We start from the raw sequence: 52,536 nt of genomic DNA, 5'->3' as shown, positions 1-52,536 counted from the left end.
CGCGCCTGCCCGGTCACGCGCGGGTCGTCGGTGTGCGAGAGCGTGTCGAAGCAGTCGTAGCCGGTGGCCATGTCGACGGTGTTGTCGGGGAACCGGTCGGGCGCGGCGCAGTCCACCAGCCGTTCGCCGGGCACGTACGGGCGTTGGTGCCGTGCGGGCAACTTCACGATGGTCAGGTCGAGCGTCGACCCGCGGCTGTGGCCAGACTTCTCGGCGATGTAGCCGTCCTCGAACAACCGCGTCTTGTCGACGCGCGGGTAGAACTCGGGCTTCATCCGCTGGTCAGCGAGGTCGCGGGCCCACCGCACGAAGTGGTCGACGGCGCGTTGCGGCCGGTAGCAGTCGTAGACCTTGAGCGTGTAGCCCTGTTTGAGCATCTCGCGCTGCACGGTCCGCAACGCCTTCGCGGCCTGCTTCGTGAGGATGCACAGGGGCGCGCGGTAGCCGTCGATGCGGGTGCCGACGAAGTTGTGCGCGGTGTAGTAGCGGATGTCGTGCTGGATGGTCGGGTCGACGTCGCGCAGCACGACGAACCCGCTGGTGGCGTGCGCGGGCGTGGCGACGGAGATGGTCAGCAGCAGGGAGAGCAGCAGGGCTCGCATGGAGTTCATCCAAGCAGTGCGGCGGTCACCGCTGAAGTGTCGAGACCGATCAACGGAACCTTCTGCAGGGCCTCGGCGAGCTGAGTGCGGTGATGCAGGCGGCTATCGGTGAGAGGTAGTCGGGTGACGTGCCGGGCGTAGGCCTCGACCAGGGCAGCGGCGGGTGGGTAGTTCCACAGGTCCGCGCTCATTCCCCTGGACCAGGTCAGGACGTTCAGCAGTCGCCCGGCGTGGTCGACGATCTCCTCGTCGGCGTTGTCCGCGCTGATGGCCAGGAGCAGGTGGGAGGCGGTGGCGGCCTGGGCCGCGAAGTAGGCGTTGAGGAAATCGCCATCGCACGCATGGCGGAGCAGCCACTCACGAGCGAGGCCGCTCTTGCAGAGCGCCTCGACGACGTAGACGCGGCCCCAGCCGGAGACCCGGTCGCCCAGCCAGGTCAACGCCTCGATGCCGCCTTGGCGGCGAGCCAGCGCGTCAGCGGCCAGCGGGCCGAAGTGGTTCGAGAGCAGCCCGATCGTCTGGATCAGCGGGATGTCCCGTTCTTCGTAGTCGGCCGCGAGCAGGGCCAGCCCGGCCACGGCGGCCCGCCGGTTGTCGCTGTGCCGCACCAGCCACCGGCCGGTTCGCCGTACCTCGGATCGTCTGGCGCGCAGTGCCGCGGCGGCGATGTGGTCGTTGCGGTGAATCGGGACGTCCAGGCCCGCCAACGTCCTGGCGAGCCGGGCGGGCGAGGACTTCTTCGCCGAGAAGTGGTCGCCCAGCGCTGATGCGACGTCCACGCCGATCTTGCGCTGGCTGTGGCCACGCTTGCGAAGGCGGCGGGAGGTGGCGCGGTGGAGGTCCTCGTCCGGGAACGGGTACCCGTCTCTGGGCAGCGGTTCCTCGGGGAACTCACGATGCAAAGCGAGCGCGTGCTCGTACAGGGATCCGCTCATGCGCGGACGCGGGACTCGATTCTGTCGATCATGGGCGTGAGGTTAGCCCGGCGGCCACGCCCTGAGCAACGAATCAAGCGCGTCCAGCGCTCTCAGCCACGACGCCTCCACCCCGCGCGGATGACTGTGAAAGGCCCCGGAACGTTCCAGCGACACGTACCCGTGGAACGTGCTGTGCAGCAGCCGGACGGCGTCGGTCTGATCGGGTTCCCACAGGTCATAGCCCCGCAGGAGTGCCCGTGTCATCTCGGAGTGCTTGCCGGCCGCGCTGTCCGCGGCGATGTCCGGGTCCAGCGCCATCTGCGTCGCCGAGTAGCGGCCGGGGTGCTCGCGGGCGTAGGTGCGGTAGGCGTTGGCGAACGCCACCAGGGCGTCCTTGCCCGAACGGCCCGCGATCGCCTCAGATACCCGGTCGGCGAGTTCGGCCAGTGCCAGGACGGCCAGGCGGACGCGCAGGTCCTGGGCGTTGCGGATGTGCGAGTAGAGCGAGGCGTCCTTCACGCCGAAGTGACGGGCCAGGGCGGACACCGTCACGTTCTCGAAGCCGACCTCGTCCGCCAGGTCCGCCGCCGCCTGCGTGAGGCGGTCGGCCGTGAGCCCCGCACGTGCCATCCGTCACCCTTCCTAGGGTCCATAATGATTTGCCTAGGACCTCTAGGTAAGCCTAGCGTCCCTGGTATGAAGCCGTTGACCGAACTCGACATACGCGCGTCCTTCGTCAATTCCACCAAGGGCGAGGCGAAGCGCATGCACGTACCCAAGGATCTGGGCGAACGACCGTGGGACGACCTGGACTTTCTCGGCTGGACCGACCCGGCCGCGCCCGACCGCTCGTATCTGGTGATCGAGCTGGACGGCACGCTCACGGGCATCGCGCTGCGAAGGGCGCAGCAGGCCGGGCGGGCGCGCAAGACGATGTGCTCGTGGTGCCTGACCACGCATTCCGGTGACGGCGTGTCGCTGATGTCCGCGCGCAAGGCCGGCAAGTCCGGGCAAATGGGCAACACGGTCGGCGTCTACGTGTGCGCCGACCTGCGGTGTTCGCTGTACCTGCGCGGGAAGAAGAGCGCGGGACCCGGCTCGCGGTTCAAGGAGTCGATCACGGTCGACGAGCAGGTCGAGCGGATGCTGTCCGGGGTCCGCGCGTTCCTCGATCGGGTGAACTCGTAGGTGTCAGAGTTCGAGGACGAGCTCCGCACTGCAGGCGCGGGCACAGGGCCACGGGTCGCCGCATTCGGTGCAGCCGGTCGTGGCGGGCAGGTGCGTGTCGAGCACCTGGACCGCCCTCGTTCGGTAGCGCTCCAGGTCGGAGTCCCAGTTGTGGCGGGAGCCCGCGGTCGCACTCGTCATGGTCATCAGTCCTCGGGTTGAGCTGGTGCACACAGCATGCACCTGTGACGGCGCTCACGGGCGGCAATTTCGCCAAACACGACGAACGGATTCGAACGACGAATCTGAGCGGGTGTGAGGGGCATCATGTCTCCATGGACATATCGGCGTCGCTGGCCGCGGCCGGGCGTGGTGACCAGACGGCGTGGGACGCCCTGATCAGGCAGTTCAGCGGCCTGCTGTGGTCGATCGCCCGCGCCTACCGGCTCAACGACGCCGACTCGGCGGACGTGGTGCAGTGCACGTGGATCAAGCTGGTCGAACACCTCGACCGCATCACCGAGCCCGAACGACTCGCCGGGTGGCTCTCCACGACCGCGCGGCACGAGTGCCTGCAGCTGCTGCGCCGCGCCGGGCGCCTGCCCGAGCCGACCGAGGAGATCGCCGACTCCCCCGACCCCGCGCCGGAGGTCGACCACGACCTGCTCACCGGCGAACGCAACGCCGCGCTCTGGCAGGTCTTCGAGCAGCTGCCCGACCGCTGCCGGCGCCTGCTGCGGGTGTTGATGGCCTCGCCACCGCCCGCCTACGCCGAGGTCGCGCTGGCGCTGGACATGCCGGTCGGCAGCATCGGGCCGATCCGCCAGCGCTGCCTGGGACGCTTGAAAGTACTGGTCAGGGGCAACGAGCTGCTGGAGGACCGGTCATGAACGACGACGACTTCCTCGACGTCCTGCGTGCCACCGCCGACGCGTTCGATCCCGTCCCGGCCGGCGTGCTGCGGGACGCGAGCGCCGCCCTGGCGCTGCGGACGCTGGACGCCGAACTCGCCGAGCTGGTCGAGTCCGAGGCTCTGGTGCGCGGCGACGGGCCGTTGTCGCTCGCGTTCGAGTCCGACCGGGTCACGGTCAGCCTGGAGATCATCGACGACGTGGTGCGCGGGTTCGTCACCGGCGCCGAGGGCGAGGTGGTGGTGGAGACGCCCCGGTCACGCCGTGCGGTGCCGATCACCGACGGCTGGTTCATGGTGACCGAGGTGCCACCGGGCCTGGTCCGCATCCGCGTGACGGCGCTCGACGGCACGGCGGTCGTCACCCAGTGGGCCCGCGGCTGACCTGTATTTCCCTGCGGCGCGCTCCCTCTTCCCAGGTACGGAAAAGAGGGGACCAAGCCCATGACCTGCTTCATCCTGCCAGCACACCTGCAGATCGAACTCGCGGAGGCCGGCAACGTCGACCTCCGCGACGCCATCAGAACCCTGCTCGCCTCCGCCACGCTGCGCGCTCAGCGCGCCACGCTCACCGAGGCGGTGCAGTTCCTCGACCTCAACGCCGCGCAGTTGCGTGGCCCGGCCGGCGAGTTCAAGGCCGTGCACGACGTCCAGGGCGGCGACGAACGCACCCTGCCCGGCGTCCTGCGCCGCAAGGAGGGCGACGGCCTCATCGACGACGGCGCCGTCAACGACGCGTTCGACAACGCCGACCGGACCTACGACTTCTACCGCGACGTGCTGGGCCGCCACAGCGTCGACGGCAACGGCCTCAAGCTCGTCTCGTCCGTCCACTTCGGACGTGACTTCGACAACGCCTTCTGGGACGGCACCCAGATGGTCTACGGCGACGGCAGCGGCAAGGTCTTCCAGCCCGGCGCCCTCGCCCGCGACATCACCGTCGTGGGGCACGAGATCACGCACGGCGTCGTCCAGTACACGGCCGGCCTGCGCTACCGGAAGCAGTCCGGCGCCCTCAACGAGTCGATGGCCGACGTCTTCGGCTCCCTGGTCAAGCAGCACGCACTCGGACACTCCGCCGACCAGGCCGACTGGCTCATCGGCGCGGGCATCCTCGGCACGCAACTGCAGGGCGTCGCACTGCGGTCCATGAAAGATCCCGGCCGCGCGCACCAGCTCGACCGCCAGCCCGCGCACATGCGTTCCTACGTCGACCTGCCCGACGACGGCAACCCGCGCAACGACAACGGCGGCGTGCACATCAACTCCGGCATCCCCAACAAGGCGTTCCACCTCGCCGCGACTCGGCTCGGCGGCAACGCCTGGGACCGCGCGGGCAAGGTCTGGTACGACGCGCTCGCCACGAAACTCCGCGTGAACTCGAACTTCACCGACGCCGCCGCGGCCACCACCGCGAGCGCGCAGGCGCTGTTCGGCAACGACGTGGCGAACGTCGTAAGAGAGGCGTGGAACGACGTCGGCGTGCGCTGAACCGGTTACGCCGCCTGCGTGATCGCCGCGCCACCGATCCACTGGTCCACTGGGTGGGTGGCCGAATTCTTTCTGGAATCACCGGCATCACTGGGGAAACTCGCCGACCAACTGCGGCGCGCAGGCGACGACGGCGCGGCAGGACAACGCCACGTCGAGAAGTACGCGGACCTGACCCTGCCCGAAGAAGGTGTCCTGCTCGACACGATGGCCTCCCACGAACACGCCTACGACCTCGTGCGCGGCGCGATGGAAGCGATCGCCGTGCGCGGTCGCTATGCCTCACAGGCCATCACCCAGACCGTCGACACCTACATGCGCGAGGACGAGGCGGCACGCGTACGGCTGGACAAGCTGTTCCGCGGCCTCGACCCGTCCCTGTCGCGGCCGGACTTCACGCGTTACGAGAAAACGATGCGCGGCCCGGCGTTCAGCGACTCCGCCGAACCGTCCGACCAGTTCAAACAACCCGACCGCCCCGCCGACGACGGCCCGCTCTTCAAGTACGACCCCTCGTCCGACATCTTCAGCCCGGTCGCGGCGGTGCGCGGGGTGTGCGTCGAGGTGGCGGGCCGCGACCCGTTCGAGGCGATGGTGCGCTGGCTCAGCGGCGACTGGATCGCCTACCACCGCTGCGTCACGGTCTGGAAGCAGGTCGGCGCCGCCAGCGAGCCGATCGGGGCGAACATCGGCCGCGCCGGCAGTGACACCGAGGCCGTGTGGCGCGGCAACGCCTCCGACGAGGCCCAGCAGTACCTCAACGAACTGGCCCGCTCCGTCAGCGACTTCGCCCCGATCTGCGCGAAACTCGCCGAGCACTACGAATCCGGTGTCCAGGCCGCCCAGAAGTTCAACGAGGCACTCGCAGCGGTGGCCGCCACCCTGACCGAGATGGCCGGCCTGTGGCTCGCCTCCATGGTGTCGCTGCCGCTCAGCAGGGGTTTCCGCCGCGGCGCGGTCATCGCGGCCATCGTTTACTACGCCTCCCAGATCATCGAACTGGTCTCCGAGGCGATGTCGCTGTGGGGCAAGGCGAAGGACCGCGCGGCAGGCGTCGTGGGCCTGGTCAGGGCCGTGGAGTTCGGCCGCCTGCGCGACGTCAAACCGCCCAGGATGCTGCTCTCCCCCGGATCGCCGCTGTGACCGGCGTCGACGAGCCACGGCTGCGGGAAGCCGTGCTGCGCAACCTGGTCAGGTCGGCGCCGGGACAGCCGATGGCCGAGATGGCGCAGGAGGTGCTGTCCGGCCGGATGACCATGGGCGCGGCGGTGGGCAGCCTCGCCTACCGCGACAGCTTCGCCACCGCGGCCGCCGAGGCACCCCAGCTCATGCGGACGGTGTCACCAGCGGAACTCGCCGAGGCCGAGAAGACGCTCGTCGTCGCGGCCAGCCTGCTGGACCCGCCCGTGCTGCCGGAGCCGGTGCGACCGCGCCGGTCCTTCGAGGACGAGGAGTGGGACGCCTCCGTCACCTCGCCGTGGGATGAGTCCTGACGAGTTGGAGGAGCGGTGCCCACTGGCGGGCCGTGAGCGGGAGTTCGACACACGGGGACTTGCTGTCCCGGATGCCGACGCCGCGCCCCACTTCGACGCAGTTGCCGTCGCTGCCGCTGTAACTACTCTTCCGCCACCTGGTCATGCTGAAACTCCTCACCGATGATGTCGGTGATCAGCTTCCTGGTTTGCGGCTCGTCCAACGCCGCCCGTCCGAGTGACATCAACGCGGTGTCGTAGAGACCGACTGAAGGCTGATCTTCAAGAAAGACGTTAGCCCCCTCGCTCTCGACGTAGACGATCGGCGGGATCTTCTTGAACTTCAACAGGTCGAAGTCACCCGCGAGCCCGGCGTGCGGCCCGAACGCGGCGGGAACAACCCGAATCGTGAGGTACGGCCGCACCGAGAGCATCAGCAGGTGGTGGTACTGCTCCTTCATGATCTCCGGGCTTCCGACCGGCAGCCGCAGCGCATGTTCGTGCATGTAGATCGTGACGGAGCGATAGCCGTCGAGAACGGCGTTCTGGCGTGCGATTCGATTGCTGATCACCGTGGGCCGTTCGTCGGCGGACAACTTGCTCGAAGCGTGCACCACGTAAGGGATGTAGTCCGGCGCTTGCAGCAGGCCGTGCACGACGTTCATGGACCAGCCGGTGATCTCCGAGGCGATGTTCTCGTGTTCGCGCAGTGTGCGCGCTCGGTCCGTGACGCCGGATTTGGCGGGCTGCAACCAGTCCCGTTGGTGCGTTTCGTGGTGAAGCGCCATCAGGTGGTCGAACTCGTCGGGCGGCGTGCGCAACAGGCCCAGAAGCTTGGCCAGGTCGACGTCGCTGACGCCTTCCTTGCCGTTGACCAGTTCCGAGACTTTGGCTTCCTGCCAGCCCAGCAATTCGGCGGCGGCCCGGTTGGTGAGGTCGGCCGCCCGCAGGAGTGCGCGTATGGCGTCGCCGAACTCGCGGCCGCGCACCGTTGATCTCCGCAAAGGCATGCAGGGACGGTAGAGGCGGCGTTCCGTTTGGCTCCACCCATTCGCCGCAGGTCAACCTGAAAGCATGCCCTTTGGACATCTTCCAAAGTCATGGGCGTGGTTGGGTAGGCGCATGATCGACGTTCTCGGCAACGGATCCGCGCCTCAACTCGTCGTGTTCGACCTCGACGGAACCCTGTATCCGAAGGAGGCGTACGCGGAGCAGGTGCTCGCCGTGATCGGCCGGATGTTCGTGGAACTGCAGGGCGCTTCCGAGACGCACGCGGAGGCGAAGGTGGCCGAACTGCGGGAGGCGATGCGGACGAACTGGTCCGGCACGTCGACGACGTCGTTCGTGCGGGCCAACGGGTTCGACGTCGCGCAGTGGCTGGAGTACCGCGAGACGCATCTGTCCATCGCGGACGGACTGCGCCGCGACGATGGCGTCGTCCGGGAGCTCGGCAGGCTGCGTGAGGTGGTGCCGATCGTGTTGCTCACCAACAACACCAGGGGGTCCATGGAGGCCATCCTCGGCAAGGTCGGCATCGGGACCGGGGGGTTCACGGAGGTGTTCAGCTCCGAGGACTCCCGTGACACGCCCAAGCCCGATCCCGGCGCGTTCCAGGTGGTGCTCGACCGCCTCGGGGTGCCGGCGGAGGGAACGTGGAGCGTCGGGGACCGGGTGGACATCGACATCGCCCCGTTGCAGCGGCTCGGTGGCTCGGGCATCGCCGTCGACGGGCCCGCTGACCTGGGTGCGGCCGTCGATCACCTCATCGGGCTGGTGCGTCGGGCCTGATGGTGCCGTCGGGTTCGACGTGGAATCCGGGGATCTCCAGCACCGCCTTGTGATTGGTGAGCCTGGCGCCGAGGAACCAGCGCGAGTCGCGGGAGCGGACTCCGCTGAACAGGACGTCGTCCTCGAAGGTCACGCCGGTGAAGCGGCTGGTGTCGCGGAAGTCGGCGTCGACGAACCTGGCGACACCGGCGAAGCGGGCGTCGGTGAAGCGGGCGACGCCGATGAAGACGACCTTCTCGCAGTTCAGGCCGCCGGTGAACACGCAGCCTCGGGCGTTGAAGTCGACGAGCACCGCGTGGCTGAGGTCGACCTTGACGCCCCAGAACTCCGGTTCGCGCAGGTGGGTGGTGAGGATCGTGCCCGCGGACCGGCGGACGTGCAGTTCCTGCTGGGTCTCCAGGTCCTGGTCGCCGTCCGCGAACGGCATGCGCAGGTAGGCGCTGACGACGTCGGTGACGACCTGGCGCTGGTGCGGGTTCTCCTGGGCGAGGCGTTCCAGCGCGTAGAGGCCGGCGATGCGGACCTGGGCCAGCGGTGAGCCGAGGTGTTCGGTGGCTTTGACGTAGAGGTCGGTGAGGCGCCGTTCGTCGGCGTCCCGCGCGGTGATGACGGCGACGACCTCCTGGTGCCACTGCCGGCGCACCGCCAGGAACAGCACGATGCTGCCGCCACCGGCCAGGCCGACGGTGAAGCCGGTCTTGATCGCCTCGATGCGGCGGCCGGGGTCGCTGCCGGCCTCGGCGAGCAGCCAGACGAGCACCGCGGCGGTCAGGACGACGGCCAGCACGCCGCACACCACGATCACCCATCGGCGAAGCGGTCGCAGGGCCTGCTGCTGCCTGGTGGTCATGGAAGTTGATTTTGGCCTGCCGGGCGCCGATCGTGGTCTAGTTCGGCGCGACGGCTCGGCGGACGCTGTCGCGCAGGAAGTCCCGGCGGCGGTCGTGGGTCTCGGCGGGTTCGTCGCTCGTGGCCGCGTAGACGTTGCTGACCGGTGACCACGCCATCGACATCGCGATGACCATGGCCATCAGGTCGAACGGGTCGCCGTCGCGGACCAGCCCCGCCTGCTGCGCCTCGGTGATCGCCCGCAGCTTGTTCTGGTCCATGCGATCGGCGTCGGCGACCAGGTAGCCGGCAGGGCGTCGTTCCAGGCGGGCCCAGGTCGCGAGCCGGATGAGGTCGGGGCGCTCGAGGTACTCGTCGTAGAGGCGCACCGCCCAGTCCGCCAGGTCGGCGGCGTTGATGGGCACGACGTTGACGATCCGCTCCAGCGAGCCGAAGAAGATCGCGTCGAACAGCCCTTCCTTGTTGCCGAAGTAGGCGTAGAGCTGGGCCTTGTTGGTGCGCGCCGCGGCGACGACCCGTTCGATGCGGGCTCCGGCGATGCCGTGCTCGGCGAACTCGCGGGTGGCCACGTCGATGATGCGTTGCCGCGTGGCCGCGCCACGGGCGGTCAGCTGCTGGTCGGACATGGTCGAACTGTACCGACAGACCAGTCGGTTTACTTTGCCTCCTCTTCGGGGGTAGCGTGAAATAGACCGAACAGTCTGTTTAAGGAGAGTCATGCGCAGCACCACCGGCTGGCAGGCCGACGGACCCACCAAGTTGCACGAGGTGCCGATCTCCCGGCGTGACCTGCGGCGCGACGACATCGCGGTGCGGGTGGACTTCTGCGGCGTCTGCCACACCGACCTGCACGCCGTGCGCGGGCACGACGGAGACGGCGTGCTCGTACCGGGTCACGAGTTCACCGGCGTGGTGCTCGAGACCGGTGCGGACGTGACGGCGTTCCAGGTCGGCGATTCCGTCGCCGTCGGCAACATCGTCGACTCCTGTGGCGTGTGCACGATGTGCACGGCTGGGCAGGAGAACTTCTGCCGCGAGTTCCCCACGCTCACCTACAACGGCACCGATCGCCACGACGGGACGACGACGTTGGGCGGTTTCTCCCGCGAGTACGTCGTCCGCGACCGGTTCGCCCATCCCCTGCCGTCCGGGCTGGACCCGGCGGCCGCGGCGCCGCTGTTGTGCGGCGGGATCACCGTGTGGGAACCGCTGCGCGCCCTGGGCGTTGGGCCGGGGACGCGCGTCGGGGTGGCCGGTCTGGGCGGGCTGGGGCACCTCGCGGTCAAGTTCGCCGCGGCCCTGGGCGCCGAGGTGTCGGTCGTGAGCCGGTCCGCGGACCGCGCGAGCGACACGATCCGGCTGGGCGCCCGTGACGTCGTCGTCTCCACCGACCCGGACAGCGCGGCGGCGTCCCGCGACCGCTTCGACGTGCTGATCGACACCATCCCCGTGGCCCACGACCTCGCGCCCTACCTCGGGCTGGTGGCCGTGGACGGGACGCTGAGCCAGGTCGGCTACCTCGGCGCCGTCACCGTGGAGACGATGGACCTGCTCGTCGGCCGCAAGAAGCTGAGCTCCGGCGGCAGTGGCGGGCTTCCCGCCACCGCCGCCATGCTGGAGTTCTGCGCCGCCCACGGCATCACCGCCGACGTCGAGATCCTGCCGTCCGCGCGCGTGACCGAGGCGCTCGACCGGCTCGAACGCGGCGACGTCCGGTACCGCTTCGTCCTGGACCTCTCCGACCTCGACTCAGCGTGACCCCGGCTCAGGCGACGGGGCCCAGCATGAACCCGCCGTCGGCGAGGATCTCCGCTCCCGTCGCGAACCGCGCCTCGTCGGAGGCGGCGAACAGGATGAAGCCCGCGATCTCGTCCGGGGTGGCCTGGCGCGGGATGGCGAAGCCGGCGACCGGCACGAGTTCGCTGCCGTCCGGGGCGTAGGCCAGGGGTGTGCCGATGATGCCGGGGTGCACGGAGTTGACGCGGATGTTGTCGCGCGCCAGTTCCTTGGCGGCGGCGCGCATCAGGCCCCGCAGCGCCCATTTGCTGCTGCTGTAGGCGACGAGTCCTGGTGCGGCGGTGAGACCGGCGATGGAGTTGACGTTGACGACCACGCCGCCGCCCGCCTTGCGCATGGACGGTGCCGTGCCGCGGATGCCGAGCAGCGCGCCGGTGAGGTTGGTGTCGAGCACGCGCCGGAACTCGTCGAGCGGGATGCTCTCGGTCGTGCCGACGCTGAGGTAGGCGGCGTTGTTGATCAGCACGTCGATCGGGCCGAAGCGTTCCTCGGTGCGGGTGACGGCGTCGGTCCAGTCGGACTCGCTGGTGACGTCGAGCCGCACGCCGAGCGCCGGGCCGTCGAGTGCGGCGGCGATCTGCTCGGCGCCGGTCCTGGCGGCTACGACGGTGTTGGCTCCGGCTCGGGCGAACCGGGTGGCCAGCGCCGCGCCGAGGGCACCCGAGGCCCCGGTGATCAGAACGGTCTTGCTGGTGAAGTCGAACATGGCGGGCTCCTTCAGCTGGCGAAGACGTCGTCGGCGTCGGTCGAGTGGGCGAGGGCGCGGCCGGCTTCGAGGGCGGCGAGGCGGTCGCGGAGTGCGGCGGTGGCCAGCGCGTGGGCGTCGGAGCCCAGCGTCAGGCGCAGGGGTGCGTCGGGCTGGTCGGCGGAGGCGATGATGGCCGCGGCGATCTTCGCGGGGTCGCCGGGCGCGGGCAGTGGCGGCAGCTCGCCGGAGATCATGCGGCGCAGCTGTCCGGACGGGCCGTCGGCGTAGGCGGGCAGCGGGTCGCCGATGGCGAAGGCGCCCGTGCCGAAGTTGGTGCGGGCGACGCCGGGTTCGACGAGCGTCACGCCGATGCCGAACGGCGCGAGCTCGGCGGCGGCCGACTCCCAGAAGCCCTCGATGCCCCACTTCGTGGCGTGGTAGAGGCTCATGGCGGGGAAGGCGACCTGGCCGCCGATGCTCGCGACCTGCACGAACCTGCCCCCGCCCTGGTCGCGCAGGTGCGGGGTGGCGGCGCGGGCGAGGTGGATCGAGGCCGTGAGGTTGGTGGCGAGCTGGCGGTCGATCTGCTCGTCGCTCAGTTCCTCCGCCGCGCCGAACAGGCCGTAGCCGGCGTTGGACACGACGACGTCGATCCGGCCGAGCTCGGCGAACGCGCGTCCCACGACCTCACGCAACGCGGTGGTGTCGGTGACGTCGAGACGCGCACGCCAGAGCCGGTCGCCGTGGCGGGCGGCGAGGTCGTCGAGGGTGTCCAGGCGGCGGGCGGTGGCGGCGACCCTGTCTCCCCGCTCGAGCAGTTGCTCGGTGAGGTGACGGCCGAAGCCGGAGGACGTGCCGGTGATGAACCAGGTGCGCATCGGGTGCTCCTCGGTAGGTAACTAACTAGATACATTCATACGCGCTCGCTCCTCCGATGTAAATATCTGGATGGTTATGTACGATCGCCACATGCCACCCGATGCCACGGAGACCAAGCGGCGACTGCTGAAGGCCGCCATCGACGAGTTCGCCACCTACGGCCTGGCGGGTGCGCGCGTCGACCGCATCGCGGAGCAGGCCTCGGCGAACAAGCGGTCGATCTACATGCACTTCGGCGCCAAGGAGGACCTGTTCGACAAGGTCGTCGCCGACAGCATGGTGGAGCTCGCGGAGGCGGTCTCGGTCGACGCCGGCGACCTTCCCGGGTACGCGGGCAGGCTCTTCGACGCGCTGGAGCAGCGTCCTCACGTGCGGCGGCTGTACCTGTGGGCCGGCCTCGAACGGCCGCAGCCCATCGACGCCGAGGTCGAGGAGTACCGGCGCAACGTCGCCGCGATCAGCGCCGCCCAGGACGAGGGCCGGGTGCGCGCCGACATCCCCGCGATCGACCTGCTGGCCATGGTGGTCGCGCTGGTCATCAGCCGGGACACCGCGTCCTGGTCGCTGAAATCTCTTCGTGCCGATGATTCCGGTGGCAGGAAGGCCGTGACGGCGGCCGTGGAGGGGCTCGTCCGGCCGTGAGACCGTCGCCTTTTGCTCGGGCGTGCTAACTTTTGCTCATGCGAGCAAAGTCCGTGACCGAGCAGGCCCGGCGGGCGCAGATCGTGGCGGCGGCGATCGCCACGATCGCGGAGCTGGACTACGCGGAGACGTCGTTCAAGGCGATCGCGGCGCGGGCAGGACTGAGCAGCACGGGCCTGATCTCGTACCACTTCAGGAACAAGCAGGAGCTCGTCGACGTCGTGTTCGCGGACATCTTGGAGCGCTTCCAAGGGTTCGTGAGCGCGCGGATGAACCAGGCGAGCGCTCGTGAGGAACTGCGGGCGTTCCTGGTCGCCAACATCGCGTTCCTGCGCGAGCACCGCGCGGACATGGTGGCGTTCCTGCGGATCAGGGCCCACGCGGCGGTGACGGACGGGGGCATCGCCGACTCCGATCACGCAGGGCTCGCCGACCTGCTGCGACAGGGGCAGGAGGCCAGTGAGTTCCGCGTGTTCGACCCGGACGTGATGGCGGTGTTCGTCCTCGCGCTGCGCAACAGCGTCGTGCAGCGGTCCGGGTCACTCGATCTCGACGTCTGCGAACGGGAGTTGGTCGCGGCCGTCGATCTGGCGACAAGGAGTTGACCATGCGTCGGGGGACGTTGCTAGTTGCCGCGTTACTGCTGCTCAGCACGTGTGGGAAGGGGGAAGCCATGCCATCGGACGTCGTGAAGACCGATACCGGGCAGGTTCGGGGTGAGGTGCGGGACGGGCATCTGCGGTTCCAGGGGGTTCCGTACGCCCGCGCGGCGCGCTGGGAGCCGCCGGTGCGCGCTGCGGAGTGGAGCGGTGTTCGGGACGCTGTGAAGCCAGGCAGCCCGTGCCCGCAGGTCGGATCCAGCTACTCGGAGACGAAGAGCACGGACGAGGACTGCCTGTTCGCCAACGTCACGACACCGTCGACGAGCGGGCGCAAGCCGGTGCTGGTGTGGGTGCACGGCGACGGCGCGATCGGAGCCGGGCACTTCTTCGACGCGAAACGCCTTGCGCGGCAAGGGGATGTCGTCGTGGTGACGTTCAACTACCGGATGGGCGTGTTCGGCGGCTTCGGGCTGCCGGGGCTCGAGCACTCAGGCGAGTTCGGGCTGCTCGACCAGCGGGGGGCGTTGGAGTGGGTCCAACGCAACATCTCCGGCTTCGGCGGCGATCCGGGCAACGTGACGTTGTTCGGGGTCTCGTTCGGCGCGACCGCGGTGAGCGCGCACCTGATCGGGCAGAAGCCGCTGTTCCACAAGGCGATCATGCACAGCTCGTTCACGCTGGTGGACGTGCCTCGCGGTGCCTGGTTCCCGGACCTGGAGGCGTTGCCGTCGCTCGCGTGGCGGCCGGTGCAGGAGATCCAGGAGATCGGCACGATGATCAGCGCCGAACTGGGCTGCGCGGACGTCGAGTGCCTGCGGCGACTGCCGGTGGAGAAGCTGCTGGACTACCCGCAGATCATGAACATCTTCCAGTCCGTCGGGTACGGCGGCGCGCTGCTCCCCCGCTTGCCGGGCGAGTCGCTGGAGGCGGGCGAGTTCGCCGGCGTGCCGATCCTGGCCGGGGCGACGCGCGACGAGCACAACAGTTTCGTCGGCCTGTTCCGGCCGGACCCGATGTCGGCCGAGGACTACTCGCGGCTGGTGCGGGAGGCGTTCCCCGACCGTGCGGCCGAGATCGAGCGCGAGTACCCGGTCAGCGCGTTCGCGTCACCGAAGCAGGCGTGGGCGACGCTGCTGACGGACCGCATGTGGGCGCGTTCGACGTTCCGGCAGAACACGCTCTACGCGAAGAAGGCGCCCGTCTACGCGTTCGAGTTCGCCGACCGCAACGCGGCCACGGATCCCTCGATGCCGCCCGAACTGCACGGCGCGAACCACTCGTCCGACATCGACTACCTGTTCCCTGATCGGGACTTCGCCAAGGACCGCGGGTTGTCCGACCACATGATCAAGGCGTGGACGGACTTCGCCCGCACCGGAACGCCGGGGTGGCCGCGGTTCTCCGAAGGGCAGTACGTGCAGTCACTCGCTCCCGGCGCCATCGGTCGTGTGGACTACGCCGCCGAGCACCGGCTTCCGTTCTGGAACTAGGCGGGAGGCCGCGGCGAGGAGCGCCAGTCCGGCCACCACGTACCAGGGGTGGCTGATCAGGAACTCCTCGCCGCTCGCCAGCGGGTTGCCGAGCACACCGAGGCGGTCGATCGCCCACGCGGCCGCGGCGACGAGGGCGATCGACGCTCCCCCGAGCCGGACCGCGCGATACCAGCGCGTGCCGGACAGCACGTACAGCGACGGGAAGAGCAGCGCGACCGTCACCAGCTGGGCCAGTTCGACACCGACGTTGAACGCCAGCAGAGCGAGCAGCGACGGCGTGCCGTCGAGGCCGAGTCCGCTCAGGATGCCCGCGAACGCGAGCCCGTGGACCAGGCCGAACGCCCCGGCGATGACGTTCTCGCCGTGCCGGGCGAGTGGACGCAGGGCGTGCACCGCCGCGACCGCGACCGACACGGCGATCAGCACCTCGACGGGCGTGCCCGGCAGAGAGATCCAGCCGAGCGCGGACGCGATGAGCGTGAGCGAGTGGCCGGCGGTGAACGCCGTGACGACGCCGAGGAGCGACCGTGCCGTGGGAGCGAGCGGCTTGCGCCCACGCCATCGGCCCGCTACGAGTGCCACCGGCGCGACCAGCAGCAGGGTGATCAGGAACAACAGGTGGTCGGCGCCCTCCAGCACGTGGTGGAAGCCGTAGCCGATCATGTCCGTGACGCCGGTCGAGGCGGCGTCGCCGATCCGGATGGACGTGTCGTCCGCGGTCAGAACACCCGCCGTGGAGATCTTCCCCGCGGCGTCGGTGAGAACCACGACCGCCCGATGCGCCTGGTCGGCCTCGATGATCCCGTCGTAGGTGAGGGTGAACGTGGACGGGTCGCCGGCCGCGTCGAGTGCCACGTCGACGCTGAACGACTCGATGCCCTCGACCTGCTCGAGCACCGGGTTCGACACCGTCTCGGCCCACTCCGCGCCGTCGGCACCGGTGACCGTCAGGTGCTCGCCGATGTAGGCGGCGTACTCGGCGGTCGTCGCGTCGTCGACGCCGAGCGCCTTGTCGACGGTGTCCACGGCGACGCTGACGGTCGTGCTCACGGCGTTGTCGGTGACGCGCACGGACAGGGTGCTGCTGTCCAGGCTGTGCGCGTGCGCCTGGGTGGAGCCGAGCAGCAGGAGGCCGAGCAGAACGGCGGTCACGCGCCGGAGGAATCGCCAGGTCATGCGATAGATACTCGGGAGCGAACCTGTGCGTCCGTTGTGAGCCCGCTGTGTACAGCCCGCTCACAGGCAACGCACAACGTGCGTCCAGCTTCGGCGCCTTTCCTGGCTCTCAACCACCACCTCGGGAGCCGACCATGAAGATCCGCAAGACCATCGCCGCCGCCGCTCTGCTGCTCGTCGCCGTCGTTCCCCTCGCGGCCTGCGGCACCACCGGCGAGACGGCCGCCGCGACGACCCAGGTGCAGCAGGCAGGCCCGGGAGGCCAGGGCGGGCCCGGTGGTGTCGACGTCAGCTCCGTGTCGTCGGTCGAGGACCTGAACGCGCTGGTCCAGTCCGCCTACGGCGAGGCGGGCCTCGGTCTGCACCGCGGGCACGAGCCCGTGCAGGACGTGCTCGACGAGGTGCTGTCGATCAGTCACGACGAACTGCACGTGCGCATGGACTCCGGCCAGAACCTCGCCGCCGTCGCCACCGACCTCGGCATCGACCCGACGACGCTGGTGAACGCGATGGTCGACTCGTGGAGCCCGGCGATCGACGAGCTCGTCACCGCCGGCACCATCACGCAGGCGCAGGGCGAGCAGTACCGGGCCGCGCTGACCGAGGCGTTCACGTTCAAGGTGAACTGGGACGGTCAGGAGGCGACGCCGACCTTCACCGGGGTCTGAGTGCTTGGGCGGCCATGTGGTCACCAGCCTGTCTGATTCGTGCAACTTCTCCCCCATGCGCACGAGCCCAGGCCGGGAATCGCTACTCTGGATCACGTGCCCGGCACCCGCAGCTCGCGAACCCGCGCGTATCTCGCGCGGGTTTTCGCCGTGCTGGCGCTGGTCGCCGGGGTCGCGATGATGCAGGGCACCCCGTGCGAGACGGAGTTCGCCTGGACCGCGCAGTGCCCGACGTCCGCCACGTCCGCGCTGACCTACGTGGTCGACGACGTGGACGCGGGCTCGTCGCTGCTGGACGGAATCCTCGTCGCCGGGTGCTGCCTGGTGGTGGCGCTGGCCGTGCTGATCGGGTTCGCCCTGCTGCGGCGATCCGGTTCGTTCGCGTTGCTCGCGGTGCGCCTGCCTTCTGTTCTGTCTCCCCCTTCACGTCGGCTGGAAGTGCGGCTGGCGCAGCTCTGCGTGCTGCGCGCCTAGACCGAACCCGTTCCTCGGTTCGGTCCATCCCGCCTTCGTGGAGGTTTCTTCGTCATGTCCAAGAACGCTCGTCTGTCCCTGATCATCGTCGCCGTCGTGGCGGTCGTGGTCGCCGGTTTCTTCCTGTTCAGCCGCAACGACACCACCGCGGCGCCGCAGTCCGCCGACGGCAAGGTGACCGTCGTCGAGTACCTCGACCTCGAGTGCCCGTCGTGCCGGGCCGCGTTCCCCGGCGTGGAGAGGCTGAAGACCGAGTACGGCGACCGCGTGACGTTCGACGTGCGGCACTTCCCGATTCCCAGCCACCGCAACGCAGAGCTCGCGGCCGTCGCGGTCGAGGCCGCCGGGGCGCAGGGCAAGCGCGACGACATGTTCCGGCTGATGTTCGACTCGCAGCAGGAGTGGGGCGGGCAGCAGACGTCGCAGCGCGCGGTGTTCAGCGGGTTCGCCCAGCAGCTCGGGCTCGACGCGGTCGCGTTCGAGAAGGCGCTGGACGACCCGGCGCTCAAGGAGCGCGTGCTGGCGCAGCGCACGGAGGGCGGCAAGGCCGGGGTGACGGGCACGCCGACGTTCTTCATCAACGGCACCAAGTTCACCGGCGCCCCCACCTACGACGGTCTCAAGGCAGCGATCGAGAAGGTGCGTTCGTGAACCGGATCGTCGCCTGGGTGCTGGCGGTCGGCGGGTTCGTCGGACTCGTCGCGTCGTTCGTCCTCACGATCGAGAAGATCGCGCTGCTCAAGGACCCCTTCTACGTGCCGACGTGCAGCATCAACCCGGTGCTGAGCTGCGGCTCGATCATGAAGACCGCGCAGGCCGAGGTGTTCGGGTTCCCCAACCCGCTGATCGGCGTCGCGGGCTTCGCGGTGGTGACGACGCTCGGCGTGCTGCTGGTCGCCGGGGTGTCGTTGCCGTCGTGGGTGTGGATCGGGTTGCAGGTCGGGGTCACGTTCGGCGTGCTCTTCGTGCACTGGCTGATGTTCCAGTCGCTGTACGAGATCGGCGCGTTGTGCCCGTACTGCATGGTCGTGTGGGCGGTGATGATCCCGATCTTCTGGTACACGACGCTGCGCAACATCCGGCCGGCGTTCCAGTTCCACAGCGTCGTGCTGATCCTGTGGTACCTGGTGATCGCGGCCGGAGTGTTGCAGGCGTTCTGGTTCTACTGGTCGTCGCTGTTCTAGCTGCCCGCCACGACCCAGTCGCCGAACGGCGCGTCCGGGCCGACCGCCGTCTGCACGCGGTACCGCAGGCGCATGTCGGCCCCGAGGATGAACACGCGCACGAGTCCCTGTGCGTCGACCACGGCTGATGGACCGACTTCGACGTAACCGCCGAGGTCGGTCCACGGCGTGAAGTTCCCTGCCGCGTCCTGACGCACGACGCTCAGGCCGTAGTCGTTGTTGCGCGCGAACGCCAGCGTGCGCCCGCCAGAGGTCACGGCGGCGATCGGGCCGAGGCCGCCCATGCCGCCGATGTTCTTCTGCGTCGTCTCCCAGGTGCCGTTGGGCGTCTGTTCGCGCAGCGTGCCGACGGAACCGTCGTTGGTGCGGCGGCTGAAGACCCGGACCCGGCTCGCGTCCAGTGCCACGCCGACGGAGGCGGAGCTTTCCGCTCCGGTCGTCAGGGCCTGGTAGATCGTGGAGCCGCCGACGTTCTGGTACCAGTGGAACGCCCGGCCGTTGCCGTCGCCGAACACGTGCATGCGACCGCCCGGCGCGGTGATGGCGGAGAGCTGGGACATCGCCTTGCCGTTGCCGCCGGTCGCGGTGGCCCAGGTGCTGTTGAAGCCGGTGCCCTCCTGCCACTTGTTGCCGAGCGTGCCGGACCTGTTGACCACGAACAGTTCCAGCAGGCCGTTCGACACGGCCAGCACCGGTGTCTGGTAGGCGGCGGAGGCGTTGTTCGGGTTGCCGAGCGAGGTCCAGGTGCCGAAGCTCTGCGCGCCGGCCGCGGTCTGGGTGCACGTGCGGATCGCGGCAGTGTCGAGGTCGAGGACGGCGAGCTGCAGTCGGTTGTCGCCGCGCATGGCCACCGCGACGCCCGGTGCGAACGAGCCGTTCAGCAGCGTGGTGGGGCCAACCCACGCGCCGCCGTTGGGCTGACGCCACCACATGAGCGAGTCGCCCGCGACGATGAACGCGTGGACGGTGCCGGCACTGTCCATCGTGGACCACTGCGGTGCGACGGGCCAGCGTTCGTAGGAACGGGACAGGTTCACGTCGAACACGTCGCCGCTCAACGGGTCCTGCGCCTTGTACTTGTTGTACGCGGCGGTCTTCGGAGTGCGCAGCGCTGACGGCACGTTCGCCGGCGCCTGGCGGGTGTTGTAGCAGCGGTAGCGGACCAGCAGCGCGTACGGGCGGCCGGTCGGGCCCATGTACGACTTCACGGCCTTCTGCGCGAACTTCGCCGTGTGGATGTGGTCGAGGTGGTCCGGCATGCCGTTGGCGTAGCGCACGTCGTCGGGGAACGGGTCCTGGCAGCGCACGACCGTCGCCTGGAACTGCTGCAACAGTCCAACCAGGACGTTCACCACGTCGGCGTGCTTGTAGGTCTGCACGCGGTTGGCCGGGCTGCCGGTGGGGACGATCGTGCTGGTGCTGTACGAGGTGTTGGTCCAGAGGTTCTTGGTCGCGTCCTCGTGCAGGTCGTCGCCGCCGTCGGGCAGGTTGAGGTAGATCAGCTGCACGGTCGGCTTGCCGTCGAGCGTGTTGACCTCGACGGTCTTGCCCGCGACGACCATCGCCGTGCGGGTCCACTGGCTCGCCACGCCGGCCAGCGACGCGTAGGCGTTGCGCTGGCCCTTGTGCAGCTCCGCGGACAGCTGCTCGCGGGTGAGGTCGTCGGTGCCGTTGAACTCGTCGGCGGTGAGGATGACCGTCCTCACCGGACAGCCCGACAGGATCGCGGGCTGGATGTCCGGGTTGATGAACAGCAGGTCGTCGTCTGAGTGCGCGATGATGTTCACGAAGCTCGCACCCGTTGGCGCTGCGGCATGTGCGGTGCCGGTGTTGATCCCGACCGCGGTCAACGCGGCCGCGGCGCCGCTGGCCTTGAGGACTGTGCGTCTGCTGATCTTCGGCATTGGTCTGCCTTCCGCTGTTCCGATGCCCGGACTTCGGTCGGCAATGAATCTTTGTTACACGTGCGTCGTGCGGAGCAATTGGCGCAGTCCATCGATGCCGGTGAAGTGGTGTCCGCGCATCCCGGTCAGTTCGGCGGCCCGCACGTTCTCCAGCCGGTCGTCCACGAACAGGACGTCGTCGTCGCCCAGCGCGTCGCGGCACCACTCGAAGGCCGCGCGTTCGGGCTTGGCGTGGCCGATGCGGCACGAGAACGCGCGTACCTCGAACAGGTCGAGCCACGCGTAGGTGCGTTCGAAGTTCTGCGCGTGGTCCTCGGGGATGTTGGACAGCAACGCGATGCGCACGCCCGCGTTGTGCAGCTCGTGCAGCAGCGCGACCATCTCGTAGTCGACGCGGCTCCAGCTCTCGACGTCCTTCTCCACGAGCGGTGGGTGGCCCACGAGCGCCCAGTACTGCTCCGCCGTCACGTCGCCGCGGTCGTAGGCGGGGCGGTGCGCCCAGTAGGCGTCCCAGAAGTCCGGGTCGGTGCTCATCGTGGCCATGACCTCGGGTGACTGGTCGCGGGCGATCACGCCGAACATGTCGAACAGGATGATCATGCCGTCACCACCGTGACGCCCGCGGCGGTCAGGCCGTCGTCGCCGTCCGCGTCGGTGACCACGGCGTGCAGCGCGGACACCGGGGCGACGTGGGCGAGGGCGGTACGGGTCAGTTTCGAGGCGTCGACGGCGGCGATCACGCGCCGGGCCGAGGTGATGGCGGCTCGTTTCACCGAGGCGTCCTCCAGGTCGAAGGCGGTCAGGCCGTGTGCCGCGGACAGGCCGCAGCAGCCGATCACGGCGGTGTCGAAGCGCAGTGCTTGGAGCGAGGCCAAGGTCAGCGGGCCGGTCAGGGCGAGTTCGCCCGGACGTGGACGGCCGCCGGGTACGAGAAGCGTGAGCGTCGTCGACGAAGACAGCGCGTTCACGGCGTGCAGCGACAACGGCATGACGGTCACGCGTCTGTCGTGCAGCAGGCGGGCCACTTCGAGGCATGTGGTGCCGCTGTCCAGGACGACCGACTCGCCGTCCGCGATCAGACCGGCCACGGCGGCGGCGATCCGGCGCTTGGCGTCCATGTTCTCGTCCGAACGCAGCGCGAACGGCGGTTCCTCGCCACGCAGCAGCAGGCTCCTGGCACCGCCCCGGTAGCGTTCGAGAACGCCCTGAGCTGCGAGAACTTCCAGGTCGCGGCGGATGGTCATCTCGGAGGCGCCGGTCATCGTCGCCAGGTCCGCCACCCCGAGGGAGCCGGCGTCGCGGACCGCCTCGGTGATCTGCTTCAGTCGGGACACGGTCGTGATTGAACACGAGTGATGTTCGAAACTCAATCTTTCGAACAGGTGGTCCGTTCGTTTAGCGTGCACCGTGTGAACGCTCTCAAGGCCGCGCGGGTGGCCACCTTCACGTACTTCGGGCTCAACGGGTTCCTGCTCGGGCTGTGGCTCGTGCACATCCCGACGGTCGAGGACCGCACGGGCATCAACCACGCCGAACTCGGCCGGTTGCTGCTCCTGCTCGGCCTGGGCGCGTTCATCGGCATGCGGCTCGGTGGCAAGTTCACCGACCGCGTGGGCGTGAAGCTGGTCGTGCCCGCCGCGGGTGTGTTCTGCAGCGTCACGGCCTTCCTGCCCGGTGTGGCCGTCAACCAGTGGACGCTCGGTGCGGCGCTGCTGATCTTCGGCATCGGCAACGGGCTGATCGACGTCAGCATGAACGCGCACGCCGTGGTCGTGGAACGGCACTACAAGCGTCCCGTCATGTCGGCGTTCCACGCGACGTGGTCCCTCGGCGGTGTCGCTGCCGCGTTGACCGGCGCACGCACGCTGAGCTGGGAGCTCTCCCCCGCCACGACCCTCGGTGCCGCCGCCGTTCTCGGCGTCGTCGTCAGCCTGGTGACCGCGAGGCTGCTGCTCGACGAGAAGGAGGAGCAGCACGCCGCCGCGCAGACCGGCAAGCGCAAGGTGCCGCGCCGGATCTGGATCATGGCCGTGCTCGCCCTGCTGGTGATGCTGAGCGAGGGCGCGGCCAACGACTGGAGCGTGCTGCACCTGCAGGACGTCCTCGACGCCCCGCCGCAGATCGCGGCACTGGCCTACGGCGCGTTCGCCACGACGATGACCGTCGGACGGCTGCTCGCGGACCGGATCACCGCGAAGGTCGGCCCGGTGGCGGTGCTGCGCTGGGGTTCCGTGGTCGGCGCGGCGGGCATCGCGACCGCGGCGCTCTCACCGTGGATCTGGCTCGCGCTGGTGGGCTGGGCGATCGCCGGCATCGGCCTGTCGGGCACCGTGCCGCAGCTCTTCAGCGCCGCCGGGCACGCGGAACCCGGCGCGGCGGGCGCCAACGTCTCGCGCGTGGCCGGGCTCGGCTACCTCGGCGTGCTGGCCGGACCGGCGGTGATCGGCTGGCTGACCCACGTCGTGCCGCTCAACATCGCGTTCCTGCTCCCGGTGGCGTTGTGCCTGGTCGCAGCCGCGTCGGCGAACGTTCTGCGGACCGATTCCGCCGAGGAGAAGGTCTCGGCGTAAGAATGCGCGCATGGATCTTGCCGAACTGGATCTCACCACCGCACATCTGGCCGACGCGTGCATCCGGGCGAACATCCCGGTCCGCACCGCCACCCTGACGCCGGTCATCCCCGGCTCCAGGACCTGCGGCCGCGTGCTGCCCGCCCGGCACGCGGGCAGCGTCGACATCTTCCTCGAGGCGATCGAACGCAGCGAGCCCGGCGACGTGCTGGTCGTCGACAACGACGGCCGCGCCGACGAGGCCTGCGTGGGCGACCTGATCGTCCTCGAGGCGCAGCAGGCCGGGCTCGCGGGCGTGGTCATCTGGGGACTGCACCGCGACACGCAGGACATTCGCGCGATCGGGCTGCCGGTGTTCAGCCTCGGCGCGAACCCCACAGGACCGTTGAGCCTGCGCGACCGTGCGCCTGAGGCTCTCTCGACGGCCGAGATCGACCAGTGGACCGTCACGTCCGACGACATCGTGTTCGGTGACGACGACGGCGTGCTGTTCGTGCCGGCCTCGGACGCGGAGGCGCTCATCGTGAAGGCGCGCGGCATCCGGGACGTCGAACGAGCGCAGGCGGACCGCGTGCGGCAGGGTGAGTCCCTGCGCAGCCAGCTGCGGTTCAGCGAGTACCTGGCGAGCGGACGCACGTTCCGCGAACACCTGCGCGAGATCGGCGGCGCAGTCGAGGAGTGAGGCCATGATCGCGGAGAGATACCGGGCTCGTGCGGAGGCGTTCGAGGCGAAAGTCGCGAACGTGCGCTCGGACCAGTGGGGCGACCAGTCGCCGTGTGCACAGTGGACGGCGCTTGAGGTCGTGGACCACGTCATCGACATGCACGGCGTGATGCTCGGCCATCAGATCCCACGCACCGAGGACCCGCTCACGGACTTCCGCGAGGCCCGCCGCCAGGTCCAGGAGGCGCTGGAGTCGGATCGGGCGCGCAGCGAGGTCTCCACGCCCGCCGGCCAGATGACGCTGGAAGACCACGTCGACCAGGTCGTGAGCGACGACCTGGTGCTGCACGGCTGGGACCTCGCCCGCGCCACCGGCCAGGACGAGACCATCCCGGCGACCGACGTGGAACGCCTCTGGGCCACCGCGACGGCCGTGCCCGCCGACCTGATGGAACGCTTCCGCACGCCCGGCGCGTTCGGTCCCGGCATCGAGGTCTACGGCGCCGAGGTGAAGGTGCCGCAGGACGCTCCGCTGCAGGACAGGCTGCTCGGGTATGTGGGCCGGGACCCCATGTCGAAAAGTCTCTGAGCACTTCGACGGATCCGTGTAGGGCAGCCGCTGAGAGGAACGAACATGGACTGGACCCTGGAAGTCATCGTCGTACCGGTGTCAGATCTCGACCGGTCGAAGCAGTTCTACTCCGAGCAGCTCGGATTCAAGGTCGATCACGACACGACGTTCAACGAGGACACGCGGGTCCTGCAGCTCACCCCGCCCGGCTCCGGCTGCTCGATCGTGATGGGCAAGGGCATCGTCAAGGGCGAGCCGGGGTCGTTGAAGGGCGTGCAACTCGTCGTGTCGGACCTCGAGAAGGCCCGCGCGCAGCTCGTCGAGCGCGGCGTCGAGGTCGGCGAGATCGTGCGAATGAACGAGGCGGACGGAGGGTCGTTCATCTTCTTCGACGACCCGGACGGCAACAGCTGGGCCGTGCAGGAGATCAAGGCCCGCGCTACCGGTGGGGAGTGGAAGTGAAGTACATGCTGGTCAGCTACGGCGGCAGCCAGGAGGACTGGGAAGGCCTGGCCGCCTGGTCCGACGAGGACATGCACCGCATGATCGCCTACATGCGCGACCTGGACGCCGAACTGCGCGCCTCCGGTGAGCTGCTGCAGTCCGAGGGACTGAGCGGCCCGGCGCGGGCGTTCGTGGTGCGGGGCAGCGACGACGGCCCGGTCGTGGTCGACGGGCCGTTCGCCGAGTCCAAGGAGGTCATCGCCGGGTACTGGGTGGTCGACGTCGACAGCCAGGAACGGCTGCTGGAGATCGCCCGCAAGGCCTCGGCGTGCCCGGGGCCGGGCGGGAAGCTCCTGAACCAGCCGATCGAGGTGCACCCGATCATGAGCGCGCCCGACGTGGACCCGGAGACGCTGGCGCCGTACCAGAAGTAGCGGTGAGGGGCCGAGCACGAGGCCCGGCCCCTCACGCGGTCACTTCAGGTCGTACGCGCGGATGATCGTCTGCTGGACGTCACCGCCCGCGTCCGCCGCCCAAGCCTTGAACGACACGTTCTTGGCTCCGTGCGGGTGGATCAGCGTGACCTGCCAGCCGGCGCGCGTCTTGCGCAGCGGCACCGGCTTCCACGTCTTGCCCTCGTCGTAGGACACCTGCACCGCCGGGTCCTTGATGTTCGTGACGGTGCCCGTTCCGTTGCGCTCCACCGTGATCGGCACGGTGACGACACGTCCGGCGCGGTTGTGGTCGTCGAGCTGCGGCGTGAACCGCACGGCGAGCAGCGGCACCGGCTTGTACAGATCGCCGGCGACGAACTCGGAGTAGAACGACCAGTCGGCGGTGATCTTCGACGAGAACGAGTCGCGGGTCGCCTCGGTGTGCACCTGGTAGCGCTTCTTCTCCGCGGGCACGTTCGGGAGGTAGGCGTACCCGGCTTCCGGCTGGTCCGAGATGACCTTGCCGTCCATCGTCACGGTGGTGCGGCCGGTGCTCGGGCTGGCACCGGTCATGCCCTGGGCGCTGTGCACGGGCAGGTCGACGCGCAGCAGGTTGCCCACACGTCCCGCGAAGCGCACGTACCGCGGGTCGTTCGGCACGCCGGGGCCGTAGACGGCGCTGTTCCAGTGTTCGGTGACGGGCCTGCCGAGCTGGAAGACGCGCGGCACTGCCGAGAACTGGTAACCGAGGCTCGGGTACTCGCCGACCTTCGTGAACTCCGTCAGCGAGCCGGACCAGTCGACGCCGGGCGTGTAGAACTCCTTGAGCCGCAACGGCAACGGACCGGAGGCGCCGTTGTCGCGCTGGCCGACGGAGCCCGGCACGCGGGCGTGCGTCACCGAGTTGACACGAGCCAGTTCACGGTCCTTGACGGAACGCTGGACGTTCGCCGGCACGCGGGTCTTCTCGCTGATCCGCACGTGGTACTGGTACGGGCTGCCGTCGAACTTGCCGTTGGCGTCCGGTTTGGCCAGCACCGACTCGGCGTAGAACTCGAACTTCGGCCACGACGTCTTCGACGGGGCCACGCGGATCGAGTCGAAGCTGTTGAGGTACCAGGTCCCGCCGGTCTCACCCCAGTTGGCCTGCATGAGGAACCCGAGGCCCGCGCTCACGGCCTTGGCGTCCTTCTGCTCGATCGCGATGACCGGCTGGGTGGCCTGTCGCGCGTCGAACACGACCTCGGTGTTGCCGGTGACCTCGAACGCGGGCTCGGTCAGGATCGAGGTCAGGCCGTTCTTCGTCGGGTCGGGATCACTGGTGTTGATCCTGCCGTCGAAGAAGAACTTGCCCTTGGGCAGTCGCTGCACGAGCGTGCCCGACGGGTCGTAGCGGAAGTACGCCTGCGCCACGTCGAGGTTCACGAACCGGTAGTCGTAGTACTGCGTCGGTGCGCCGTTGTGGTCGAGGAACGTCATCTTCACGTCGTAGCTCTCGACCTCCTTCACCACGCCGATCGGCACCCGCACGCCGTCGGACGACAGGACCACGGCGCCGTAGACGCCGTCCGGCACGTTCGCCTTGGTGTCCGCGGTGACGGTGGCGTCCGCCGTGCCACCGGCGGGGATCGTGAGCTTCGACGGCGAGACGCTGAACAGGCCGGCGCCCGCGGGCTTCACGTCGGTGACGCTGAGGTCGAGCGTCACGGCGGACGTGCCGTTGTTGCGGTACGTCAGCTTCTGGGTGATGGGCTTGTCGTCGTCGTGCGGCCACACCGCGGTGCCCAGCGAGAAGCTGCCGTGGTTCGTGGTCACCGACGTCGACACGGCACGGCCGACGTCGAGACGTCCTGCGCCCTGCTCGTAGATGCTCAGCGACGGGTTGGGCTTGGCGCTGTTCATCAGCGCGGCCTTGATGTCCTCCGCCTTCCACGCCGGGTTCTTCGAGGCCAGGATCGCCGCGGCGCCCGCCACGTGCGGGGTGGCCATCGACGTGCCGGACAACGCGACGTGTCCTTCGTCGACGGGCGTGCCGATCTGGCCGTTCTTGGCCTTGGCGGCCACGATGTCGACGCCCGGCGCGGTGATGTCGGGCTTGACCGCGTTGTTCACCCAGCGCGGGCCGCGCGAGGAGAACTCGGCGAGCGTGTCGTCCCGGTTGACGGCGCCGACGGTGAGGGCCGCGTCGGCGGAGCCAGGTGAGCCGATGGGGCCACCGGAGTTGCCGGCGGCCACGACGAACAACGCGCCGGTCTGCTCGGTGATGCGGTTGAGCGCCAGCGACATCGGGTCGGTGCCCTCGTCCGGCCAGGAGCTGCCGAGGCTCATGTTGATGACCTTGGCCTTGGCCGCGGCCCACTCCATGCCGGCGATGATGTCGCTCTCGGCGCCGCCGCCGTAGTCGCCGAGCACCTTGCCGTTGACGAGCTTCGCGTCCGGTGCGATGCCCTTGTACTTGCCGTCGCCGGTGACGGTCGACGCGACGTGCGTGCCGTGGCCGACGCGGTCGTCGGTGGTGTCGCTGTCGCTGAAGTTCTTGGACTCCACGACGGCCCCCGCGAGGTCCGGGTGGGTCTCGTCGACGCCGGTGTCGAGGATCGCGACGGTGACGTCCTTGCCGGTGAAGCCCTTCTCCCACGCCTGGGGCGCGCCGACCTGCGCGGCGCTGCGGTCCAGTGACGCGGTGACCTTGCCGTCCAGCCAGATCCTGCCGGTGCCCGCCGCCCGAGCGCCGGCCCAGAACGAGCCGTTCTTGTCGACCTTGATCGCCCGAGCGTCGATGCTCGGCAACGACTCGGCGTTCGCCGCGCTGATCCCCTGCCCCTGCACGATCAGCGGAAGCGTCCTGCTCGCCGCGTCGTCGTAGCCGGATCTGGCCAGCAGCGAGACGTCGAACAGCCGCGCGTCCAGCTCGCCCGTGTTGAGCCTGTGCTGGGCGTCGAGCGGGACGACGTGCAGGTCGCCGCGCGGGTCCTTGAAGCTGCGGAACCCGACGGTCTCCCTGCCCTGCGCCGCCCTCGCGTGGACCTTGCCGTTGGTGACGGTGACCTCGTCACCGGTGATGAGCGTGACCTTCGTGGTCAGCCCGTCGGCACGCACCTCTTGCTCCTGTGGCGCCGCCGAAACAGGAACGGCTGCCGTGGCGGCAACCACGACAGCCGTCAGCCCGGCAGCGATGTGTGATCGTTTCAAGCGAACTCCCCTTAGTTCACCGAGGAGGGAATAGCCCTCAGTGACTAAGACACTCCGCACGGTTGCGGCGTTGCTGGGTGGTCCGCATCACATGTTCACAGATTTGCCTGGATTGCCCGTTCGACGGCCGCCTCGACGTGCAGGCGGGTGGTCGGGAACACCGGAATCGGCACGTCAGCCTGGGAGATCAGCAGTTCGATCTCGGTGCAGCCGAGGATGACTCCCTCCGCCCCTTCCATCCGTGCGATCACGTCTTGATAGGCGCGGCGGGACTGCTCGCGGACGATGCCGAGGCACAGCTCGTCGTAGATGATCCGGTGCACGGTCGCGCGGTCCTCGGCGGACGGCACCAGGACCTTCAGGCCGTGCGACTCCAGGCGTTCGCGGTAGAACTGCTGGTCCATGGTGAAGCCGGTGCCGAGCAGGCCGACCGTGGTGAAGCCGGCCTGCCTGATGGCCTGCGCGGTCGTGTCGCCGAGGTGGATCACCGGGATGTCGACGGCCGCCTGGACCTGGTCGAACACCTTGTGCATGGTGTTGGTGCAGATCAGCAGGAAGTCGGCGCCGCCTGCCTGCACCTGTGCGGCGGCCTCGGCGAGCGCCTTGCCCGCGTCGTCCCAGCGGCCCTCGACCTGCATGCGTTCGATCTCGGCGAAGTCGACGGAGTGCAGCACCACCTTCGCGGAGTGCAGGCCGCCGAGCCGTTCACGTACGAGCACGTTCGCCAGCCGGTAGTACTCCGCGCTGCTCTCCCAGCTCATTCCGCCCAGCATCCCGATCGTCAGCATGCGACCAGTCAAGCACTCCAGCGCGGGTCGCGGCCGGTGGTGGCCAGCAGCCGCTCGAACGGCGACGCGTCCGCGGGTGCCTCGACCGGTGCCTTGAACACGTTCATCTCGATGGCCATCGGGCCCATCTGGTTCACCAGGCCCTCGACCTCGGTGAACACCTCGGGGTCCGGCTCGAAGCGCTGGCCGGTGGCCTGGGCGAGGTCGGAGACGTGGATGGTGAGGTCGAGCAGCACCAGGCCGCCGACGACGGTGGCGGGCATCTGCATGTTGCCGGCGATGCCCTCGGTCGCGCCGGGCTGTCCCCAGGCCTCGACGAGCTTCGCGGACTCGGCGGGGTACCGCGCACGCCAGTCCGGGTAGGACGGCGTGTGGCTGAAGTCGGCGTCCTGCTTCGCGGCGAGTTTCTGGAACTCCACGACGACGTGCAGCAGGTGGTCGAGCAGGGCGCGGACGTCGTAGTCGGCGCACGGGGTGGGCTTGGACAGGTCGTCGTCGGTGATGTTCGCGATGACTGGCAGTGCGTGGTCGCGGGCTCGGTCGAGCAGAACGCTGAGCTTCATGGTTGCGAGCCTATTTTCGTGCGTCTCGCCGCTCTTGAAGAAACGCGCCAACCTAGGATCTGGGCTGTGCAGGGGCCGCGTCGGGACACTCGGGGGATCATCGACGCACGGGAGCTTTTCGCCCGTGTGCGGTTTCGCCGCCGTATGCCGTGCGTGGAGTTGCAGCCGTACCTGGAGCACTACTGGCTGATCGACGGTGAGCTGGACACGCCGTACACCTCGCACGTCGTGCCGCATCCGTCCGTGAACGTCGTCTTCGAGCGCGGTTTCGCCCAGCCGGAGATCGCCGGGGTGGGACTGGGGCTGTTCAGCCGCGTGCTGGACGGGCGGATCCGGGTGGCGGGCGTGCAGTTCCGGCCGGGCGGGTTCCGGCCGTTCCGCGCCGAGCCGGTGTCGGAGTGGACCGGGCGGCACGTGCGGCTCGACGCTCCGTCGTCGCTGGTGCTGGACGTGGAGGACGAGGACGACCGGGTGGCCGCGCTCGACGCGTTCCTGCTGTCGATGGGACCCGTGCCCGATCCGCAGGCGACGCTGGCGATGGAGCTGGTGCAACGGATCCGGGACGACCGGGAGATCCGGCGGGTCGCGGACTTCGCACGGGACTGCGGTGTCGCGGTCCGCACGATGCAACGGCTGTTCGCGGACTACGTCGGCGTGAGCCCGAAGTGGGTCATCCTGCGGTACCGCATCCACGAGGCGCTGGAACGCGCCGAGTCGGACGTGGAGTGGGCGCATCTGGCCGCTGACCTCGGGTACAGCGACCAGGCCCACCTCGTCCGGGACTTCACGCAGACCGTGGGCGTCTCCCCCACGGCGTACGCGCGGGCGCTTAACTGAAGTACTCGCACAGCTCCACGAGGATCCCCTCGGGACCGCGCACGTAGCAGGTCCGGAGCATGTTCTCGTACGTCTCGACGTTCCTGACCAGCTCCGCGCCGTGCGGCTTCAAGCGCGCGAGGGTCGCGTCGAGGTCGTCGATGACGAACGCGATGTGCCGCAGCCCGAGGGCGTTGATCGGCGCGTGCGAGCTGCCGTCGATGCTCTTCGGGGTCTGGAACTGGCTGAACTCGATCCGGTACTGGTCGTCCGGCGTCTTCAGCATGGCGATGTCGCTGTTCGAGCCGTCGAGCCCGATGACGCCGTCGACGAAGTCGCCCTCCATGTGCGCCTTGCCTTCGAGCTCCATGCCGAGCGCCTCGAAGAACGCGACGGCGGCCGCGAGGTCGGTGACGGTCATTCCCACGTGGTGCATGCTCTTGATGCTCATGCCCCTGGGACGGAGCCGTTCACCGATCCTCGACATCGAAAGTGGTCCAACTTCGCGGGCGGTTTGTGGCTCTCCTGCCTGGACCGCTTTGGCGGCAGAGTCACCGGCATGAGCCTCGCATTCCTGATCACGACGTTGATCGCGGTCGCCACGCCCGGCACCGGTGTGCTGTACACGCTGTCCGCCGGTCTCGCGCACGGCCGCAAGGCGAGCGTGGTCGCCGCGTTCGGCTGCACGCTGGGAATCGTGCCGCACGTGCTGGCCACGGTGACCGGGCTGGCGGCGCTGCTGCACGCGAGCGCGCTGGCGTTCGAGATCGTGAAGTACCTCGGTGTCGCGTACCTGGTCTACCTGGCGTGGGCGACGTTGCGGGACAAGAGCGACCTGGTCGTGGACACCGCGGCCGCACCGGCGTCGGCACGCAGGGTCGTGGTGTCGGCGGTGCTGATCAACCTGCTCAACCCGAAGCTGACGATCTTCTTCGTGGCGTTCCTGCCGCAGTTCGCGACCGGGTTCGGGCAGATGGTCACGCTGAGCGCGGTGTTCATGGCGCTGACGTTCGTGGTGTTCGCCGTCTACGGGGTGTTCGCGGCGTCGATGCGCGACCGGGTGCTGGCCCGGCCGCGGGTGATGGTGTGGCTGCGCCGGTTCTTCGCGGCGTCGTTCGCGGCGCTGGGCGTGAAGCTAGCGCTGAGCTAGTGCCGCCTGGACGTCGGCGGCGGACGGCGGGGTGTAGTACTCCGACGAGGTCTGGCCTTTCACGACCCACTTCTCCGACGAACACGCGCCGTCGGTCGTCCCCTCCAACGACCGGACGGCGATCCTGCGTCCGGTGCGGGTCTCACGCACGGACAGCTCCCACCGGCCTCGGTAGTGCGTCGTCGTCGAGGAGACCCCTGTGCCAGGGCCGATGCCGTAGCTGCAGGTGCCCAGCCGCCCTCCCGATCCGAGCAGGCTCAGACAGGCCACCTGTTGCACGGCCGGCAGGTCCTCGACCTTCTCGACCGGCCGCACGTCGGACTCCGGCATGCGCCAGAACCCGCTGCCGCTGTCGATGTACGCGCGAGTCACCTGCTCACCTGAGGAGGGGGCGGCCGACCTGGGGTTGGCCGTGCGGTCGGCACACGTCCGGCGCAGGTCGTCGTCCTTCAGGGGCATGCCCAGGATCGCGTAGGAGATCAGCAGAGCGCCCAGCGCCAGCGTCGTCGTCAGGGTCCCGGCGACGGCCACCGCACCAGTCCTGCGCCAGGGGGTCCATGGACGGCGAACGCGCAGATGCCCTCGCAGCAGCGCGTAGACGAGCATCAGGCTGATCAGTGCGCACGGAACGAACAAGAAGAACGGCCACAGCGCGTGGCCGGTGAGCGTCAGGATCGCGGCGGGCAGCGCGCCCAGCAACGCCAGAACGGACGCACCGCCGTACACGACTCCATCGATCGTCTCGCGCCTGCTCACCGGGGCACCGTAGGCGGGCCGGTCCGGGAGGGGTCCCGGTCAGCAGCTCGCGGCGCGCTCCAGCAGCAGGGTCCGTTCGCGTTCGTTGCGGGTCAGCGAGGCGGCCTTCTCGAACTCGGCCTTCGCCTCGGCGTTGCGACCGAGCTTCGCCAGGAAGTCGCCGCGCACGCTGGGCAGCAGGTGGTAGCCCTGCAGCGCCTTCTCGCCCGCGATCTCGTCGACGAGTGCGAGGCCGGCGGCGGGCCCGAAGGCCATCGACAACGCCACCGCGCGGTTGAGCTCGACGATCGGGGACGGCGAGATGCCCGCCAGCACCTGGTAGAGGGTGGCGATGCGCTGCCAGTCCGTGTCCTCGGCCTTGCGCGCACGGCCGTGGCACGCGGCGAGAGCGGCCTGAACGTAGTAGGGCCCGGGTGGTTGGTTGAGGGCTTCGGCGCGTTCGAGGGCCTTGAGGCCGCGGCCGATGAGCAGCCAGTCCCAACGACCTCGGTCCTGCTCCAGCAGCAGCACGGGTTCGCCGCCGGGGCCGGTGCGGGCCTTGGTCCGGGAGGCCTGGATCTCCATCAACGCGACCAGGCCGTGGACCTCGGCCTCCTTGGGCGCGAGCTCGGCGAGCACACGCCCGAGCCGCAACGCCTCGGCGCAGAGTTCGGGGCGCAGCCAGTCGTCGCCCTGGGTGGCGGAGTAGCCCTCGTTGAAGATCAGGTAGATGACCTCGAGGACCGACGCGAGCCTGGTGGCGAGTTCGGGGCCTTCCGGCACCTCGAACGGCACGCCCGCGTCGGCCAGGGCCTTCTTGGCGCGCACGATGCGTTGCGCCACGGTCGCGTCGCTGACCAGGAACGCGCGGGCGATCTCCTCGGTCTTGAGGCCGCCCAGCATCTTGAGCGTCAATGCGACCCGTGCCTCGGTGCCCAGGACCGGGTGGCAGGCGGTGAACATGAGGCTCAGGAGGTCGTCGCCGATCTCGTCCTCGATGCCGTCGCCGGCATCGGGCGTGGCCTCCTGGACGTCGCGGCCGATCTCCTCGACCTTGCGGTTGAAGTTCTCGCGCCGGCGGATCTGGTCGATCGCGCGCCGCTTCGCCGTCGTCGTCAGCCACGCGCCGGGGTTGCGCGGCACGCCTTCGGCCGGCCACTGCTCCAGGGCCGCGACCAGCGCGTCCTGGGCCATCTCCTCGGCGAGTCCGACGTCGCGGGTGTACCGCGCCAGGGCGGCGATGACCTTCGCCGACTCCATCCGCCAGACCGCGTCGATGGTGCGATGCACCGAGGTAGCCCCCATGGAGGAATCAGACCACAGCCACCTGACGTATTTCCACGACGCACGCCGGAAGGCAGATGCGCCGGATCCGTTCGACCGCTTCCTCCCGGTCCCGCACGTCGATCAGCCAGTACCCCGACACCCCGTACGCGCCGGGAACGAGGTCCCCGGCGTCGAGCAGGACACCCGCGCGCACGAGCACGTCCCCGTGCCGTGCCGCCAACGGGATCGGGCTCCTGACGAACACCATGAACCGCACCGGGCCTCCTCGTTCGCCGTCTACCGGTACGTCGAACGAGGAGGCCCGGAATCGACGCGATGATCAGCCGCGGAAGTCGGCCGCGTGATCGCGCGCCCACTGCGCGAACGTCCGGTACGGCCTGCCGGTGAGCTTCTCGTAGTCCGGCGACACGACGAACTCGTAGTCGGAGAAGTCGTCGGCCTCCCCGCCCTCATAACCGCCGAGGCCGAGGATGTAGCGGGCGATCTCCTCGGGCCAGCCGACGCTCACGTAGTAGGCGAGCGCCTCCTCGGTGGTGACGTCGCGGAACGTCAGGTCGCGGCCGATCGCGGCGCCGATGTCGCGGGCCATGTCCCGCTGGGTGAGCTGCGGTGGTCCGGACAGGTCGTAGGCCCTGCCCGCGTGACCGTCCTCCTGCAGCACCCTGATCGCGGCGTCGGCGATGTCGGCCTCGTGGACGGGCTGGCCGAACCCGTCCGGTTCGGGGTGCACGATCGTGCCGTCCGCGCGGATCGACGGACCCCACAGGTCGATCTTGTTGGCCGCGAACTCGCCGGGCCGCAGGTGCGTCCACTCGGCGCCGGACGCCTCGACGGCCTGCTCGACGGGCAGGTGGTGGCTGGTGTCGTAGCCGTAGGTCACCGCGCCCGAGGACAGCGTCACGATCCTGCGCACGCCCGCGCGCACCGCGCGTTCGACCACTTCCTGGGCGGTCGGTGGATGCACGAACAGGTAGAGCTTCTCCACGCCGTCGAACGGAATGCCGGCCGGGTCGTCGAGGTCGGCCTTCACCACCTCGACGTGCGCGGGGAAGTCCGCCTTGGCCGGGTCGCGGGTGATCGCCCGCACCGGGCCCGTGAGCCCCCGCACCACCAATCGGCCGACGTTGCCCGTCGCACCGGTCACCAGCGTCGTCATCGCATGCCCCCTTCGATGCCGTCCAGCAGTTTGTCGAGCCCGTAGTCGAACGAGCTGCGCATGTTGTCCGCGAGCGTGCCCTCGGTGTCGTAGGCCCCGGCGTTCCACAGCGCCGTCATCGCCGGGTAGCGCTCCACGTCGAAGTAGTCGTCCCAGAACACCTGCCGGGCTCCCCACCACGAGTCACCGGACTCACCGGTCACCGCCGCGAGCTGCTGATCGTCCACTTCGGACGCCGCCGCGCCGTGCACGAACCCCTCGACCGCGACGTGCGCGACGGTGACCTGCCTCGGTGCCAGCCCGGAGTCGGCGAGCGCGGCCAGCACGAACTCCTGGCCGTCCATCAGCCCCGGCCCGAGTGGCGGCCGCACCATCGACACGTCCCGCATCCACGGATGCGCCTGGTAGACCGCGCGCGTGCGGTCGGCGTAGTGCTTGACGCGCTCGCGCCACGTGCCCTCGGCCGTGAGGTCGCGCTCCTGCAACACGGTGTCGGCCATGAGGTCGATCAGCTCGCCCTTGCCGGGCACGTGCGTGTAGAGCGACATCGTGCCGACGGCCAGTTCCTGCGCGACGCGGGCCATCGACATCGCGCCGAGCCCCTCGCGGTCGGCCACCGCGATCGCCGCGGTGACGATCTGGTCGACGCTCACCTTGGGCTTCCTGCCGACCGGCTTCGGCTCCTGCGGCGTGCGCCAGAGCAACGCGAGCGTCCTGGCCGGGTCTCCCCCACCGCTGCGTTCGGCGGCCATCCGTCCACCCCATTTCCGTAGGCCATACGGAAACAATACCGTACGCCCTACGGAAATGGGTGGGACTCACGCGACGAGCTCCAGCCACGCCTCCGCGAGAGCGCTGTGACCTGCGGCTGTGGGGTGCACACCGTCCTCGGCCCAGTGCTCCGGCGGCCTGCGCGCGGACAGCTCGGTGAACAGGCGGTCGGCCTCCAGCAGCTCGGCGCCGAACTCGCGGGCGAGCGCGCGCACGACCCCGATCTTCGGTTCCAGGTCCTCGCGCCACTGCTTGCGCTCCTGCTCGCCGATCAGCATCCCGCCGGCCTCGACGACACCGTCGATCGGCAGGAGGAACGGCTCGACGAGGATCAGCCGGGTGTCGGTCAGGGGCGTGAGCAGACGACGGTAGGTCGCGGCGAACTCCTCGGCGGAGACCGGCGGCGTGTCCGGGTCGAGCGTGTGGCCGCCGGCGTCGTTGATGCCGACGAGGATCGAGAGGACGTCGGGGCGTGCGTCGAGCACGTCGGTCTGCCAGCGGGCTTCGAGGTCGGCCGTGGTGTTGCCGCGGTAGCCGGTGTTCAGCCAGGTCAGGGGTCGGTCGGGGTGCTCGAAGCTCCACCGGCCCGCCACCTGCAGCGGGTAGGCGGCCCGGTCGTCGCCGTCCTGTCGCCAGAGGCCGGTGATCGAGTCGCCGGTGAACATCACGGTGCTCGCGGGGTTGAGGGTGATCGTCACACCGCAGACCCTGGCCGGGGCCGCTGACAGCCGACGCTCACCGCGCTGGCAGCCCGCTGGCGCTCCGTCCGCGAACGGGTCAGCCTGCTACCGGTTCGCCCCTGAGGAAGTCCCGCAGGATCTCGGCGAACCGCGCCGGCTGCTCCTCTGCCACGTAGTGGCCGCAATCGTCGAGGACCACCTCGGTGACGTCGTCGGCCACCGGCCGCATCGTCTGGGCGACCAGTGCGCCGCTGTACCGCGCGCCGCCGACGGCGAGCACCGGCAGCGTCAGCCGGGTCTTCCCGCGCTGCTCGTTCTGCGCGATCGTCTCGTCCAGCGCCCGGTAGTACCCGAAGCTCGCCCGCAGCCCGCGAGGATCCGCGACGATCGCGTCGACGTAGACGTCGACCGCGTACGCGGGGATCGCGTCCGGCGTGGCTGCCTTGGTGGCGAACTGGTGGCCGAAGAAGAGATGTTCCCGTCCCCGGACCAGCTCCTCGTTGAGGTCGGTGAGCCGGTTGAAGCCGAAGTGCCAGAGCCGCTGGTTGACCGCGGCCGGGCTGAAGACCGACGGAATCGGCGTGAGGCCGGGGATGACGGCGTCGACGACGGCGAGCCGGCCCACCCGGTCGGGGTGATCGGCGGCGAGGGCGTATCCGGTCCACATGCCGATGTCGTGGCCGGCCACGTCGAACCGGTCGTGCCCGAGCGCGGCCATCAGCGCGACCAGGTCGGCGGCCAGCGTGCCGGCGTCGTACCCGTCGTCGGGCTTGTCGGAGAGCCCGGCCCCGCGCGAGTCGACGGCGACGACGGTGTGCTCGCGGGCGAGCGCCGGCATCACTTCCCGCCAGGCGTACCAGGTCTGCGGCCACCCGCCGACCAGCAGCAGCGGCGGGCCCTCCCCGCCTGTGACGGCGTGCAGTCGCAGGCCGTCCAGCTGGACGAACTGGCTGACGAAGACGTCGGTGAACCCGTCGGGCAGCCGCAGCGAACTCATCATGGACCGATCAGTACAACTTGTCATGGCGGCGACCCTACGCATATTGGAACGATCGGTGCAAGATGTGTAAGCTGCTGAACCATGGTGGGCCGCAAGCAGTTCGACGTGGACGAGGCGCTACGACGCGCGATGCACGTCTTCTGGCGCTGGGGCTATTCGGAGGCCTCGATCGATCGCCTCACCGAGGGCACCGGCCTGGGCAGGAGCTCGCTCTACAGCACTTTCGGCGACAAGAGCGCCCTCTTCCGGAAAAGCCTCGAACGGTACGCGCAGACCTACCACCCGTTGTACGACCAGGCACTGTCCGGCCCACACCCGAACCCGAGCGCCGTCATGGCCGCCTACCTGCGGGTCACCCTGAACCGCATCGCCGATCCGGCGGTTCCGGACGGCTGCCTGCTCACGGTGTCGGCAACGCAGATGCCGGCCCTCGACGCGGACGGCCAGGCGATGGTCCGCGCCATGATCGACGGTGTGCGGGCGATGCTGGAGCAGGCGCTGCTGGCGGCGGGCGCCGATGAGCGGGAGGCGGCGGAGCTGGCGTTGTGCACGCTGGCAGCGAACAAGTCCCTGGCGGTGCTGAGCCGGGCCGGCTTCTCGAGCGAAGACCTGGCAACCGTCGCCGCAGCCGCCGCCCGTACCTCTAGTTGACGTACCAGGTGACCTCGACCGCGTCGGAGGAGATCTTCTTCGACTCCGCGCACACCTCGTGCGTGAACACGAGCCCCGTGGCCCGGCACATCCGTTCCGGCGTCCGAACCGTGAACCCGCGTGCCTCCAGGTGCTCGCGCATCACGTCGGTAGCGTGGTCGCCGGTCGCGGTCACCTCCCGCGAGCAGTTGCCGGAACCGCAGTAGCCACTGCCTTCGGCGACGCGCAGCCCGGACGGCGCGGGCAGCACGCCCTCGTCACCGGGCTTGGCCTCGAGCCGGCCGAGCAGGACGACCGCCGTGGCCAGGAATCCCGCCAGGACCATCGTCGCCAGTCCGAGGACACCGGTCGACACCCGCCGCAAGGCCGGCAGGCACACGGCCGCCGCGATCACCGGGTAGAGCCAGTACACCTCGACCTCCGAGGGCACCAGCGGTCCGGACCACCCGAGTCCGCGCGGCACCGCGAACCACACCAGCACAGCCAGCAGGATCAGCCCGACGGTCACCCCGGCTTTGCGCGACGGGGCCAGGAAGCACCAGATCAGGATCGGCGCCACGCCGAACAGACTGGACGGCGCGTTCCACGGGAACGACCCCACGATCACGGCGGCGACGAGCAGCGCGGCCTTCCACCAGTGCAGCCGCGCCGTCTCCACCAGGTTGGACATGCCGCCAGTAAAGCGGAAACGCCGCCCCGAAGATCGGGACGGCGTTCCTCTGTGGTGGGAGCGAGTGTCAGGCTGCCAGCCGGGTGGTCATGACCGCCAGGCCAGCGTCGTCAGCATCTCCTTGCCGCGTTCGGCGCTGCGCGGGGCGCTGAGCACGTCGTACCGGCCGCCCACGAGCTGGGTGACCGAGGCGAAGTCACGACGCCCGCCGGTCGCCTTGTAGCGCACAGCCGCGCTCGCGAGGCCGAAGACCGTACCGAAGACGAGACCCGCGATGATCGGCGCGAGGGCGCCGCCGGTCGAGAAGAAACCGAGCAGCAGGCCGACGAACAGACCGAACCAGGCACCCGACGCGGCACCCGCGCCGAGGACTCGGCCCCAGGTCAGGCGGCCGGTCACGCGTTCGACGATCATCGGCTCGACGCCGACGATGGTGACGTCCGCGACCGGGAAGTCGTTGTCCGCCAGGTGGTCCACGGCCCGCTGGGCCTCTTCGTAGGTTCCGTAGGAACCGATGGGCCAGCCGGTGGGCGGAGTGGGCAGTGCGTTGACGCCCGTGGAATTTGCTCCCGTGGCGAACGGAGTCGCGGTGGTCATTTCCAACACCTCCGAATTGCGATCCCTACACCCACTATTACGAACGCGGCCCCTCGGTTGTTCCCAAAGTTGAGCTGATGTGACTCAGCTCCCTGTCGGTAAGCGTGATGTCCAGTGATTCCAGTGTTTTTCCGAGGTCGTCGACCTGAGAATTCTCAGGTTTCTCGCCGGCGTGCTCGACGGTGAGCGTCGTTCCGACCAGACGGCGGCTCAGCCCTGGTTCGAGTCGCATGACGACGAGCTGCCTGCTGAACGCCGACCGTTCGTGCTTGGCGACGTAGAAGTTGGCGGCCAGGTAGTCGACGGGGCGCTGTTCGACGTCGGGCTCGAACGCGTGCTGCAGGTCCCAGCCGTCCGCCGACTGCTTCTCCAGCACCCAGCGACCGTCCTCGTGGCGCAGGCGGTGCGGCCATCCGGCCTGGTCCACGATCGCGCCGTCGACGAGCGGCATCGGGTGCAGCATCCCGGCGCCGAACCCGACGTCGACGAGCTGGTCGTCGACCAGTGAGATGAAGTGCGTGCGCGGCGCGGTCATCACGCGGCTCATCCGCCTCCGGACGGAGTGTCCGAGCCGTTCCAGCACGGCCGTGAACAGCAGCTGGTGCTCGTAGCAATAGCCACCACGGCGTCGTCCGAGCATCTTGTCCTGGATGTCGCCGAGGTCGAGTGACGGCACATGGCCGAGCATCACGTCGATGTTCTCGAACGGAATAGCGCGCACATGCGCCTCGTGCAACTCCGTCAGCGAACTCGACGCAGATGCTCCCGTGCGCGCGAAGTACGCGTCCAGGTCAACTAATTCCGTCTGCCACATGACTTTCCCCCTGAACTCGTAGCCACTCTTCTTTTGTCAGCGCGTACTCGACCTCTCCGTGTTCCGAGCCGGGCAGCGGGTCGGGGAAGTCGAGGTGGAACGTGCGGACGTGCCGCAGCCCGCACTTCTCCATCACGCGCCGCGATCCGGCGTTGACGAACATCGTGGTGGCGACCACGCGCCGCACGCCGCCGGTGGTGAACCCACGTTCGATCAGGGCCTTCCCGCCCTCGGTGGCGTAGCCGAGGCCCCAGAACTCGCGGTGCAGCCGGTAGCCGAGCTCGACCTCGCCGGTCCCCTTGAACTCGAACCAGCCGACGAACCGGCCGGTGTCCTTCTCGATGGCCGCGAGGAAGCTGTCGCCGAGGTAGTTCTCGACCGGGGCCGGGTCGAGGTACCGCATGACCTCGGGGTCGGCGTGCAGGGCGCGCAACGAGTCCACGTCGGACCGCGCGAGCGGGCGCAGCGTCAGTCGTTCCGTTTCCACGAAGAGATCTTGCCGCACTTGAGCGAGGCGAACGCGGCCAGCAGGCACAGGACGATGGCGAAGCCGAACGCGATCGCGAGTCCCTGGGCGAACGGCCCGGAGATCAGGCTGGGGAAGAACCCGCGCCCGGTGAGGAACGCGGCCTGGTCCGGTGGCAGCGTCGCGAGCTGGTCGCCCAGCAGTTGCTGGATCGGGTTGTAGCCGAGGAACGCCGCGAACAGCACGGCCACCGCGGGCAGTGCCGCGACCTGGGCCGCGGCCGCGGGAGCGACGCCGTGCTCGACCAGTCCGGTGCGCATCGCGCCGGGCAGGGACTGCGAGAACCCGACGATGATCAGGCTGAAGAAGAACCCGATGGACAGCACCATCGCGGTGTTCTGGAAGGTGGTCATCATGCCGCTGCCCGAGCCGCGGGCGTTGGCGGGCAACGAGTTCATGACCTCGGCGCGGTTGGGCGAGGAGAACATGCCCATGCCGATGCCGGTGAACACCAGGATCAGCGCGAACTCCCAGTACGGGAAGTCGACGGGCAGGGCGATGAGCAGCGCGAACGTCACCGCGGTCAGCACGTTGCCGGCGAACGCGAGCGCCCTGCTGCCCAGCCGGTCGGACAGGATGCCGGCGGTGGGCGCGGCGAGCAGGAACCCGACGGTCATCGGCAGCATGTAGATGCCGGCCCACAGCGGCGTCTCCTCGTAGGAGTAGCCGTGCAGCGGCAGCCAGATGCCCTGCAGCCAGATGATCAGGATGAACTGCAGCCCGCCGCGCCCGAGCGCCGAGGCGAAGTTCGCGATGTTGCCCCAGGTGAAGGACGGCAGCCGGAACAGGTGCAGGTCGAACAGCGGGTTGGGCACGCGGTGCTCGATCACGACGAACGCCGCCAGCACCGCGAGGCCGCCGACCAGGCACGTCAGCACGAACGGGCTGGTCCAGCCGGTCTGGGAGGTGCCGTGCGGCTGGATGCCGTAGGTGATCCCGACCAGCAGGACGATCAGGCCGACGCCGAAGGTGATGTTGCCCCACCAGTCCATCTCGGCGTGGCGGCGTTCGCCGGTGTCGTGCAGCTTCAGGTAGGCCCAGACCGTGCCGAACAGCCCGAACGGCACGGACACGATGAAGATCAGGTTCCAGTTGACCGGCGCCAGCAGACCGCCGACCACCAGGCCCAGGAACGACCCGGCGATCGCGGCGACGCCGTTGATGCCCAGGGCCATGCCGCGCTGGGTCACCGGGAAGGCGTCCGCGAGGATCGCCGAGGAGTTCGCCATCAGGAACGCCCCGCCGACGCCCTGCACGATCCGCCAGCCGATCAGCCACAGCGCGGCGGCGTCACCGTCGAACCAGGTGATCGCGAGCATCACCGAGGAGAACGTGAAGATCGCGAAGCCCAGGTTGTACATGCGGGCCCGGCCGTACATGTCCCCAAGCCGCCCGAAACTGACCACGAGCACCGCCGTGACGACCAGGAAGCCCATGATCATCCACAGCAGGTAGCCGGTGTTGGCCGGGTCGAGCGGGTTGATCGCGATGCCCTTGAAGATGTCGGGCAACGCGATCAGCACGATGGAGGAGTTGATCGTGGCGATGAGCATGCCCAGCGTGGTGTTGGACAGCGCGATCCACTTGTACCCGGCCGGAGCCGCCTGCACAGTCACTTCGCCATGCTAACCAACCTGTCGAGTGGAGTGACTCGGAACGTCGCCGGAAGACACCAGCGATCATGTGCTGGTCACGTCGGTGACCAGCACACGCCGACCAGGCCGCGCCGCTCGGGTCGAGCAGACGGCCGCTACGTCGAAACTCGCGAGCGTGTGAACTGTGCTTGGCGGTTAACTGTCACCGTGCCTGTACCCAAACGAAAGACGAAGAACAGGTTCGCGACGGCCTTGCAGCCGGAAACCGACGGACGCCGAGCCGAAGCGACACGCATCGCAAAGGAGGTGCTGATCGGCAAGCTTCGTGATCGCTGCGCCGTCAGCGGTTACCGCCTTGAGTCGAGAAAGGGCGGACTCAATCGGGAGGACGACCGGTTCACGTTGCACGTACCTGATGGAAAGGACCTCGTCGAGGTCCCCCTGAGCTGGAGCAATGTTGCCGAGCTTCGTCGAACCGTGCAGGCTGTGGCGTCGGGAATTGAGTGGCTCGGTGACCGGTCGGCTTTCGCGGAGATGGGCCAGGGCTACATCGAGGCCGCCATCAGGGCGGTGCGCCCCGAAGTAGATCTCCCGTCGTGGGTCGCCGCCTACACATACCGGGTCGACCCCGACCTGTTCCCCGACGTGACGACAAAGCCGGACTCTGCACGTCGTTTCCAGCCTTTCACCACTCCGAACCAGGGCCGCATGACCGCGCGGAACGACCGACTTGGCATCTTCGTCGAGATATCCGCGCCGAGCATCATGGCTGAGGTGCTGCAACACCGGTTGCACGGGCCGTTCCTGCGCTCCTCCGCCTGGGCGGGTCAGGCGTACTTCGCGACAATCAAGATCTGGCGACCGGCGGGCATCCGCGACCGCGACCACGCGGTCGCACTTCTGGACAAGGTGACCCGCTCGACGTCTTACGAGCTCGATGTCAGCTTCTCTGCGGGGTTTGAGCTTTGCGAACGCCCGGTGTGGCCGCCGGACAGCTACGACCTCGTGAACGAACCGAAGAACGAGCGCATGAGCGTGCACCAACCGCTCACTTTGACACTGAACGAATACTCGCAGGACGGGTTGAGCTACTACTGGCACGCCCGCCAGTCGGAGTCGATCCCGGTAATGGAGTACCTTAACTACTACCAGGTCCTTGAGTATCACTTCGCGCAGTACGCGTTGGCGAGGACCCTGGAGTTCGCCCGCCAGAAGTTGAAGGACCCCAGGTTCGACCCCGCCAACAGCGAGTCGCTGACCCGGTTTGTCAACGCCATCGGTGACCAGGTCAAATCAAAGGGCACTGACTTTCCAGGGCTGCTGGCGACATTGGAGCACTGCATCGACGTCGACCAACTCGCGGACTTCATTGAATCGGATGACGACCTGCGGAGTCACCTGACGAAGAAGACGATTCCCGGTGTACCGCAGGTCGTCACGGCTCAGCGCGACCAGCTCGTCGAACGAATGGCTCGCCGGATCCACGGGATCAGGAACACGCTCGTCCACGCCAAGGGAGAGAACCGGAACGAGGGCTCGTTCATCCTCGTGCCTGGTTCGGCGGAGATGCGCCACCTCGTACAAGAGATCAAGCTTGCCCGGTTCGCAGCACAGTCAGTGCTCATCGCGAGCTCCGTATCCGCCAAGCACTCTCGCGACTTCGACTGAGGCCGTCCCGACGGCTGATCACCGAGGTCACGTTGTGCAGGAGGTGGTTGGGGTCGAACAGGGCCTGGCTGTCGGACCATCGGGGGAACCCAGCGTGCAGTTCAGCGCCGGCATGCACGTGCCGTACCCAGCGTCGCTCGTTGTGGTGGCCCAGCAGTGTCTGGGCCACCACGGGGCAGATCAGTTCACTGTCGGTCGGCTCGGGGCGGCGACCTCTGCCACATATCCGCCTACGACGGGTTCTGCGGCGTGATCGTCTCCAGCACGTTCCCGCCGGCGTCCCTGACCACCACGCGGGCGTCGGGATGGCGGTCGAGCAGCTTCGCGGCCAGCACGAACGTGCCGTTGCCCAGCGTCGCGGGCACATCGGCCGTGCCGGGGCTGGTGTAGGTGATCGAGGCCACCCGGGGGTCGAGCACCAGGCCGACGGCCGCGGCGCTGGAGCTGCCGCCGTCGTAGTACTCCCCCTGCTCGTTCACCTTGTACGGCTTGAAGTCGTAGAACGCCGTCATCGCCGCGATGGTCTGGCCGCGGAACTCGGTCAGGTCGTCCAGGTCGAACACCATGCCGGCCGACGGGTCGTGCTCGGCGTCCCGGCAGTAGAACAGCAGGTCGCCGAACCGGCCGGTGATCATCGTGTCGGTGGCGCTGACCTTGGCCGTGAGGCCGTGCGCGAACTGACCGGGGTCCGGGACCGCCCTGTCCTTCAGGCAGGCGCCGAACCGCTGGGCCTCCGCCGTGTCGCGGGCCGCGGGTGGCAGCGGGCGGTCCACGACGGACGCGGTGGGCTTCGGAACGCCCCGCACCGCGAACTCCTCGCCGTTGACCAGAGCTTTTGTGCCGTTCTCCGCCTTCTGGAAGCCGCTGGGCGCGAGGAACAGGCCGTCCACGAGGGCGGGCATCGTGTTGTTCTGGCCCGAGGCGGCGATCTGGGACAGGCTCAGGAACTTCACGTCGGACGAGACGATGCCCGCCATGGCGCCGGTCGGCGTGGTGAAGAGGATCTCCACCTGGCGCCGGCCCTCGGGCACGGCGGGGTTCGGCGCGGAGATCGTCGTCGTGGTGGCGGTGTTCGCGCAGAAGAAGACACCGGCCGCCGTGCGGAAGGCGGTGAGCACCGTGCCGTTCTTGTGGCTGGTCGCCATCGGCACCCATTCGGAGACGGGTGTGTGGGCCGTGGCCGCCGCGGCGCAGCGGGCCAGCACGTCGGGGGCGACCTTCTCGCGTTCGACGTGGTTGACGATCCCGCGGTCCTTGCCGACGAACTCGCCGTTGTGCTGCACGGGCGGCTCCGCGACGTCGGCGGAGCCGCCGATTAGCGCCTGACTGGCGAAGACCGCGCCCGCGGCGAGCATGCTCACGCCGGCGGCGATCAGGACGGGCCTGCCGTTGCGGGCGGCGGGGCGCATGCCTTCGGAGAGACGCTGACGGGCACGCATGCGGACGTCGTCGGGCAGCGCGCGGTGTTCGGGCAGCTGGTCGATCACGGGGTGTCCTCGGGGGTCAGGTCGCGCAGCCGGGCGCGGGTGCGGGAGACGCGGGCGCGGACGCTCGACTCGGTGATGCCGAGGAGCGCGGCGGCGTCGGCGGTGGACATGTCGCCGAGCAGGCAGAGCTGGGCGATCTCGCGTTCGGAGGCCGGCAGCTTCGCGATGGCGGCGACCACGGCGGCGAGGCGGCGTTGCGCGTCGGTGCGGGCGGCGACCTCGTCGGCGTGGTCGCGTTCGTCCTGCGGCGTCAGCTTCGTGACCAGCCGCAACGCTCTGCGCGAGGCCCGCCACTCGGTGCGGGCGCGGTTCGCGGTCACCGTGTAGAGCCACGGCAGGGCGGAGTCGCGCACCAGCTGGGCGTCGCCGCGTTTGCGCCACGCCGTCAGGAACGTCGCGGAGAGCAGGTCCTCGGCCTGCGACCAGGAGGCCGTCAGCCGGTAGGCGTAGTTCCAGACCGCTTCGGCGTGGCGTTCGAAGAGCTCGGTGAACGCGGCGTGGTCGCCTTTCGCGATCTGCTCCCAGAGGCGCGTGTCGGGCGGCCCGACGTTCGCACGCTCGGTCGTCTCAGTCATCACACTCCGCCTGGGGCCGTCACGGCCCAGTGTGCTGCGTGACGCGCGTCACCTCGCGCTGGGGAGCCGCCCCTCATTCGAGGCGTGAATGACACCGATGGCAAGATCTTCGCCGTGCCGATCGAGCAGAAGCAGCCCGGCAATGTCGAGGCGGAGACCCAGGTGTTCGCGAAGATCACGATCCCCGAGTACGACGCGGCGACGATTCCCGGTGTTCCCCCGGTGACGCCCGCCCCCGCGGCGGCCACTCCACCGGCTCCCGCACCGGCCCCCGCACCGGCGGCGACCACCGCGGCGCAGGAGCGTCAGTCCAAGTCGCTGACCCGGCGGTTGGCCCGCCGGATCCTCGGCCCGACCTTGATGACGAAGAAATAGGGCTCAGCGACACCTATCTGTCGGGGACCTGTCCCAAGCCCCCGCAGACCCGGCAGGCGGTCCGGTCCTCGTTGAGTCCAGAACCAAGGCAACGGCTGCACTCCTTCACAGAAGAACAGTGTCCGCTTCTACTCCGAGTGGGGGCAGCCGCCAAGCAGGGACCCCTCCGGCAATAATGGGTGACCCCCACCGTTCACGCTCGGTGATCAAGCCTGGGTGGACGGTCCGGCCGGAATCTCGTTGGCCCGTGCGACATTGCCTGCGACGATGCCTCTGCTTTCCCCGTGCGGAAGCTTCCACCAGCCGGAGCACCCGCGCGGGCACGGGTGCGACATCTCGTGCAGCACAAGGCCTTCCGGACCGGGAACGGGTTGTTGCCACGACATCGTTCCGGACCCTGCGCACAGCAGGCAGGTGTCCTCTTCACACTCCACACCTGTAAGTACTCCACAGGGGACACTTCGGGCAATCGCTGGATCGAGGGGAGATCATCGATGGCAGTCGCGGTCGTGACGGGAGCGGGTTCCGGGGTGGGGCGCGCGGCGGCGCGAACCCTGCTGGCGGCGGGATTCCAGGTCGCTTTGGCAGGCAGGCGCGAGGACGCGTTGATCGAGACCGGAGAGGGCTTTCCCGAGAACGCTCTCGTGGTGCCGACGGATGTGTCGCGTGAGGACTCGGTGGTCGCGTTGTTCGAGGCGGTGGTCGCGCGCTTCGGCCGGGTGGACGTGTTGTTCAACAACGCCGGGATGAACGTGCGGGCGACACCACTTGAGGAGTTCAGCCTCAGCGCGTGGGAGAAGGTCGTCGGGGTGAACCTGACGGGCGCTTTCCTGTGCGCCCGCGAGGCGTTCAAGGTGATGAAGACCCACGGCGGCGGGCGGATCATCAACAACGGCTCGATCTCGGCGTCGGTGCCGCGCCCGCACGCGGTGGCGTACAACGCGACCAAGCACGCGATGACCGGGCTGACCAAGTCGTTGTCGCTGGAGGGCCGTGCTTTCGGCATCGCGTGCGGGCAGATCGACATCGGCAACGCCGCCACGGAGATGACGTCGCGGATGGGCGCCGGTGTGCTGCAGGCGAACTTCGAGGTCAAGCCGGAACCGACGTTCGACGTGCAGCACGTGGCCGACGCCGTGCTGTACCAGGCTCAGTTGCCTTTGAGCGCCAACGTGCAGTTCATGACCGTGATGGCGACGGCGATGCCCTACATCGGCAGGGGCTGAGCCTGGTAGAGGCCGCCGCCGCGTTCCAGCAGACCGAAGTCGACGAGATAGCGGCGGATGGTGACGTGGTCGACCTCTCCCCCGTCGCACCACGCCTGGAGCCGCTCGTTGATCTCCTTCTCCTCGTAGTAGGTCTGCGGGGTGAAGGCGTGCGAGGCGACGTGCTCGAGGATCTTGCGGCGGCGTTCGTGCGCCACGGGCAACGAGACGAGCTTCTCGCCCCTGATGAACGGCGCGAGCCCGTCCGCCGGCATCGCCTCGGTGAGCGTCGCCGCGAGTGGCTTGAGATCGGCGGGCCGGGCCGGTTCCCCTTCGACCAGCCCGGCCTCGCGGAGCTTGATGAGCGCGGTGCCGGCGTCCTTGACCTTGAGTCCGGAGGCGGCGGCGACGTCGGCCAGCGTTCCCGCGCCGAGGACGACGGCGGCGAACGCCCTCAGCCTCGTGGGTTCGGCCAACGCGCGCACGACGGATTCCGGAGTGGTCATGCCTGCGAACCTAACGCCGCCGTCCACCCGTTTTCAGCTTCGGCTTCAGCGGGAGGGCGCTCCCTGCCAGTCCTGCCTCATCGGCCCACCAGGCCCTCGGCCATCACGTCGGCGAGGTAGCCCTCGAAGTCGGGGGTGTCCGGTTCCAGCACGTGCCGCACCCACGCGGTGCGCTCGTGGGCCAGCGGCGGCAGCTCCCAGACGCAGCCGATGAGGTCCTTCGGGATGACGGTGAAGTGCGTGAGGTCCGGGTCGGTCGAACCGAGGAACGGCTGATCTCCGGACACAGCGGTGCGGCAGTGCAGGACGTTGTCCCAGACCCAGTTGTAGGCGTTGAGGTACATCCCCGCGGAGCTGCGGTGCAGGACCGTCACGGTGGCGGGCGGGGTCGGGTCGTCGAAGTCCGGGTAGATCTTCGGCAGGAACGCGTAGGCGGCCGCGCGGATGTCGTCGGTGATCTCCAGTCCTGGGGTGACCACCTCGTAGCGCTTGACGTGCCTGCCCGCGACGACCAGCGGTTCCCTGACCGCCAGCTCCTTCTCGTAAAAAGCCATGGGTCGAACGTATGAGCTAACCCTGACAGGGTGTGTCAGTGTATCCGCGTGCGTGCGAGCCGATTGGTGTCCGTGCTGCTCCTTCTGCAGGCCAAGGGCCGGATGACGGCGCAGGCGCTGGCCGACGAGCTGGAGGTCTCGGTCCGCACGATCTACCGCGACGTGGAGTCGCTGCACGCGGCCGGGGTGCCGCTGTACGGCGACGCGGGCCCGTCCGGCGGCTACCAGCTGCTCGACGGCTACCGAACGCGGCTGACCGGGCTGACCGAGCAGGAGGCGGAGTCACTGTTCCTGGCCGGGCTGCCGGGTGCGGCGGCGGACCTGGGGCTCGGGGACGCGGTGTCGGCGGCGCAGCTCAAGCTGATGGCGGCGCTGCCGTCGTCGATGCGCGACCGGGCCTCGCACATGGCGACGCGGTTCCACCTCGACGCGCCTGCCTGGTACTACGACCCGGAGCGCTCGCCGTTGCTGGGACTGGTGGCGGACGCGGTGTGGCGTGAGCGACTGCTGGAGGTCAGCTATCGGCGGTGGCGTGCGCCTGAGGACGTCACGCGCGTGCTGCGGCCGTTGGGTCTCGTGCTCAAGGCCGGCCGCTGGTACCTGGTCGCGCAGGGCAGCACGCGGATCTCCACGTACCGGGTGTCGCAGATCCAGGCGGCGACCGTGCTGGACGAGACGTTCGAACGGCCGGACGGGTTCGACCTGGTGGCGCACTGGACGGCGTCGCTGGAGGACTTCCAGGCACGGCAGTACACGGGCTCGGCGGTGATCAGGCTGTCGGCGCGTGGCTGGGAGTCGTTCTCGTCGCAGGTGCTGCCGGTGGTGGCGCGCGCGGCCGAGGAGTCCGCTGTGGACGACGGTGAGGGCGTCCGGGTGACGATCCCGATCGAGTCTCTCGGGCACGCGACCGGGATGTTGCTGCGGATGGGCGGCGAGGTCGAGGTGCTGGAACCGGAGGAACTGCGCGAGCAGGTCACGGCGGCTGTGCGCGCGTTGGCGTCGATTTACCTGGGGTGACCGAACCTCGCGAGGTGGTGCCACAGGTGCTTCACGACCTGCGGTGGTTCCTCGGCGTCGTCGAGGAGGTCCGGGGTGATGGCCCCGTCCCGTGCGATCGCGAGACCTAACGCGACGGACTCGGGGGTGCGGTAGTCCGCGTGCCGCAGCAGGTCCTGTGTGGACAGCCGGAAGCCCGGATGGCGCTCGACCGGGCAGGACAGGTCGACGTCGGGGAAGGTCGGGTCCAGCACGAGGGCTTCGACGTCGTCGAGCGTCACGGGGCCGTGGACGTGGGCCTCGACGTAGGCGTCGAGGGGGTCGCGGTCGTCGGCGTCGGCCAGTTCGATCAGGACGAAGTGGTGTGCGGTGCCGAAGTGGACCGGGTCGAAGACGCTGTCCGGGTAGCAGAACGTCGTGCGGTCGAGCACGTCCTCCTTGAGGCGCAGGTGGGCGGAGCCGAACCGCGGCGCGGCGCCGTGCGGGAGCCTCCGGTGGTTGAGCGCGCCGTACTTGGGGCGGTCGGCGGGGTTCGCGTGGTCGTACGCGCCGCCGAAGAGGCGGCTTTCCCAGTCCCAGCGGTCACCGCCGGGGTGGGCGGTGAGGCCGCCGTTGCTGGTGCCGGTCTCGAACTGGGAGCGGTAGACGCCGTCCGCCGCGAGCTTCGCCAGGACGCCGCGACCGGGGTGGAAGTTGAGCGTCACGCGCAGGTCGCGTGGCATCGGCCCGCCGGCGGACAGGGCGTCGATGTGCTTCAGCGCCCGTTCAACCGACACGAGCGAGCGCCCGGTCGTGCACCCGCGACAACGCCAGCTGCGCGGTCAACGCCCCCAGCAGAGCCATGAACATGTCCCACTGGGTGTCCCACACGTCGCCCTGGGTCCCGAGGAACTCGTCCGCCGCCGACCCGCCCACGACCGCCGCCAGCCACTCCCCCAACTCGTAGGTGGCGCTGAACGCCAGACACACGCACACGACCAGGAAGAACAACCACCCACCAGGTCGAAGCGGAGTCCGCCGCAGCAGGACCTCGCGTGCGAGCACGGCCGGCACGAACCCCTGCACGAAGTGGGCGAACCGGTCGTAGTGGTTGCGTGCCAGGTCGAGCAGGTCCTGCGCCCAGAACCCCACCGGCACCCGCGCGTAGGTGTAGTGGCCGCCCAGGATCAGCACCAGCGCGTGCAGGAAGATCAGCCGGTACAGCAGCGGTGTCAGCGGGAAGCGCCGGTACGTCGCGATCAGCACACCCCCGCCGATCACGACGGGCGCCACTTCGAGGTACCAGGTCGCGCGGTCGTACGGGCCGATGCCGGACGCGATCAGGGCGACAAGAGTCAGGCCGAGCAGGATCAGCGGTTCAACGCGCTTGTCATAGCTCACGGATCACCTTGCAGGGATTGCCGACGGCGAGGACGCGCGGCGGGATGTCGCGCGTGACGACGCTACCGGCTCCGATGACGGCGTTCGAGCCGATCGTGACGCCCGCGCAGACGATGACGCCGCCGCCGAGCCACACGTTGTCGCCGATGGTGATCGGGGCGGCGGACTCGAAGCGCTGGCGGCGGGCCTCGTGGTCTTCGAGGGGGTGCAGGGCGGTCAGCAACTGGGCGCGGGGGCCGATGGAGACGTCGTCGCCGATGGTGATGGTGGCGCAGTCCATGAGGATGGCGTCGTAGTTGAGGAAGCTGTTGGAGCCCATGTGGATCTGGTAGCCGTAGTCGCACTGGAACCGCGGCATGACCCACGAGCCCTCGCCGATGGAGCCGAAGAGCCGGGAGATGACCGCACCGGAGCGGGTGGCGTTGAACTCGTCCACCAACTGCTGCGCGGCCAGCCTTTCCGCGACCAGTTCGGGGTCGGAGTCCTTGTACAGCCGGCCGGTCGTCATCTTCTGCTTCTCGGTGATCACCCTTCGAGAGTGCCCGAACGCAGCAGCGCGCGGGCACGAGACGCGGCGATCTCCATCAGTGCAACGAGATCCGCGGCCTCGAATCCAGGCGGCGACTCGACCGCGAGTACCACAGGTGTGGTGGCTGGAACCGTTGGGCGAGCGGGCAGCTGACCTGCGGATTCGGCGGAAACCACCACAGGTGTTCTGGTCCCGACGGGTCCGGCGACGCGCTCGCGGAGTGCGTCGAGGAGTTCCTGTTCCGGTTTTCCCTTGAGCAGCAGGAGCACGAACGGGTCGGCGTCGAGCAGCCAGCCGACCTGGAACGCGAGCGCGGCGGCGTGACGGCACGTGAGTTCCCAGTCGTCGCAGTCGCACTCGGGTTCGAGGTCGCCGATGCCGGGCAGCAGGTCCACACCGGACTCTTCCGCGGCCAGCACGAGGTCGCGGGGCATGTCGTTGTCCAGCAGGGCGGCGATGTGGCCGGAGTGTTCGGCGACGCGGTCGAGGAACCGTCCCCATTGGACTTCGGACAGCGCCGGGACGCTGACGGTGGTGCTGTGGACGGTGTCGTCGTCGTGGACCTGGGCGTGCAGGCGGCCGGGGCTGACGGTGATCGGGCCGACGACGCCGGCGTGGGCGTAGCGGCGGGCGAGGCGGATGAGGGTGGTGTTGAGCGCGGTGTCCTCGAGGGCCTTGACCCAGGCCTTGCCCCACCAGGTGGTGGCGACGCGGCGTTTCACCTTGGGGAACGCGGCGAATCCGCGGGCGGTCACTGGGCGCTCCTGAGTTGGACGAGTTCGGCGAGTTCGGCGTCGGTGAGTTCGGTGAACCCGGCTTCTCCCCCGTGCAGGACGGCGTCGGCGAGGTCTCGTTTGTCCTGCAGGAGTGCGGCGATGCGTTCC

Annotated in this window: 66 protein-coding genes (2 of these 66 running past the window's edge); 27 read left to right on the top strand and 39 right to left on the bottom strand. The window is 69.1% G+C overall.

The window, feature by feature from the left end; genetic code table 11:
- The 3 genes in view from ACIQF0_RS38050 to ACIQF0_RS38040 are tightly spaced (at most 42 nt apart) and all read right to left on the bottom strand, a layout consistent with a single transcriptional unit that may run on beyond the window.
- Positions 1-602 carry the 5' portion of a M15 family metallopeptidase gene (locus ACIQF0_RS38050; RefSeq protein WP_401038108.1) on the bottom strand. The gene continues 133 nt to the left of window position 1, outside the view, so the window shows 602 of its 735 coding nt (coding positions 1-602); the start codon lies at positions 600-602; its stop codon lies off the left edge, out of view.
- 5 nt (positions 603-607) lie between these two features.
- Positions 608-1,537, bottom strand: a complete 930-nt coding sequence (locus tag ACIQF0_RS38045; protein WP_401038106.1) for a hypothetical protein — start codon at positions 1,535-1,537, stop codon at positions 608-610.
- Positions 1,538-1,579: 42 nt separating this feature from the next.
- Positions 1,580-2,149, bottom strand: coding sequence for a WHG domain-containing protein (locus tag ACIQF0_RS38040; RefSeq protein ID WP_360036602.1), 570 nt, complete (start codon positions 2,147-2,149; stop codon positions 1,580-1,582).
- Between the two features lie 66 nt (positions 2,150-2,215).
- Between ACIQF0_RS38040 and ACIQF0_RS38035 the strand changes: the two genes are divergently transcribed.
- On the top strand, positions 2,216-2,707 hold the full coding sequence (locus ACIQF0_RS38035; RefSeq protein ID WP_401038102.1) for an FBP domain-containing protein: 492 nt from the start codon (positions 2,216-2,218) through the stop codon (positions 2,705-2,707).
- Between the two features lie 3 nt (positions 2,708-2,710).
- Here the strand turns inward: ACIQF0_RS38035 and ACIQF0_RS38030 are convergent, their stop codons facing one another.
- Positions 2,711-2,887, bottom strand: coding sequence for a hypothetical protein (locus tag ACIQF0_RS38030; RefSeq protein ID WP_177320742.1), 177 nt, complete (start codon positions 2,885-2,887; stop codon positions 2,711-2,713).
- A gap of 134 nt (positions 2,888-3,021) precedes the next feature.
- Here ACIQF0_RS38030 and ACIQF0_RS38025 point away from each other — a divergent pair, with 134 nt between their 5' ends.
- The 5 genes from ACIQF0_RS38025 to ACIQF0_RS38005 are packed head-to-tail and all read left to right on the top strand — an operon-like array spanning position 3,022 to position 6,580.
- The gene (locus tag ACIQF0_RS38025; RefSeq protein ID WP_401038100.1) at positions 3,022-3,576 is read left to right on the top strand and encodes an RNA polymerase sigma factor; all 555 of its coding nucleotides are present in this window, start codon (positions 3,022-3,024) and stop codon (positions 3,574-3,576) included.
- Positions 3,573-3,980, top strand: a complete 408-nt coding sequence (locus tag ACIQF0_RS38020) for a hypothetical protein (RefSeq protein WP_360036611.1) — start codon at positions 3,573-3,575, stop codon at positions 3,978-3,980. The genes ACIQF0_RS38025 and ACIQF0_RS38020 overlap by 4 nt, the downstream gene beginning before the upstream one ends.
- 60 nt (positions 3,981-4,040) lie before the next feature.
- Complete coding sequence (locus ACIQF0_RS38015; RefSeq protein ID WP_401038097.1) at positions 4,041-5,087, top strand: M4 family metallopeptidase; 1,047 nt, start codon at positions 4,041-4,043, stop codon at positions 5,085-5,087.
- 57 nt (positions 5,088-5,144) lie between these two features.
- Complete coding sequence (locus tag ACIQF0_RS38010) at positions 5,145-6,230, top strand: hypothetical protein (RefSeq protein WP_401038096.1); 1,086 nt, start codon at positions 5,145-5,147, stop codon at positions 6,228-6,230.
- Positions 6,227-6,580: a hypothetical protein gene (locus ACIQF0_RS38005; protein WP_401038094.1), complete on the top strand. Its 354-nt coding sequence runs from the start codon at positions 6,227-6,229 to the stop codon at positions 6,578-6,580. The genes ACIQF0_RS38010 and ACIQF0_RS38005 overlap by 4 nt, the downstream gene beginning before the upstream one ends.
- On the opposite strand, the gene ACIQF0_RS38000 is transcribed toward ACIQF0_RS38005, so the two are convergent.
- Positions 6,555-6,725 (bottom strand): DUF397 domain-containing protein, encoded by a 171-nt coding sequence (locus tag ACIQF0_RS38000; protein ID WP_401038091.1) that lies wholly within the window; start codon positions 6,723-6,725, stop codon positions 6,555-6,557. The genes ACIQF0_RS38005 and ACIQF0_RS38000 overlap by 26 nt on opposite strands.
- Entirely contained in the window at positions 6,703-7,548 is an 846-nt protein-coding gene (locus ACIQF0_RS37995) for a helix-turn-helix domain-containing protein (protein ID WP_401038089.1), read from the bottom strand. The genes ACIQF0_RS38000 and ACIQF0_RS37995 overlap by 23 nt, the downstream gene beginning before the upstream one ends.
- A 133-nt stretch (positions 7,549-7,681) precedes the next feature.
- On the opposite strand from ACIQF0_RS37995, the gene ACIQF0_RS37990 reads away from it, so the two are divergent.
- Positions 7,682-8,347 (top strand): HAD family hydrolase, encoded by a 666-nt coding sequence (locus ACIQF0_RS37990; protein WP_401038087.1) that lies wholly within the window; start codon positions 7,682-7,684, stop codon positions 8,345-8,347.
- Here the strand turns inward: ACIQF0_RS37990 and ACIQF0_RS37985 are convergent.
- Both ACIQF0_RS37985 and ACIQF0_RS37980 read right to left on the bottom strand, forming a co-directional pair.
- Positions 8,322-9,197, bottom strand: coding sequence for a pentapeptide repeat-containing protein (locus tag ACIQF0_RS37985; RefSeq protein WP_401038085.1), 876 nt, complete (start codon positions 9,195-9,197; stop codon positions 8,322-8,324). The genes ACIQF0_RS37990 and ACIQF0_RS37985 overlap by 26 nt on opposite strands.
- A gap of 37 nt (positions 9,198-9,234) precedes the next feature.
- A complete protein-coding gene (locus ACIQF0_RS37980) occupies positions 9,235-9,822 on the bottom strand; it encodes a TetR family transcriptional regulator (RefSeq protein ID WP_401038083.1) in 588 nt (195 codons plus the stop codon).
- 91 nt (positions 9,823-9,913) lie between these two features.
- Between ACIQF0_RS37980 and ACIQF0_RS37975 the strand changes: the two genes are divergently transcribed.
- Positions 9,914-10,954 (top strand): NAD(P)-dependent alcohol dehydrogenase, encoded by a 1,041-nt coding sequence (locus tag ACIQF0_RS37975; protein ID WP_401038081.1) that lies wholly within the window; start codon positions 9,914-9,916, stop codon positions 10,952-10,954.
- Between the two features lie 7 nt (positions 10,955-10,961).
- Here the strand turns inward: ACIQF0_RS37975 and ACIQF0_RS37970 are convergent, their stop codons facing one another.
- Both ACIQF0_RS37970 and ACIQF0_RS37965 read right to left on the bottom strand, forming a co-directional pair.
- Entirely contained in the window at positions 10,962-11,699 is a 738-nt protein-coding gene (locus ACIQF0_RS37970; protein ID WP_401038079.1) for an SDR family NAD(P)-dependent oxidoreductase, read from the bottom strand.
- An 11-nt stretch (positions 11,700-11,710) separates the two neighbouring features.
- Entirely contained in the window at positions 11,711-12,559 is an 849-nt protein-coding gene (locus ACIQF0_RS37965; RefSeq protein ID WP_401038077.1) for an SDR family oxidoreductase, read from the bottom strand.
- 91 nt (positions 12,560-12,650) lie between these two features.
- On the opposite strand from ACIQF0_RS37965, the gene ACIQF0_RS37960 reads away from it, so the two are divergent.
- From ACIQF0_RS37960 to ACIQF0_RS37950, 3 genes are all read left to right on the top strand, one after another.
- Positions 12,651-13,202 carry a TetR family transcriptional regulator gene (locus tag ACIQF0_RS37960; protein WP_401038074.1) on the top strand — a complete coding sequence of 184 codons (552 nt, stop codon included), beginning with the start codon at positions 12,651-12,653 and terminating at the stop codon, positions 13,200-13,202.
- Positions 13,203-13,240: 38 nt separating this feature from the next.
- Positions 13,241-13,807: a TetR/AcrR family transcriptional regulator gene (locus tag ACIQF0_RS37955; RefSeq protein WP_401038072.1), complete on the top strand. Its 567-nt coding sequence runs from the start codon at positions 13,241-13,243 to the stop codon at positions 13,805-13,807.
- Positions 13,808-13,875: 68 nt separating this feature from the next.
- The gene (locus tag ACIQF0_RS37950) at positions 13,876-15,294 is read left to right on the top strand and encodes a carboxylesterase/lipase family protein (protein ID WP_401038069.1); all 1,419 of its coding nucleotides are present in this window, start codon (positions 13,876-13,878) and stop codon (positions 15,292-15,294) included.
- Here the strand turns inward: ACIQF0_RS37950 and ACIQF0_RS37945 are convergent.
- Positions 15,226-16,473: a HupE/UreJ family protein gene (locus ACIQF0_RS37945; protein WP_401038067.1), complete on the bottom strand. Its 1,248-nt coding sequence runs from the start codon at positions 16,471-16,473 to the stop codon at positions 15,226-15,228. The genes ACIQF0_RS37950 and ACIQF0_RS37945 overlap by 69 nt on opposite strands.
- Before the next feature lie 134 nt (positions 16,474-16,607).
- Here ACIQF0_RS37945 and ACIQF0_RS37940 point away from each other — a divergent pair, with 134 nt between their 5' ends.
- The 4 genes from ACIQF0_RS37940 (at position 16,608) to ACIQF0_RS37925 (ending at position 18,799) form a co-directional block, all read left to right on the top strand.
- Positions 16,608-17,141, top strand: coding sequence for a hypothetical protein (locus ACIQF0_RS37940; protein WP_401038064.1), 534 nt, complete (start codon positions 16,608-16,610; stop codon positions 17,139-17,141).
- 96 nt (positions 17,142-17,237) lie between these two features.
- Positions 17,238-17,615, top strand: coding sequence for a hypothetical protein (locus ACIQF0_RS37935; protein ID WP_401038061.1), 378 nt, complete (start codon positions 17,238-17,240; stop codon positions 17,613-17,615).
- A gap of 54 nt (positions 17,616-17,669) precedes the next feature.
- Positions 17,670-18,266, top strand: a complete 597-nt coding sequence (locus ACIQF0_RS37930) for a DsbA family protein (protein WP_401038058.1) — start codon at positions 17,670-17,672, stop codon at positions 18,264-18,266.
- Positions 18,263-18,799, top strand: a complete 537-nt coding sequence (locus ACIQF0_RS37925; RefSeq protein WP_330275750.1) for a vitamin K epoxide reductase family protein — start codon at positions 18,263-18,265, stop codon at positions 18,797-18,799. The genes ACIQF0_RS37930 and ACIQF0_RS37925 overlap by 4 nt, the downstream gene beginning before the upstream one ends.
- On the opposite strand, the gene ACIQF0_RS37920 is transcribed toward ACIQF0_RS37925, so the two are convergent.
- The 3 genes from ACIQF0_RS37920 to ACIQF0_RS37910 are packed head-to-tail and all read right to left on the bottom strand — an operon-like array spanning position 18,796 to position 22,037.
- The gene (locus tag ACIQF0_RS37920) at positions 18,796-20,703 is read right to left on the bottom strand and encodes a PIG-L family deacetylase (RefSeq protein WP_401038055.1); all 1,908 of its coding nucleotides are present in this window, start codon (positions 20,701-20,703) and stop codon (positions 18,796-18,798) included. The two genes, ACIQF0_RS37925 and ACIQF0_RS37920, sit on opposite strands and share 4 nt — an antisense overlap.
- Before the next feature lie 54 nt (positions 20,704-20,757).
- Positions 20,758-21,303 carry an HAD-IA family hydrolase gene (locus ACIQF0_RS37915; RefSeq protein WP_401038052.1) on the bottom strand — a complete coding sequence of 182 codons (546 nt, stop codon included), beginning with the start codon at positions 21,301-21,303 and terminating at the stop codon, positions 20,758-20,760.
- Positions 21,300-22,037, bottom strand: coding sequence for a DeoR/GlpR family DNA-binding transcription regulator (locus ACIQF0_RS37910; RefSeq protein ID WP_360036666.1), 738 nt, complete (start codon positions 22,035-22,037; stop codon positions 21,300-21,302). Before ACIQF0_RS37910 ends, ACIQF0_RS37915 begins: the two co-directional genes overlap by 4 nt.
- Before the next feature lie 75 nt (positions 22,038-22,112).
- On the opposite strand from ACIQF0_RS37910, the gene ACIQF0_RS37905 reads away from it, so the two are divergent.
- Genes ACIQF0_RS37905 through ACIQF0_RS37885 form a run of 5 tightly spaced genes read left to right on the top strand, consistent with a single transcriptional unit; the run spans position 22,113 to position 25,386 of the window.
- Complete coding sequence (locus ACIQF0_RS37905; RefSeq protein ID WP_401038048.1) at positions 22,113-23,273, top strand: MFS transporter; 1,161 nt, start codon at positions 22,113-22,115, stop codon at positions 23,271-23,273.
- A gap of 10 nt (positions 23,274-23,283) precedes the next feature.
- Positions 23,284-23,955, top strand: coding sequence for an RraA family protein (locus ACIQF0_RS37900; RefSeq protein WP_401038045.1), 672 nt, complete (start codon positions 23,284-23,286; stop codon positions 23,953-23,955).
- A 4-nt stretch (positions 23,956-23,959) separates the two neighbouring features.
- Positions 23,960-24,526 (top strand): TIGR03086 family metal-binding protein, encoded by a 567-nt coding sequence (locus tag ACIQF0_RS37895; protein WP_401038042.1) that lies wholly within the window; start codon positions 23,960-23,962, stop codon positions 24,524-24,526.
- 45 nt (positions 24,527-24,571) lie between these two features.
- Complete coding sequence (locus tag ACIQF0_RS37890; protein WP_360036678.1) at positions 24,572-24,970, top strand: VOC family protein; 399 nt, start codon at positions 24,572-24,574, stop codon at positions 24,968-24,970.
- A 5-nt stretch (positions 24,971-24,975) separates the two neighbouring features.
- Positions 24,976-25,386 carry a YciI family protein gene (locus ACIQF0_RS37885; RefSeq protein WP_245822381.1) on the top strand — a complete coding sequence of 137 codons (411 nt, stop codon included), beginning with the start codon at positions 24,976-24,978 and terminating at the stop codon, positions 25,384-25,386.
- Positions 25,387-25,425: 39 nt separating this feature from the next.
- On the opposite strand, the gene ACIQF0_RS37880 is transcribed toward ACIQF0_RS37885, so the two are convergent.
- The 3 genes from ACIQF0_RS37880 to ACIQF0_RS37870 all read right to left on the bottom strand — a co-directional run bounded on the left by ACIQF0_RS37880 (position 25,426) and on the right by ACIQF0_RS37870 (position 29,929).
- On the bottom strand, positions 25,426-28,485 hold the full coding sequence (locus tag ACIQF0_RS37880; RefSeq protein ID WP_401038038.1) for a S8 family peptidase: 3,060 nt from the start codon (positions 28,483-28,485) through the stop codon (positions 25,426-25,428).
- A gap of 188 nt (positions 28,486-28,673) precedes the next feature.
- Positions 28,674-29,366 carry an aspartate/glutamate racemase family protein gene (locus ACIQF0_RS37875; RefSeq protein WP_401038036.1) on the bottom strand — a complete coding sequence of 231 codons (693 nt, stop codon included), beginning with the start codon at positions 29,364-29,366 and terminating at the stop codon, positions 28,674-28,676.
- Between the two features lie 8 nt (positions 29,367-29,374).
- A complete protein-coding gene (locus ACIQF0_RS37870; protein WP_401038033.1) occupies positions 29,375-29,929 on the bottom strand; it encodes a TIGR03086 family metal-binding protein in 555 nt (184 codons plus the stop codon).
- Positions 29,930-30,073: 144 nt separating this feature from the next.
- Here ACIQF0_RS37870 and ACIQF0_RS37865 point away from each other — a divergent pair, with 144 nt between their 5' ends.
- Positions 30,074-30,766, top strand: coding sequence for a DUF6597 domain-containing transcriptional factor (locus tag ACIQF0_RS37865; protein WP_401038569.1), 693 nt, complete (start codon positions 30,074-30,076; stop codon positions 30,764-30,766).
- On the opposite strand, the gene ACIQF0_RS37860 is transcribed toward ACIQF0_RS37865, so the two are convergent.
- Positions 30,759-31,181 (bottom strand): VOC family protein, encoded by a 423-nt coding sequence (locus ACIQF0_RS37860; protein WP_401038030.1) that lies wholly within the window; start codon positions 31,179-31,181, stop codon positions 30,759-30,761. The two genes, ACIQF0_RS37865 and ACIQF0_RS37860, sit on opposite strands and share 8 nt — an antisense overlap.
- Positions 31,182-31,304: 123 nt before the next feature.
- Between ACIQF0_RS37860 and ACIQF0_RS37855 the strand changes: the two genes are divergently transcribed.
- Positions 31,305-31,895, top strand: coding sequence for a LysE family translocator (locus ACIQF0_RS37855; RefSeq protein ID WP_401038027.1), 591 nt, complete (start codon positions 31,305-31,307; stop codon positions 31,893-31,895).
- On the opposite strand, the gene ACIQF0_RS37850 is transcribed toward ACIQF0_RS37855, so the two are convergent.
- From ACIQF0_RS37850 to ACIQF0_RS37820, 7 genes are all read right to left on the bottom strand, one after another.
- Positions 31,881-32,651 carry a hypothetical protein gene (locus ACIQF0_RS37850; protein WP_401038024.1) on the bottom strand — a complete coding sequence of 257 codons (771 nt, stop codon included), beginning with the start codon at positions 32,649-32,651 and terminating at the stop codon, positions 31,881-31,883. The two genes, ACIQF0_RS37855 and ACIQF0_RS37850, sit on opposite strands and share 15 nt — an antisense overlap.
- A gap of 39 nt (positions 32,652-32,690) precedes the next feature.
- The gene (locus tag ACIQF0_RS37845) at positions 32,691-33,935 is read right to left on the bottom strand and encodes an RNA polymerase sigma factor (protein ID WP_401038021.1); all 1,245 of its coding nucleotides are present in this window, start codon (positions 33,933-33,935) and stop codon (positions 32,691-32,693) included.
- A gap of 7 nt (positions 33,936-33,942) precedes the next feature.
- Positions 33,943-34,173 (bottom strand): hypothetical protein, encoded by a 231-nt coding sequence (locus ACIQF0_RS37840; protein ID WP_401038018.1) that lies wholly within the window; start codon positions 34,171-34,173, stop codon positions 33,943-33,945.
- A gap of 63 nt (positions 34,174-34,236) precedes the next feature.
- The gene (locus ACIQF0_RS37835; RefSeq protein WP_401038015.1) at positions 34,237-35,073 is read right to left on the bottom strand and encodes an NAD(P)H-binding protein; all 837 of its coding nucleotides are present in this window, start codon (positions 35,071-35,073) and stop codon (positions 34,237-34,239) included.
- Positions 35,070-35,825 carry a TetR/AcrR family transcriptional regulator gene (locus tag ACIQF0_RS37830; protein WP_401038013.1) on the bottom strand — a complete coding sequence of 252 codons (756 nt, stop codon included), beginning with the start codon at positions 35,823-35,825 and terminating at the stop codon, positions 35,070-35,072. The genes ACIQF0_RS37835 and ACIQF0_RS37830 overlap by 4 nt, the downstream gene beginning before the upstream one ends.
- A 66-nt stretch (positions 35,826-35,891) precedes the next feature.
- The gene (locus ACIQF0_RS37825; protein WP_401038011.1) at positions 35,892-36,542 is read right to left on the bottom strand and encodes an SGNH/GDSL hydrolase family protein; all 651 of its coding nucleotides are present in this window, start codon (positions 36,540-36,542) and stop codon (positions 35,892-35,894) included.
- Between the two features lie 79 nt (positions 36,543-36,621).
- On the bottom strand, positions 36,622-37,524 hold the full coding sequence (locus tag ACIQF0_RS37820) for an alpha/beta fold hydrolase (RefSeq protein WP_401038009.1): 903 nt from the start codon (positions 37,522-37,524) through the stop codon (positions 36,622-36,624).
- Between the two features lie 81 nt (positions 37,525-37,605).
- Here ACIQF0_RS37820 and ACIQF0_RS37815 point away from each other — a divergent pair, with 81 nt between their 5' ends.
- On the top strand, positions 37,606-38,175 hold the full coding sequence (locus ACIQF0_RS37815; RefSeq protein WP_401038006.1) for a TetR/AcrR family transcriptional regulator: 570 nt from the start codon (positions 37,606-37,608) through the stop codon (positions 38,173-38,175).
- Here the strand turns inward: ACIQF0_RS37815 and ACIQF0_RS37810 are convergent.
- From ACIQF0_RS37810 to ACIQF0_RS37790, 5 genes are all read right to left on the bottom strand, one after another.
- The gene (locus ACIQF0_RS37810) at positions 38,168-38,845 is read right to left on the bottom strand and encodes a hypothetical protein (RefSeq protein ID WP_401038003.1); all 678 of its coding nucleotides are present in this window, start codon (positions 38,843-38,845) and stop codon (positions 38,168-38,170) included. The two genes, ACIQF0_RS37815 and ACIQF0_RS37810, sit on opposite strands and share 8 nt — an antisense overlap.
- 87 nt (positions 38,846-38,932) lie before the next feature.
- Positions 38,933-39,442: a general stress protein gene (locus tag ACIQF0_RS37805; protein WP_093602956.1), complete on the bottom strand. Its 510-nt coding sequence runs from the start codon at positions 39,440-39,442 to the stop codon at positions 38,933-38,935.
- 37 nt (positions 39,443-39,479) lie between these two features.
- Positions 39,480-40,256 (bottom strand): arylamine N-acetyltransferase, encoded by a 777-nt coding sequence (locus tag ACIQF0_RS37800; protein WP_401038001.1) that lies wholly within the window; start codon positions 40,254-40,256, stop codon positions 39,480-39,482.
- Complete coding sequence (locus tag ACIQF0_RS37795) at positions 40,234-40,743, bottom strand: GNAT family N-acetyltransferase (RefSeq protein WP_401037998.1); 510 nt, start codon at positions 40,741-40,743, stop codon at positions 40,234-40,236. Before ACIQF0_RS37795 ends, ACIQF0_RS37800 begins: the two co-directional genes overlap by 23 nt.
- Positions 40,725-42,335, bottom strand: a complete 1,611-nt coding sequence (locus ACIQF0_RS37790) for an MFS transporter (RefSeq protein ID WP_401038567.1) — start codon at positions 42,333-42,335, stop codon at positions 40,725-40,727. The genes ACIQF0_RS37795 and ACIQF0_RS37790 overlap by 19 nt, the downstream gene beginning before the upstream one ends.
- A 249-nt stretch (positions 42,336-42,584) precedes the next feature.
- Here ACIQF0_RS37790 and ACIQF0_RS37785 point away from each other — a divergent pair, with 249 nt between their 5' ends.
- Positions 42,585-44,045, top strand: a complete 1,461-nt coding sequence (locus ACIQF0_RS37785) for a hypothetical protein (protein ID WP_401037996.1) — start codon at positions 42,585-42,587, stop codon at positions 44,043-44,045.
- Between the two features lie 230 nt (positions 44,046-44,275).
- On the opposite strand, the gene ACIQF0_RS37780 is transcribed toward ACIQF0_RS37785, so the two are convergent.
- Positions 44,276-45,532 carry a hypothetical protein gene (locus ACIQF0_RS37780; RefSeq protein ID WP_401037993.1) on the bottom strand — a complete coding sequence of 419 codons (1,257 nt, stop codon included), beginning with the start codon at positions 45,530-45,532 and terminating at the stop codon, positions 44,276-44,278.
- Entirely contained in the window at positions 45,529-46,107 is a 579-nt protein-coding gene (locus tag ACIQF0_RS37775; protein ID WP_093602950.1) for an RNA polymerase sigma factor, read from the bottom strand. Before ACIQF0_RS37775 ends, ACIQF0_RS37780 begins: the two co-directional genes overlap by 4 nt.
- Before the next feature lie 84 nt (positions 46,108-46,191).
- Between ACIQF0_RS37775 and ACIQF0_RS37770 the strand changes: the two genes are divergently transcribed.
- Positions 46,192-46,482 carry a hypothetical protein gene (locus ACIQF0_RS37770; RefSeq protein WP_401037989.1) on the top strand — a complete coding sequence of 97 codons (291 nt, stop codon included), beginning with the start codon at positions 46,192-46,194 and terminating at the stop codon, positions 46,480-46,482.
- 494 nt (positions 46,483-46,976) lie between these two features.
- Complete coding sequence (locus ACIQF0_RS37765) at positions 46,977-47,708, top strand: SDR family oxidoreductase (protein WP_401037986.1); 732 nt, start codon at positions 46,977-46,979, stop codon at positions 47,706-47,708.
- Here ACIQF0_RS37765 and ACIQF0_RS37760 read toward each other — a convergent pair.
- Together ACIQF0_RS37760 and ACIQF0_RS37755 are read right to left on the bottom strand one after the other, a co-directional pair.
- On the bottom strand, positions 47,690-48,193 hold the full coding sequence (locus ACIQF0_RS37760; protein ID WP_401037984.1) for a DUF2087 domain-containing protein: 504 nt from the start codon (positions 48,191-48,193) through the stop codon (positions 47,690-47,692). The two genes, ACIQF0_RS37765 and ACIQF0_RS37760, sit on opposite strands and share 19 nt — an antisense overlap.
- A 77-nt stretch (positions 48,194-48,270) precedes the next feature.
- The gene (locus tag ACIQF0_RS37755; RefSeq protein ID WP_330275787.1) at positions 48,271-48,747 is read right to left on the bottom strand and encodes a hypothetical protein; all 477 of its coding nucleotides are present in this window, start codon (positions 48,745-48,747) and stop codon (positions 48,271-48,273) included.
- Positions 48,748-48,795: 48 nt separating this feature from the next.
- On the opposite strand from ACIQF0_RS37755, the gene ACIQF0_RS37750 reads away from it, so the two are divergent.
- A complete protein-coding gene (locus ACIQF0_RS37750; RefSeq protein WP_401037981.1) occupies positions 48,796-49,764 on the top strand; it encodes a helix-turn-helix transcriptional regulator in 969 nt (322 codons plus the stop codon).
- Here ACIQF0_RS37750 and ACIQF0_RS37745 read toward each other — a convergent pair.
- The 5 genes in view from ACIQF0_RS37745 to ACIQF0_RS37725 are tightly spaced (at most 43 nt apart) and all read right to left on the bottom strand, a layout consistent with a single transcriptional unit that may run on beyond the window.
- A complete protein-coding gene (locus tag ACIQF0_RS37745; RefSeq protein ID WP_401038564.1) occupies positions 49,752-50,465 on the bottom strand; it encodes a DUF3626 domain-containing protein in 714 nt (237 codons plus the stop codon). The two genes, ACIQF0_RS37750 and ACIQF0_RS37745, sit on opposite strands and share 13 nt — an antisense overlap.
- A 43-nt stretch (positions 50,466-50,508) precedes the next feature.
- The gene (locus tag ACIQF0_RS37740; protein ID WP_401037979.1) at positions 50,509-51,123 is read right to left on the bottom strand and encodes a DUF2238 domain-containing protein; all 615 of its coding nucleotides are present in this window, start codon (positions 51,121-51,123) and stop codon (positions 50,509-50,511) included.
- The gene (locus tag ACIQF0_RS37735) at positions 51,113-51,652 is read right to left on the bottom strand and encodes a sugar O-acetyltransferase (protein ID WP_401037976.1); all 540 of its coding nucleotides are present in this window, start codon (positions 51,650-51,652) and stop codon (positions 51,113-51,115) included. The genes ACIQF0_RS37740 and ACIQF0_RS37735 overlap by 11 nt, the downstream gene beginning before the upstream one ends.
- Entirely contained in the window at positions 51,649-52,407 is a 759-nt protein-coding gene (locus ACIQF0_RS37730) for a hypothetical protein (protein WP_401037973.1), read from the bottom strand. Before ACIQF0_RS37730 ends, ACIQF0_RS37735 begins: the two co-directional genes overlap by 4 nt.
- Positions 52,404-52,536, bottom strand: the end of a protein-coding gene (locus ACIQF0_RS37725) for a DEAD/DEAH box helicase (protein ID WP_401037970.1). The gene runs 2,189 nt beyond the window's last position; the window shows 133 of its 2,322 coding nt (coding positions 2,190-2,322); its start codon lies off the right edge, out of view — the gene reads right to left on this strand; the stop codon is at positions 52,404-52,406. Before ACIQF0_RS37725 ends, ACIQF0_RS37730 begins: the two co-directional genes overlap by 4 nt.

The sequence above is a fragment of the Lentzea sp. NPDC092896 genome (assembly GCF_044754905.1).
In the GTDB taxonomy this organism is placed as follows: Bacteria; Actinomycetota; Actinomycetes; order Mycobacteriales; family Pseudonocardiaceae; genus Lentzea.
The sequence above is the reverse complement of the archived record's forward strand: the minus strand, read 5'-3'. Positions and strand labels throughout refer to the sequence as shown.

Coding starts and splice junctions, on each gene's coding strand:
- ACIQF0_RS38045 (WP_401038106.1), bottom strand. CDS start 1,537: ATGAGCGGATCCCTGTACGAGCACGCGCTCGCTTTGCATCGTGAGTTC.
- ACIQF0_RS38040 (WP_360036602.1), bottom strand. CDS start 2,149: ATGGCACGTGCGGGGCTCACGGCCGACCGCCTCACGCAGGCGGCGGCG.
- ACIQF0_RS38035 (WP_401038102.1), top strand. CDS start 2,216: ATGAAGCCGTTGACCGAACTCGACATACGCGCGTCCTTCGTCAATTCC.
- ACIQF0_RS38030 (WP_177320742.1), bottom strand. CDS start 2,887: ATGACGAGTGCGACCGCGGGCTCCCGCCACAACTGGGACTCCGACCTG.
- ACIQF0_RS38025 (WP_401038100.1), top strand. CDS start 3,022: ATGGACATATCGGCGTCGCTGGCCGCGGCCGGGCGTGGTGACCAGACG.
- ACIQF0_RS38020 (WP_360036611.1), top strand. CDS start 3,573: ATGAACGACGACGACTTCCTCGACGTCCTGCGTGCCACCGCCGACGCG.
- ACIQF0_RS38015 (WP_401038097.1), top strand. CDS start 4,041: ATGACCTGCTTCATCCTGCCAGCACACCTGCAGATCGAACTCGCGGAG.
- ACIQF0_RS38000 (WP_401038091.1), bottom strand. CDS start 6,725: ATGACCAGGTGGCGGAAGAGTAGTTACAGCGGCAGCGACGGCAACTGC.
- ACIQF0_RS37990 (WP_401038087.1), top strand. CDS start 7,682: ATGATCGACGTTCTCGGCAACGGATCCGCGCCTCAACTCGTCGTGTTC.
- ACIQF0_RS37985 (WP_401038085.1), bottom strand. CDS start 9,197: ATGACCACCAGGCAGCAGCAGGCCCTGCGACCGCTTCGCCGATGGGTG.
- ACIQF0_RS37980 (WP_401038083.1), bottom strand. CDS start 9,822: ATGTCCGACCAGCAGCTGACCGCCCGTGGCGCGGCCACGCGGCAACGC.
- ACIQF0_RS37975 (WP_401038081.1), top strand. CDS start 9,914: ATGCGCAGCACCACCGGCTGGCAGGCCGACGGACCCACCAAGTTGCAC.
- ACIQF0_RS37970 (WP_401038079.1), bottom strand. CDS start 11,699: ATGTTCGACTTCACCAGCAAGACCGTTCTGATCACCGGGGCCTCGGGT.
- ACIQF0_RS37965 (WP_401038077.1), bottom strand. CDS start 12,559: ATGCGCACCTGGTTCATCACCGGCACGTCCTCCGGCTTCGGCCGTCAC.
- ACIQF0_RS37960 (WP_401038074.1), top strand. CDS start 12,651: ATGCCACCCGATGCCACGGAGACCAAGCGGCGACTGCTGAAGGCCGCC.
- ACIQF0_RS37955 (WP_401038072.1), top strand. CDS start 13,241: ATGCGAGCAAAGTCCGTGACCGAGCAGGCCCGGCGGGCGCAGATCGTG.
- ACIQF0_RS37950 (WP_401038069.1), top strand. CDS start 13,876: ATGCCATCGGACGTCGTGAAGACCGATACCGGGCAGGTTCGGGGTGAG.
- ACIQF0_RS37945 (WP_401038067.1), bottom strand. CDS start 16,473: ATGACCTGGCGATTCCTCCGGCGCGTGACCGCCGTTCTGCTCGGCCTC.
- ACIQF0_RS37940 (WP_401038064.1), top strand. CDS start 16,608: ATGAAGATCCGCAAGACCATCGCCGCCGCCGCTCTGCTGCTCGTCGCC.
- ACIQF0_RS37930 (WP_401038058.1), top strand. CDS start 17,670: ATGTCCAAGAACGCTCGTCTGTCCCTGATCATCGTCGCCGTCGTGGCG.
- ACIQF0_RS37920 (WP_401038055.1), bottom strand. CDS start 20,703: ATGCCGAAGATCAGCAGACGCACAGTCCTCAAGGCCAGCGGCGCCGCG.
- ACIQF0_RS37915 (WP_401038052.1), bottom strand. CDS start 21,303: ATGATCATCCTGTTCGACATGTTCGGCGTGATCGCCCGCGACCAGTCA.
- ACIQF0_RS37900 (WP_401038045.1), top strand. CDS start 23,284: ATGGATCTTGCCGAACTGGATCTCACCACCGCACATCTGGCCGACGCG.
- ACIQF0_RS37895 (WP_401038042.1), top strand. CDS start 23,960: ATGATCGCGGAGAGATACCGGGCTCGTGCGGAGGCGTTCGAGGCGAAA.
- ACIQF0_RS37890 (WP_360036678.1), top strand. CDS start 24,572: ATGGACTGGACCCTGGAAGTCATCGTCGTACCGGTGTCAGATCTCGAC.
- ACIQF0_RS37885 (WP_245822381.1), top strand. CDS start 24,976: ATGCTGGTCAGCTACGGCGGCAGCCAGGAGGACTGGGAAGGCCTGGCC.
- ACIQF0_RS37875 (WP_401038036.1), bottom strand. CDS start 29,366: ATGCTGACGATCGGGATGCTGGGCGGAATGAGCTGGGAGAGCAGCGCG.
- ACIQF0_RS37870 (WP_401038033.1), bottom strand. CDS start 29,929: ATGAAGCTCAGCGTTCTGCTCGACCGAGCCCGCGACCACGCACTGCCA.
- ACIQF0_RS37865 (WP_401038569.1), top strand. CDS start 30,074: ATGCCGTGCGTGGAGTTGCAGCCGTACCTGGAGCACTACTGGCTGATC.
- ACIQF0_RS37860 (WP_401038030.1), bottom strand. CDS start 31,181: ATGCACCACGTGGGAATGACCGTCACCGACCTCGCGGCCGCCGTCGCG.
- ACIQF0_RS37855 (WP_401038027.1), top strand. CDS start 31,305: ATGAGCCTCGCATTCCTGATCACGACGTTGATCGCGGTCGCCACGCCC.
- ACIQF0_RS37845 (WP_401038021.1), bottom strand. CDS start 33,935: ATGGGGGCTACCTCGGTGCATCGCACCATCGACGCGGTCTGGCGGATG.
- ACIQF0_RS37835 (WP_401038015.1), bottom strand. CDS start 35,073: ATGACGACGCTGGTGACCGGTGCGACGGGCAACGTCGGCCGATTGGTG.
- ACIQF0_RS37830 (WP_401038013.1), bottom strand. CDS start 35,825: ATGGCCGCCGAACGCAGCGGTGGGGGAGACCCGGCCAGGACGCTCGCG.
- ACIQF0_RS37820 (WP_401038009.1), bottom strand. CDS start 37,524: ATGATGAGTTCGCTGCGGCTGCCCGACGGGTTCACCGACGTCTTCGTC.
- ACIQF0_RS37815 (WP_401038006.1), top strand. CDS start 37,606: ATGGTGGGCCGCAAGCAGTTCGACGTGGACGAGGCGCTACGACGCGCG.
- ACIQF0_RS37810 (WP_401038003.1), bottom strand. CDS start 38,845: ATGTCCAACCTGGTGGAGACGGCGCGGCTGCACTGGTGGAAGGCCGCG.
- ACIQF0_RS37805 (WP_093602956.1), bottom strand. CDS start 39,442: ATGACCACCGCGACTCCGTTCGCCACGGGAGCAAATTCCACGGGCGTC.
- ACIQF0_RS37800 (WP_401038001.1), bottom strand. CDS start 40,256: ATGTGGCAGACGGAATTAGTTGACCTGGACGCGTACTTCGCGCGCACG.
- ACIQF0_RS37790 (WP_401038567.1), bottom strand. CDS start 42,335: ATGCTCATCGCCACGATCAACTCCTCCATCGTGCTGATCGCGTTGCCC.
- ACIQF0_RS37775 (WP_093602950.1), bottom strand. CDS start 46,107: ATGACTGAGACGACCGAGCGTGCGAACGTCGGGCCGCCCGACACGCGC.
- ACIQF0_RS37765 (WP_401037986.1), top strand. CDS start 46,977: ATGGCAGTCGCGGTCGTGACGGGAGCGGGTTCCGGGGTGGGGCGCGCG.
- ACIQF0_RS37760 (WP_401037984.1), bottom strand. CDS start 48,193: ATGACCACTCCGGAATCCGTCGTGCGCGCGTTGGCCGAACCCACGAGG.
- ACIQF0_RS37755 (WP_330275787.1), bottom strand. CDS start 48,747: ATGGCTTTTTACGAGAAGGAGCTGGCGGTCAGGGAACCGCTGGTCGTC.
- ACIQF0_RS37745 (WP_401038564.1), bottom strand. CDS start 50,465: ATGCCACGCGACCTGCGCGTGACGCTCAACTTCCACCCCGGTCGCGGC.